Annotated in this window: 53 protein-coding genes; 26 read left to right on the forward strand and 27 right to left on the reverse strand. The window is 62.8% G+C overall.

Translation table 11 applies throughout. The features are described 5' to 3' along the window. Positions 1-15 precede the first annotated feature (15 nt). The gene (locus tag CO670_RS17335) at positions 16-1,176 is read right to left on the reverse strand and encodes a RelA/SpoT domain-containing protein (RefSeq protein WP_097591369.1); all 1,161 of its coding nucleotides are present in this window, start codon (positions 1,174-1,176) and stop codon (positions 16-18) included. A 183-nt stretch (positions 1,177-1,359) separates the two neighbouring features. Further along, complete coding sequence (locus CO670_RS17340) at positions 1,360-1,860, reverse strand: GFA family protein (protein ID WP_097591370.1); 501 nt, start codon at positions 1,858-1,860, stop codon at positions 1,360-1,362. Between the two features lie 396 nt (positions 1,861-2,256). Here CO670_RS17340 and CO670_RS17345 point away from each other — a divergent pair, with 396 nt between their 5' ends. The 4 genes from CO670_RS17345 to CO670_RS17365 all read left to right on the forward strand — a co-directional run bounded on the left by CO670_RS17345 (position 2,257) and on the right by CO670_RS17365 (position 6,331). Further along, positions 2,257-4,047 carry an ABC transporter ATP-binding protein gene (locus tag CO670_RS17345; RefSeq protein WP_097591371.1) on the forward strand — a complete coding sequence of 597 codons (1,791 nt, stop codon included), beginning with the start codon at positions 2,257-2,259 and terminating at the stop codon, positions 4,045-4,047. Between the two features lie 271 nt (positions 4,048-4,318). Then, positions 4,319-5,077: an alpha/beta fold hydrolase gene (locus tag CO670_RS17350; protein ID WP_176538969.1), complete on the forward strand. Its 759-nt coding sequence runs from the start codon at positions 4,319-4,321 to the stop codon at positions 5,075-5,077. Between the two features lie 426 nt (positions 5,078-5,503). After that, positions 5,504-5,911 carry a hypothetical protein gene (locus tag CO670_RS17360; RefSeq protein WP_097591374.1) on the forward strand — a complete coding sequence of 136 codons (408 nt, stop codon included), beginning with the start codon at positions 5,504-5,506 and terminating at the stop codon, positions 5,909-5,911. Between the two features lie 177 nt (positions 5,912-6,088). Beyond that, positions 6,089-6,331: a hypothetical protein gene (locus CO670_RS17365; protein ID WP_097591375.1), complete on the forward strand. Its 243-nt coding sequence runs from the start codon at positions 6,089-6,091 to the stop codon at positions 6,329-6,331. A 135-nt stretch (positions 6,332-6,466) separates the two neighbouring features. On the opposite strand, the gene CO670_RS17370 is transcribed toward CO670_RS17365, so the two are convergent. After that, complete coding sequence (locus CO670_RS17370) at positions 6,467-7,183, reverse strand: hypothetical protein (RefSeq protein WP_097591376.1); 717 nt, start codon at positions 7,181-7,183, stop codon at positions 6,467-6,469. 114 nt (positions 7,184-7,297) lie between these two features. Here CO670_RS17370 and CO670_RS17375 point away from each other — a divergent pair, with 114 nt between their 5' ends. Further along, positions 7,298-7,534, forward strand: coding sequence for a DUF3164 family protein (locus CO670_RS17375; protein WP_348628105.1), 237 nt, complete (start codon positions 7,298-7,300; stop codon positions 7,532-7,534). Positions 7,535-7,591: 57 nt separating this feature from the next. Here CO670_RS17375 and CO670_RS17380 read toward each other — a convergent pair whose 3' ends face one another. After that, the gene (locus CO670_RS17380; protein ID WP_097591377.1) at positions 7,592-8,401 is read right to left on the reverse strand and encodes a hypothetical protein; all 810 of its coding nucleotides are present in this window, start codon (positions 8,399-8,401) and stop codon (positions 7,592-7,594) included. Positions 8,402-8,621: 220 nt separating this feature from the next. Between CO670_RS17380 and CO670_RS17385 the strand changes: the two genes are divergently transcribed. Further along, the gene (locus CO670_RS17385) at positions 8,622-9,230 is read left to right on the forward strand and encodes a dienelactone hydrolase family protein (RefSeq protein WP_097591378.1); all 609 of its coding nucleotides are present in this window, start codon (positions 8,622-8,624) and stop codon (positions 9,228-9,230) included. A 17-nt stretch (positions 9,231-9,247) separates the two neighbouring features. On the opposite strand, the gene CO670_RS17390 is transcribed toward CO670_RS17385, so the two are convergent. Beyond that, positions 9,248-10,219 carry a DMT family transporter gene (locus CO670_RS17390; protein WP_097591379.1) on the reverse strand — a complete coding sequence of 324 codons (972 nt, stop codon included), beginning with the start codon at positions 10,217-10,219 and terminating at the stop codon, positions 9,248-9,250. Between the two features lie 392 nt (positions 10,220-10,611). Here CO670_RS17390 and CO670_RS17395 point away from each other — a divergent pair, with 392 nt between their 5' ends. The 4 genes from CO670_RS17395 to CO670_RS17410 all read left to right on the forward strand — a co-directional run bounded on the left by CO670_RS17395 (position 10,612) and on the right by CO670_RS17410 (position 13,919). Beyond that, on the forward strand, positions 10,612-11,082 hold the full coding sequence (locus CO670_RS17395; protein ID WP_097591380.1) for a hypothetical protein: 471 nt from the start codon (positions 10,612-10,614) through the stop codon (positions 11,080-11,082). A gap of 119 nt (positions 11,083-11,201) precedes the next feature. Continuing rightward, complete coding sequence (locus CO670_RS17400) at positions 11,202-12,221, forward strand: ATP-binding cassette domain-containing protein (protein ID WP_088687784.1); 1,020 nt, start codon at positions 11,202-11,204, stop codon at positions 12,219-12,221. Positions 12,222-12,311: 90 nt separating this feature from the next. Then, the gene (locus CO670_RS17405; protein ID WP_097591381.1) at positions 12,312-13,112 is read left to right on the forward strand and encodes an ABC-2 family transporter protein; all 801 of its coding nucleotides are present in this window, start codon (positions 12,312-12,314) and stop codon (positions 13,110-13,112) included. Positions 13,113-13,115: 3 nt separating this feature from the next. Continuing rightward, the gene (locus CO670_RS17410; protein WP_097591382.1) at positions 13,116-13,919 is read left to right on the forward strand and encodes an ABC-2 family transporter protein; all 804 of its coding nucleotides are present in this window, start codon (positions 13,116-13,118) and stop codon (positions 13,917-13,919) included. A gap of 557 nt (positions 13,920-14,476) precedes the next feature. Here CO670_RS17410 and CO670_RS17415 read toward each other — a convergent pair. Then, entirely contained in the window at positions 14,477-15,313 is an 837-nt protein-coding gene (locus CO670_RS17415) for an endonuclease/exonuclease/phosphatase family protein (RefSeq protein ID WP_097591383.1), read from the reverse strand. Between the two features lie 613 nt (positions 15,314-15,926). Next, positions 15,927-16,877: a LysR family transcriptional regulator gene (locus CO670_RS17425; protein ID WP_210202688.1), complete on the reverse strand. Its 951-nt coding sequence runs from the start codon at positions 16,875-16,877 to the stop codon at positions 15,927-15,929. A 78-nt stretch (positions 16,878-16,955) separates the two neighbouring features. Between CO670_RS17425 and CO670_RS17430 the strand changes: the two genes are divergently transcribed. Then, on the forward strand, positions 16,956-17,450 hold the full coding sequence (locus tag CO670_RS17430; RefSeq protein WP_097591386.1) for a GNAT family N-acetyltransferase: 495 nt from the start codon (positions 16,956-16,958) through the stop codon (positions 17,448-17,450). 27 nt (positions 17,451-17,477) lie between these two features. Here CO670_RS17430 and CO670_RS17435 read toward each other — a convergent pair whose 3' ends face one another. Continuing rightward, the gene (locus tag CO670_RS17435; protein ID WP_097591387.1) at positions 17,478-18,011 is read right to left on the reverse strand and encodes a DUF805 domain-containing protein; all 534 of its coding nucleotides are present in this window, start codon (positions 18,009-18,011) and stop codon (positions 17,478-17,480) included. 164 nt (positions 18,012-18,175) lie between these two features. Here CO670_RS17435 and CO670_RS17440 point away from each other — a divergent pair, with 164 nt between their 5' ends. Further along, on the forward strand, positions 18,176-19,090 hold the full coding sequence (locus CO670_RS17440) for a hypothetical protein (RefSeq protein ID WP_097591388.1): 915 nt from the start codon (positions 18,176-18,178) through the stop codon (positions 19,088-19,090). Here the strand turns inward: CO670_RS17440 and CO670_RS17445 are convergent. The 6 genes from CO670_RS17445 to CO670_RS33000 all read right to left on the reverse strand — a co-directional run bounded on the left by CO670_RS17445 (position 19,087) and on the right by CO670_RS33000 (position 23,879). Then, positions 19,087-19,737: a glutathione S-transferase family protein gene (locus tag CO670_RS17445; protein ID WP_097591389.1), complete on the reverse strand. Its 651-nt coding sequence runs from the start codon at positions 19,735-19,737 to the stop codon at positions 19,087-19,089. The two genes, CO670_RS17440 and CO670_RS17445, sit on opposite strands and share 4 nt — an antisense overlap. 72 nt (positions 19,738-19,809) lie before the next feature. Further along, a complete protein-coding gene (locus tag CO670_RS17450) occupies positions 19,810-20,424 on the reverse strand; it encodes a demethoxyubiquinone hydroxylase family protein (protein WP_245425860.1) in 615 nt (204 codons plus the stop codon). Between the two features lie 131 nt (positions 20,425-20,555). After that, on the reverse strand, positions 20,556-21,704 hold the full coding sequence (locus tag CO670_RS17455) for an alpha-hydroxy acid oxidase (protein ID WP_097591390.1): 1,149 nt from the start codon (positions 21,702-21,704) through the stop codon (positions 20,556-20,558). A 134-nt stretch (positions 21,705-21,838) separates the two neighbouring features. Next, complete coding sequence (locus CO670_RS17460; RefSeq protein WP_097591421.1) at positions 21,839-22,249, reverse strand: VOC family protein; 411 nt, start codon at positions 22,247-22,249, stop codon at positions 21,839-21,841. 262 nt (positions 22,250-22,511) lie between these two features. Further along, complete coding sequence (locus CO670_RS17465) at positions 22,512-23,519, reverse strand: carbon-nitrogen hydrolase family protein (RefSeq protein WP_097591391.1); 1,008 nt, start codon at positions 23,517-23,519, stop codon at positions 22,512-22,514. A 183-nt stretch (positions 23,520-23,702) separates the two neighbouring features. Further along, a complete protein-coding gene (locus CO670_RS33000) occupies positions 23,703-23,879 on the reverse strand; it encodes a hypothetical protein (protein WP_176538965.1) in 177 nt (58 codons plus the stop codon). On the opposite strand from CO670_RS33000, the gene CO670_RS17470 reads away from it, so the two are divergent. Both CO670_RS17470 and dapB read left to right on the forward strand, forming a co-directional pair. Then, positions 23,878-24,093, forward strand: a complete 216-nt coding sequence (locus tag CO670_RS17470; protein WP_097591422.1) for a hypothetical protein — start codon at positions 23,878-23,880, stop codon at positions 24,091-24,093. The genes CO670_RS33000 and CO670_RS17470 overlap by 2 nt on opposite strands. A gap of 475 nt (positions 24,094-24,568) precedes the next feature. Next, on the forward strand, positions 24,569-25,363 hold the full coding sequence (dapB, locus tag CO670_RS17480; RefSeq protein ID WP_097591392.1) for a 4-hydroxy-tetrahydrodipicolinate reductase: 795 nt from the start codon (positions 24,569-24,571) through the stop codon (positions 25,361-25,363). 494 nt (positions 25,364-25,857) lie between these two features. On the opposite strand, the gene CO670_RS17490 is transcribed toward dapB, so the two are convergent. The 3 genes from CO670_RS17490 to CO670_RS17500 form a co-directional block, all read right to left on the reverse strand. Next, positions 25,858-26,364: a GNAT family N-acetyltransferase gene (locus CO670_RS17490; protein ID WP_097591394.1), complete on the reverse strand. Its 507-nt coding sequence runs from the start codon at positions 26,362-26,364 to the stop codon at positions 25,858-25,860. Between the two features lie 296 nt (positions 26,365-26,660). Continuing rightward, positions 26,661-26,993 (reverse strand): hypothetical protein, encoded by a 333-nt coding sequence (locus CO670_RS17495; RefSeq protein ID WP_176538970.1) that lies wholly within the window; start codon positions 26,991-26,993, stop codon positions 26,661-26,663. A gap of 182 nt (positions 26,994-27,175) precedes the next feature. Then, entirely contained in the window at positions 27,176-27,997 is an 822-nt protein-coding gene (locus CO670_RS17500; RefSeq protein WP_097591395.1) for an AraC family transcriptional regulator, read from the reverse strand. 94 nt (positions 27,998-28,091) lie between these two features. Between CO670_RS17500 and CO670_RS17505 the strand changes: the two genes are divergently transcribed. Next, positions 28,092-29,003 (forward strand): phytanoyl-CoA dioxygenase family protein, encoded by a 912-nt coding sequence (locus tag CO670_RS17505; protein ID WP_097591424.1) that lies wholly within the window; start codon positions 28,092-28,094, stop codon positions 29,001-29,003. A gap of 183 nt (positions 29,004-29,186) precedes the next feature. Beyond that, positions 29,187-29,501, forward strand: coding sequence for a hypothetical protein (locus tag CO670_RS17510; protein WP_097591396.1), 315 nt, complete (start codon positions 29,187-29,189; stop codon positions 29,499-29,501). An 80-nt stretch (positions 29,502-29,581) separates the two neighbouring features. Here the strand turns inward: CO670_RS17510 and CO670_RS17515 are convergent, their stop codons facing one another. After that, on the reverse strand, positions 29,582-30,070 hold the full coding sequence (locus CO670_RS17515) for a nuclear transport factor 2 family protein (RefSeq protein WP_097591397.1): 489 nt from the start codon (positions 30,068-30,070) through the stop codon (positions 29,582-29,584). 95 nt (positions 30,071-30,165) lie between these two features. Here CO670_RS17515 and CO670_RS17520 point away from each other — a divergent pair, with 95 nt between their 5' ends. From CO670_RS17520 to CO670_RS17540, 5 genes are all read left to right on the forward strand, one after another. Next, positions 30,166-31,116 (forward strand): LysR family transcriptional regulator, encoded by a 951-nt coding sequence (locus CO670_RS17520; RefSeq protein WP_097591398.1) that lies wholly within the window; start codon positions 30,166-30,168, stop codon positions 31,114-31,116. A 144-nt stretch (positions 31,117-31,260) separates the two neighbouring features. Next, positions 31,261-32,676, forward strand: a complete 1,416-nt coding sequence (locus CO670_RS17525; RefSeq protein ID WP_097591425.1) for an aspartate aminotransferase family protein — start codon at positions 31,261-31,263, stop codon at positions 32,674-32,676. Positions 32,677-33,062: 386 nt separating this feature from the next. Continuing rightward, positions 33,063-33,353: a hypothetical protein gene (locus CO670_RS17530; protein WP_097591399.1), complete on the forward strand. Its 291-nt coding sequence runs from the start codon at positions 33,063-33,065 to the stop codon at positions 33,351-33,353. A 48-nt stretch (positions 33,354-33,401) separates the two neighbouring features. Further along, positions 33,402-33,890, forward strand: a complete 489-nt coding sequence (locus CO670_RS17535; protein ID WP_245425862.1) for a hypothetical protein — start codon at positions 33,402-33,404, stop codon at positions 33,888-33,890. Between the two features lie 131 nt (positions 33,891-34,021). Continuing rightward, positions 34,022-34,498 (forward strand): nucleoside deaminase, encoded by a 477-nt coding sequence (locus CO670_RS17540; RefSeq protein WP_097591401.1) that lies wholly within the window; start codon positions 34,022-34,024, stop codon positions 34,496-34,498. 88 nt (positions 34,499-34,586) lie between these two features. Here CO670_RS17540 and CO670_RS17545 read toward each other — a convergent pair whose 3' ends face one another. Further along, positions 34,587-34,889: a DNA-binding transcriptional regulator gene (locus CO670_RS17545; protein ID WP_097591402.1), complete on the reverse strand. Its 303-nt coding sequence runs from the start codon at positions 34,887-34,889 to the stop codon at positions 34,587-34,589. Positions 34,890-35,058: 169 nt separating this feature from the next. On the opposite strand from CO670_RS17545, the gene CO670_RS17550 reads away from it, so the two are divergent. Further along, positions 35,059-35,631, forward strand: a complete 573-nt coding sequence (locus CO670_RS17550; protein WP_097591426.1) for a hypothetical protein — start codon at positions 35,059-35,061, stop codon at positions 35,629-35,631. A gap of 222 nt (positions 35,632-35,853) precedes the next feature. On the opposite strand, the gene CO670_RS17555 is transcribed toward CO670_RS17550, so the two are convergent. Then, positions 35,854-36,276 carry a TIGR02594 family protein gene (locus CO670_RS17555; protein ID WP_097591403.1) on the reverse strand — a complete coding sequence of 141 codons (423 nt, stop codon included), beginning with the start codon at positions 36,274-36,276 and terminating at the stop codon, positions 35,854-35,856. Further along, positions 36,227-36,595 carry a hypothetical protein gene (locus tag CO670_RS32580; RefSeq protein WP_141502324.1) on the reverse strand — a complete coding sequence of 123 codons (369 nt, stop codon included), beginning with the start codon at positions 36,593-36,595 and terminating at the stop codon, positions 36,227-36,229. The genes CO670_RS17555 and CO670_RS32580 overlap by 50 nt, the downstream gene beginning before the upstream one ends. 90 nt (positions 36,596-36,685) lie before the next feature. Between CO670_RS32580 and CO670_RS17560 the strand changes: the two genes are divergently transcribed. Continuing rightward, the gene (locus tag CO670_RS17560; RefSeq protein ID WP_097591427.1) at positions 36,686-37,462 is read left to right on the forward strand and encodes a protocatechuate 3,4-dioxygenase; all 777 of its coding nucleotides are present in this window, start codon (positions 36,686-36,688) and stop codon (positions 37,460-37,462) included. 514 nt (positions 37,463-37,976) lie between these two features. Beyond that, positions 37,977-38,258 carry a nodulation protein gene (locus CO670_RS17565; RefSeq protein ID WP_097591404.1) on the forward strand — a complete coding sequence of 94 codons (282 nt, stop codon included), beginning with the start codon at positions 37,977-37,979 and terminating at the stop codon, positions 38,256-38,258. On the opposite strand, the gene CO670_RS17570 is transcribed toward CO670_RS17565, so the two are convergent. The 3 genes from CO670_RS17570 to CO670_RS17580 all read right to left on the reverse strand — a co-directional run bounded on the left by CO670_RS17570 (position 38,255) and on the right by CO670_RS17580 (position 42,889). Then, positions 38,255-39,721, reverse strand: a complete 1,467-nt coding sequence (locus CO670_RS17570; RefSeq protein ID WP_097591405.1) for a right-handed parallel beta-helix repeat-containing protein — start codon at positions 39,719-39,721, stop codon at positions 38,255-38,257. The genes CO670_RS17565 and CO670_RS17570 overlap by 4 nt on opposite strands. 655 nt (positions 39,722-40,376) lie before the next feature. Beyond that, positions 40,377-41,870 carry a right-handed parallel beta-helix repeat-containing protein gene (locus tag CO670_RS17575; RefSeq protein WP_097591406.1) on the reverse strand — a complete coding sequence of 498 codons (1,494 nt, stop codon included), beginning with the start codon at positions 41,868-41,870 and terminating at the stop codon, positions 40,377-40,379. A gap of 311 nt (positions 41,871-42,181) precedes the next feature. Next, positions 42,182-42,889 carry a hypothetical protein gene (locus tag CO670_RS17580; RefSeq protein ID WP_097591407.1) on the reverse strand — a complete coding sequence of 236 codons (708 nt, stop codon included), beginning with the start codon at positions 42,887-42,889 and terminating at the stop codon, positions 42,182-42,184. A gap of 169 nt (positions 42,890-43,058) precedes the next feature. On the opposite strand from CO670_RS17580, the gene CO670_RS17585 reads away from it, so the two are divergent. Continuing rightward, complete coding sequence (locus CO670_RS17585) at positions 43,059-43,535, forward strand: hypothetical protein (RefSeq protein WP_097591408.1); 477 nt, start codon at positions 43,059-43,061, stop codon at positions 43,533-43,535. Next, a complete protein-coding gene (locus CO670_RS17590; protein WP_097591409.1) occupies positions 43,532-44,878 on the forward strand; it encodes a GAF domain-containing protein in 1,347 nt (448 codons plus the stop codon). Before CO670_RS17585 ends, CO670_RS17590 begins: the two co-directional genes overlap by 4 nt. Positions 44,879-45,276: 398 nt before the next feature. Here the strand turns inward: CO670_RS17590 and CO670_RS17595 are convergent, their stop codons facing one another. From CO670_RS17595 to CO670_RS17605, 3 genes are read right to left on the reverse strand one after another with little or no spacing between them, the layout of a single operon-like run. Beyond that, positions 45,277-46,449, reverse strand: a complete 1,173-nt coding sequence (locus tag CO670_RS17595) for an ABC transporter permease (RefSeq protein ID WP_097591410.1) — start codon at positions 46,447-46,449, stop codon at positions 45,277-45,279. 4 nt (positions 46,450-46,453) lie between these two features. Beyond that, entirely contained in the window at positions 46,454-47,593 is a 1,140-nt protein-coding gene (locus CO670_RS17600; RefSeq protein ID WP_097591411.1) for an FtsX-like permease family protein, read from the reverse strand. Beyond that, positions 47,590-48,288 carry an ABC transporter ATP-binding protein gene (locus CO670_RS17605; RefSeq protein WP_097591412.1) on the reverse strand — a complete coding sequence of 233 codons (699 nt, stop codon included), beginning with the start codon at positions 48,286-48,288 and terminating at the stop codon, positions 47,590-47,592. Before CO670_RS17605 ends, CO670_RS17600 begins: the two co-directional genes overlap by 4 nt. Between the last annotated feature and the right edge of the window lie 89 nt (positions 48,289-48,377).

The following is a 48,377-nucleotide window of genomic DNA, read 5'->3' on the forward strand; positions in this document are numbered from 1 at the left end:
CAGTCCTCCAGCGTTTCAGCTTGGATACCAGCGCGTATAACGCCGGTTCAGATTGCGGACATCTCCAGGCGGTTGTGGCTTCGGAACTTTCACGCGGGCTTGCTGGATCAACGTAAATTCCAGCGCATCATGGCCTTGAACGATCCTTCGCAAATTGCTCAAGAAAATACCCACGTCGCCAAAGTAATTCGGATATGTTTGCACCAGCTTCTCACCGCGTGAGACTTCGACAGTGACGACCTTTGAGCGCGTAAGACCATATTCGATTTGCCGCTCAATGCTCGCGAGACGCGCCTGGAGCTGCAAGATTTCCGAAAACCTCTCGACTGCCACCGTGTGATCATCGTTGTTGTAGACGATTAAGAAGAACTTTCCGTCACCATAAAGGTATGTCTCGGCATAGGTGGTCGCTGTGCGAATATTTTCCAACGTGGAGATCGCGTCCAGTTTCGCTTCCAGTGCCTTGATTTCGCCAATACGGAACGCCCGGTCGGGCACACCGGGACCAACGGGGCACCCTTCGACATATGCGAATTCTGCGGACATCAGCTTGAACAGACGGAGCCAGTCGGCACTGCCGTGATGATGTTTCAAATCCTCGCCGTTGAACAAGCTTACTGCCTCGACTGCCGTCGCCCATGAATGTTGGAGGCGTGTGCGGATTTGGAATTCAATCCGGCGGCCAGCAAACACCGATTGTTCTTTCTTCCGAGGGCAAAACTCGAAAGAGATGTGATGACTGCGATACCCATCGTCTTTCGGTTCGTCGATGTAAGGCCATTGTCGCCGGTCATGATGAGGAAACCCTTCATTGACCTCGGCAAGCAAGGATCGAACACCAGCGATATCGTCGAGGATGGCGCGGCAGCCTCCGATATCCTGCATACGGTCGAGGTGAATGTTGGACTCGCGGAGTTTCCGTCGAATGCTGGCCATACGTTTTGGCCGAGCCGCCATGTCACCTTTGATGCCAATTTTACGCATGCGATATGCGGCGGAGAGATAGACAGAGCGCATAGGGAAGAAATGGCTGTCGCGCCATGAATTAGCGACGGCGAAAACATAATGCGCATCCCGCCTGTCGACGGTGGAATCTAGGCCAAGGTCATCTTTCAGCCTATTCCCTGCGGCTCGTACTTCCTGCATGCTGAATTGAAGTTCGGGGTAAACCGGCATCGCGAATCGAGTCCAACTGCCCAGCGGGTATTTTTAGCATCTCGCAATATGGCAATCATCAATCGAAGAGCGCAATACACAGATCGATACGCGCAAACTGCGCCGCTTCCATCAACCGCATTAACGCTTTCGCGTAAGCCGCTAGGCGAGTTCTTCCATCATCTGGCAGCCGCCGAAACAACCTCAGCGATCCCGCCCCCTCACTGCCCATTCGGCAGTATCGCAATCGGGGTGCTGGTTGTTGCTCTTCTTGATCGCCGCCGCCCAGTCGGCGCCGTTGGTTTCGGTCGCGCCGGTATTTTCGATGTCCGTGATCGTATCGAACCATGCCACCATGTTCTCGGTGCAGGTGTTGGCATGCGGCGGGAAGGCGTGCGGATCGTCGAGCGAGCCGATCATCAGGTTGGTTCGGCCGTTTTCGAGGTGGTGGAAAAACAGCGGCGTGCCGCAATTGGCGCAGAAGCCGCGCTCGACGAGCTCCGAGCTCTTCCAGACGCTCGGCTTGCCGCGTGTCCAGGTCAGCGCATCGTCGGGCGCGGCGACGAGCGCGGCAAAGATGCTGCCCGAGGCTTTCTGGCACATGCGGCAATGGCAGAGATGCGAATTGTCGTGCATGGCGGTCGCGCGGTAGCGCACGGCACCGCACTGGCAGCCGCCGCTTAACTCCATCTCGATGCGTTCCATTGCTTCCCTCCTCGATAGCCGGCAGGCTTCATCTCTTTTAGGTTGCCGTCTTTTGATCGTCTAGACGCCAAATTGTGTCGTTTCCGCATCACTTTCCGTCAGGTTGTAATTTCCTGCTTGGCAATGGCGAAATGCTCCGCTACAAGATGTCCACCGCTCCAGATCGAACAAAAGGGAGGCGTTGAATGACAGTATCGATCATCGAAACCTCCCCCCGTGGAATGCTCCGACAGTAGGTCATTCCCATTCGCGGCCCGCCTTGAGCGCGCCCGTGCGGTTTTTTCTTCCTTCACAGCCCGATTGATCTGACGGGATCACTTCGTCTCCCGCGTGGGCTGTGTCTTTTAACTCTCGATTTTGAGGACCGGCGCCGACACGTGCCCGGGGCTGAATAAAATGACTCGCAAGAAGCTCGATTTCCGCGCCGATGCCTATCGCCAGGTGCTCGGCTTTGTTTTCCGCCATTGGCGCCACCGGAAGGCATTGGTGGCCGCCATTATCGTGCTGGTGGTCGCCAGCACGCTGGCCGAAGTCATGGTGCCGGTCTTCTCCGGCCGCATCGTCGATGCCATCGCCGGCGGCAATGCGGCCGATGGCGCGCTCAGCGCCTTCGCCGTCGTCGTCGTGCTCGGCCTGACGAGTGTCACGCTGCGCTGGTTCATCTTCAACGGCATCATCCGGCTGACGCTGCGCATCATGGCCGATGTGGTCAATAACGGCTTCCACAAGGTGCAGCGTTTCTCCACCGACTGGCACGCCAACAGCTTTGCCGGCTCGACGGTGCGCAAGATCACCCGCGGCATGTGGGCGCTGGATTCGCTGAACGACCTGCTGCTTGTCGCCCTGCTGCCATCGGTCGTCATGCTGGTCGGCGCCAGCATCGTGCTCGGCAGCTACTGGCCTGTCATGGGCCTCTTCGTGGCCTTGGGTTCGCTGGTCTATATCGGCGTCACCGTGGCGCTTTCCATGGGCTTCGTGTCGCCGGCGGCAAGGCTTGCCAATGCCTGGGACACCAAGCTCGGGGGCTCGCTCGCCGATGCCATCAGCTGCAATTCGGTGGTCAAGGCCTTCGGCGCCGAGAAGCGCGAAGAGATGAGGCTCAATCACGTGCTCGGCAAGTGGGACAGCCGCACGCGCCGCACATGGAAGCGCGGCACGACGAGCGGCACCATCCAGGGCTTCATGATGGTGTCGATGCAGGCAGGCATTCTCGGAACCGGCCTCGTCATGTGGCAGCGCGGCCTTGCGACGCCTGGCGACATCACCTTCGTGCTGGCGATGTTCTTCGTGCTGCAGGGGTATCTGCGCAATGTCGGCCAGGATATCCGCAACCTGCAGCGCGCCGTCAACGACATGGAAGAGCTGGTGCTGCTCGACAGGATGCCGCTCGGCATCGAGGACAGGCCGCATGCCAGGCCGATCGAGATCGGCGCGGGCGAGATCGTCTTCGATCGCGTCACCTTCCAGTATGGCGCGCATCCCACGCCGCTTTATGAGGACTTTTCGGTCATCATCAAGCCGGGCGAGCGCGTCGGCCTGGTCGGCCATTCGGGCTCGGGCAAGACGACCTTCGTCAAGCTCATCCAGCGCCTCTACGACGTCAACGCCGGCTCGATCCGCATCGACGGGCAGGATATCGCCGAGGTCAGGCAGGCGAGCCTGCGCGGCCAGATCGCCATCGTCCAGCAGGAACCGATCCTGTTCCACCGCACGCTGGCCGAAAACATCGCCTATGGCAGGCCCAACGCCTCGCGGCGGGAGATCGAGCAGGCGGCGAAACAGGCCAATGCCCACGGCTTCATCATGGAACTTCCCAAGGGCTATGAGACGATGGTGGGCGAGCGCGGCGTCAAGCTCTCGGGCGGCGAGCGGCAGCGCGTCGCCATCGCCCGCGCCTTCCTGGCCGATGCGCCGGTGCTGATCCTCGACGAGGCGACCTCGAGCCTCGACAGCGAGAGCGAAGTGCAGATCCAAGAGGCCATGGAACGCCTGATGGACGGCCGCACCACGCTCGTCATCGCCCACCGCCTTTCGACGGTCCGCGCGCTGGACCGCCTGCTCGTCTTCGACAAGGGCAAAATCGTCGAGGAAGGCGACCACCAGGCGCTGATCCGCCTCAACAACGGCATCTACCGCCGCCTGTTCGAACGCCAGGCGCTGGAACTGACCAAGGGGCTGGTGGCTTAATTGAAAACGCCGGGGCTGACGCTCCGGCGTTTCCGGCGACTGACGAGGGTCAACCTTCCCTCACATCATGCTCGGGCTAGTCCCGAACACTGCTTCCGTTCGATAGGGCAGCAGATCTTCGGCACAAGGCCGCGGATGACGCGTGTGGTTTGCCAACGACCGAAACGCGAGGCCACGGCTCTCAAACCACCGCCGCTTCCACCCAAACCACAGATTGACAACCTCCCATGCCTGCCTATCGTCGGCCGGCGAAGAAAACCTGGTGGTGCTTATGCCTGGAGTGACGCGACATCTGATCGATCGAGGCGATGGCGCTGCCGTCGAGCTTTTTCAGGCCAAGGCGGCCAATGCCGCGCCGGCGGGCGCAATCCTGTTCGTTCACGGCAATCAGGGCGGCCGTCTCCTCGGCGCGAAGGAATTCGCCGATAGCGGAGCCTTGCTTCGCTTCTCGTCCGGCTTGAACATCACGGCGGCAGCCATCTCCCAGCCCGGCTTCGGCGCTTCGGAAGGCCCGGCCGATTTCTGCGGTCCATCCACCCAGCGGGCGATCATCGCCGCCCTCGCCTTCCTGAAACAACAGCCCTCCGTCGCGCCCGAGCGCATCGTCCTCTGCGGCAACAGCAGAGGCGCCGTCGCTTCGGCCATGGTCGCCGCCGAGCTTCCCGATCTCAGGGCCGTCATTCTATCAAGCGGCGTCTATGATCTGGAAGCTGCCTTCAGAAGCAGTCCGCCCGGCCTGCAACGAGCAATCGAAACGGAAGCCGGCCTGTCGAAGCAAGCTTTCCTCACGCGCTCGGCCCTGCACCATGCGCATAAGATCCGGTCGGAGATACTCCTCCTGCACGGACGGCACGACGACCGCGCGCCCCTCGCCCAGGCCGAGAAATTCGCCGAAGCACTGTCCGACGCCGGCGTCCCGGTCAGTCTCAGCATCTTCGAATGCGGGCATCGCATCCCGCGCGAAAACTCCCAGTCAGTCCTCCGGCCGTTCCTGCAAAGCATATTCGATCCTGTCGTGACCTATCACTAGGCTCGCATGGCGGCTCTTCCGGCAATCAGGGTCCGATATTGTCCGACATGGCAACAACCGGACATTGCCTCCATTTCGCAACGTTGCTAGGCATGGTCAATTTCAGTCTCCCGATCATTCTTGGACCCTCCCGCGAGCACATATGAATTACGTCGCTGTTATGTTGGCTGGACTTGTCATTTTCGCTCTTCTGGTCATAGCCGCCGTCGTAATTCTCTTTCTCGGAATACGCCGCCTCTGGCGCCGAACGCAGCCCGATCAATCCTTTCGGAGAGGTCTCATCATAGCTCTCGGTCTGGGTGCTCTCGCGGCGCCCTTCATTGCTATGAAAGTTGCGGAGCGAAACTACGTTCTCGCTCGCGTTCCCCAACCGCTCGAAGTCGCGGAGATCGAATATCGTCTGAAGAATCCTGGGGCGCCGGTTTCATGCCCGGGGACAACGAGACCGGTTTCGTTGTCTACCGGCTGACCGACGAAAGCGCAGACTGGGCGCGCAAACAAGGAAACCGGCTGGGCGATATGCTTGGCGGAGCAAAAGAACCGTGGCGCCAAACGCCTGTCGATGACAGCAGCGACGAACGAGCCACAAGCCTATGGCATCCCTACGACCGTGATGCTGATATGATGGCAGCAGGGCTCCCCTTGCGCCACCCTCCTACAATTTTTGAATATCTGGAAAAATATGGCTTCACCATCCCGATCGAGAAAGGGCGCGACCAGGAAGCCGACCAGGCAATCCAGTCAGGTGGATCGTTCTATTCATATGGAAAAGGCGGCAGCGTCACAATCGTCGATCCGGGTCGGGGCAAGGTTTATTTCGCCTATGCCGGATAATCATCCGCCACCGTTGAGAAGCCTGCTGATGCATCCGGCGCAATCAACGGCATCTACCGCCGCCTGTTCGAACGCCAGGCGCTGGAACTGACCAAGGGGCTGGTGGCTTAATTGGAAACGCCGGGGCTGACGCTCCGGCGTCTCTGCAGCTTCACAGCAAAAATGGAGAAGACAGCGTTGGAAGACGAAAAGCCGGACAAATTCGCGGTTGCTTACGGTGCACAGAAACTAGCGCTAACCAAGGTGATCCAGGCGCTGGTCGAAAATGCCAGTACATCTGATCCAGGCATACGGGATCGCATCATGGCATCAGTCGAAGCCTACCTGGCGACGATCGAGCCGAAATCTGAACTCGAACAGGACTTTGCCGAACGCGCGCGAGCCTCTGTCGCGGTTCTCGTTCGGCCGCCGACTTCGTAGCTGCGGGCGATCACGCCGTCCTTTCGCAACCTCCCCTGCCGGTGTAGCACAAATTCGGCTGGCACTTCGCGCAACATCAGTTGCCAACGGAATTGCGAAGCGTAACGAGCAGTCGGACTGAACATTCCGACACCGTCACCGATCACTATTACGCAGGATTTCGCCCCTCTTCCCGTGGGCGATGTCCCAGAACTCATCAGCATCTTGACCGGGGCCGAAGAAATCATACGGATCGAATGGTGAAGCCCTAATGGCCTCCATGACGCGAGGATCATCGGCATGTTTAAGATGTACTTCGTGTACAGACATACCTCGCTCCTCAGAGAGACTTTTGGCAGTGGCCGCGGCTATTGCCACGAGTTCACGCAAATCCTCCACCGCAGCAGCCAAGTAATTTGCTCGCGTCCGGTTGAACGAAAGAATACCGTCACCGCCAACGAGTTTCACCACTGCACGCTCGTCAAGCCACCTGAGGCCATGCTCTTCGGATGGAAACCCTTGATGCGCGAACACCTTGTCCCTCAGATCAACGATTCTCCGATGTTTTTCCATTTGGGCCGTCGTGTATCTCTTGGTGGCCCCGATGTGTCCTCGTGCAGCGCCCTTTGAGTGGGTTGCACGGCAGTAGGTAACGACCGCATCGACCATCAAAGATCCCGAAAATTTACTCCTTGCCATCGCGTTTGTTTGGATCTCCGCGATAGCATCAAGCGCTACAATGACGTCGCTTAACTCGGCCAAAACCGATGAAGCGGCCTCGTACTTCCGTATCGCATCGACCAATTCCTTGAGGTCGTTGTGCTTTGCAAGAGCCTTCCTAACCAGTGTCAGATCGATCGCCTTACGGTCCACGTGGTTCTCCTAAAAAACAATAGAATAATGCGTTGTTTGACATGAGAGCGTAGTCAGCCTGCTGTGATCACCTCTTTGACGGCCTTGCTGTGTCCGCCACCGGCTACCGAATAAGTGCAGTCTCCCCTCAGTCGCGAAGCGCGCCAGCGTTTTATAACGCGCGCTTTCAATACCGATAAAGAAGGACAAATCCACACGGCTGATCTGTTCATGTTGCTCCGCCTCGAAATTCGCGATGACCGGTGGCTTCGTGCCATGGAAGCAATCCGCAACTCGATTACGGTGACGGGTTCCAAGGTATATGTGCGCCTCTGTGAGCGAGATAGCCCAACCCACAGTGGCGCGCTGTAACCATCGATCTTACGAGAGCTGTACCAAGATCATGCAGCGGACACAGCATCGTCTGACTTACAAGCCATACTTCTGTCCCAAGCTCCGCAAGCCGCTTATCAGGCCGTCGAGTTCGGCGGTAAATGCCGCACCTTGCACTTTGCAAAGACCGACCATTTCCTGAAGCGCCTCAATGTTTTTTCCCTCCATTGCTCGGGCGTGTTGAAATTTGGCGATCATTTCCCGGTCAGGATTGAAGTATGCCAAGGGCGAGACGGGATAGTCGCGAGTCCTCTTAATCGTTTCAAGGTAGAGAGCTGCACGAGCTTTCATTTCTTGAAGATGGTGAGCGGTGAGACCATCCAACAAAGGAGCGGCCTCGAGCCAAGGAGGTTGAATCGTCATGTTTGTCACAGCCAAGATTGCATGCCTGTATTCATCAAGGTCGTCCTTGAACGACTGGAGCAAGGGGTCATCGACTTCGGAAACTCCAGGCAGGACAGGAAAGCCCCGAGAGGAAAGCTGCGCCCTAATGCCGATCAGCCTTTCGAGGTCGGGATAAAGAAGCCGCTCTGCCACAAGACTGTCTTTTCGGATGGTGAGCTCAACGAGCTGGTTGTGTCTTTGTCTCGCTTCCCTGTCATTATTCTTCGCACTTTCCAGGATTTCATTGTGGCGTCGTTGGGCAGCCTGGTCGGTAACCTGCATTTGTCGAACGGTCGCATATGCGGCAATCACCGCAGCGATGCCCGTAATCAAAGTTTGAAATTTCTCAAGGAAAAGCCAAAGCGGTTGCGGAGGGCCTCCGAAGGCGGCAGGAGGCACAATGGCCATAAAAGCTATAACAGCCGCAGCGGCAACAACCGCGCCCCGTATATGTGCCGACATCAGATCCTCGGACTTATTTCAGCGATCTTTTTCACTTCCAACGATTCGCGGCAAGCCAGGACTTTGTATGGTGCGTTGAGGCGCTCAAGGTCCTTCAGAAAGAAACACGCGAACTCTGGATCACAAGCGACCGCCATCCACCGTTGAACCGATCCGAGCAAAGGCGGCGCCAATGTCGATCCGCACCCTCCCAGGCAAGGCGATAGCGCTTTAGGGTAACCTGCCCGCTCACCCGAGGAGCTCTGATATGGCCGAGGTCTTGCTGTTCCACCATGCCCAAGGGCTGACCCCGGGTGTGCGCGCCTTCGCCGATGACATCAGGGCCGCCGGTCACACCGTGCACACGCCCGACCTCTTCGGCGGACGCACCTTCCCAAGCATCGACGAGGGTCTTGCCTATATCGGCGAGATTGGATTCGACGACATCCGGGAGCGCGGCGTCCGCATCGCCGAAGACCTGCCGACCGCGCTGGTCTATGCCGGCTTCTCCTTCGGCGTGCTGCCGGCGCAGAAGCTGGCGCAGACACGGCCCGGCGCTCGCGGCGCCCTGCTCTTCCACGCCTGCCTGCCGATCAGCGGCGAGTGGGCCTTCGGCCCTTGGCCGAAGGGTGTTCCGGTCCAGATTCACGGCATGGACAACGACCCGATCTTCGCAGGCGAAGGCGATATCGACGCCGCCCGCGAGATTGTCGGCAAGGTCGAGACGGCGGAGCTTTTCCTCTACCCTGGCGACCGCCACTATTTCGCCGACAGCTCTCTCCCGTCCTACGACGCGGATGCGGCAGCACTCCTCACCGCCCGCGTGCTCGAATTCCTGGCCGGCGTCTGAGCGCATCGCGCTCATCCTCAGGCTTTGGTCTCCCCGGCTCTGGCCGCCGGCTTCAGCAGGATGATGAGAAGCAGGCCGGCGACGATAAGGGCCGCGCCTTCGAGATGATAGCGTTGCAGCTGTTCGCCGAGGAACAGGTAGGCGAGCACGGCGATAAAGATCGTCTGGATGTAAAGCAGCACACCGGCCCGCGCCGCGCCCAGGGCCTCGATGCTGCGATTGAAGAGATAATACATGACCGCGCCGCCCGGGATCGCGACATAGCCGAGTGCAATAAGGCCGCTGGTATTCAGCGTCGAGCGCTCGTCCGAGACAAGCTCGAACAGGTAGAAGGGCAGCGCCGTCACCACTGCCGCACCGAGAAGTAGTACGAGGAGCGCAAGGCGGTTCAGATCGAATTTCGCCCGGCGCAGCAGAACGGTATAGAGGCTGAAACAGAACGCGCCGGCGACGATCCACAGCTCTCCGGGATTAAGGTCGAGCCGCAGGAGCGCAGACGGGCTGCCCTTGACGATGATGACCACGATCCCGAGAAAGGCGAGGATCGATCCGATCACCTGCCAGCGGCCCATCGGCTCGGCCAGAATGAAACGGGCAAGGATCATGGTGAGGATCGGGATCAGGGCGATGATGATGCCGGCGGTCGTCGCATCGGCATGTTCGAGGCCGACGAAGATCAGGCCCTGACAGATCGCAAGCCCCATGCCGCCGATGGCGAGCAGCTCAAGGCCGCGAGCCCGCATGAGCGCGACCATGGCGCCGAAATGCCGGTGCACGATCGGCATCAGGATCGCCCAGGCGATCAGCACGCGCCAGAAGCAAAGCGCCCAAGGCGGCATCTCCGAAGAAACCCATTTCGCGGCGATATAGACGCCGGCCGACAGCAGCCAGCAGAAAACCCCCACGGAATAGGCCCCTGCAAGCGAACCGCCCGCCGCCTGTTCCGTCCCGACCGTGTCGCGATGGACCCCCAAGACATGTATCGCCATGGCCCAGTTATGCCACAATTCCCGAGCGCTGCACAGATGAAGGCGCGAGTTGTTCGCTTGTGGCGCGAGGACGAACCCGGCATCGGCGGGCCGGCTAGGCGCTGGAACTGACCAAGAGGCTGGTAGTCTGAATCGGAATGCCGGGGCGAAGTTTCTGGCCTTTCAGGCGACTGACAAGGTTCAACCTCCCTTTTCGTCATGCTCGGGCCTGTCCTCGGCACAAGGCCGAGGAGGACGTCGAGGTTCGCCGCTAAGCTCACCCCAACTCGCCAACGCGTATATCCGCATAAGTCCCAGTTCACATCACTACGCACGCGATTGACCGGTCAATCGTGACTGGCAATTGTAACGAATTGCGATGTATCGACGCCGCATTCTCAAAAGGCGAATTGATGGATTCTATTCTTTATATTGCGCCGATCTTGATTTCCATGTTCGCGAACGCTGCCGATTTGCACGAGAGCTTCTCCATAAAATCGCTCGATGCGATCGAGGCCAAATGCCCGGAATTCGCAAAGAATGCATTCGACGCGGCACTGATTTTTACGTGCGATAAGGACGAACGTTCTTTGAGAATGGTAAAGCTCCTGACGTTCGACGGCCGTTCCTACATCAAGGATCCAGAGACCCACGCCAGACAAATCTTGCTGGATCTGCGCGATATTATACATGAAGAATTTCAAATAGAGGCCGAAATACCAACTTGCCACATAAGGACCGACTCCCTCGGAAGATGCAAAAGGGTCTATAGTTTACGTGGCTCCAAGGATTCCTATGAGGCGGCTTTGGCCATCAACCCCATCGAGGAGCAAATGGACAGCTTCTCCTATGTCTTCGTCCTGGACTGGCAGCATCACGACTGATTGATAGAAGCTCAGGCGAACCGCCCGAAGCTCAACTTGACCTTGCACGAATCCCACATCCCGCTAGCCTGCTTCTCCCTGCTACAGCCGAGTCGGCTTGAACACGCGAGGCAATGCGCATGACGGCTGTGATCGAGGCCCGGGGCGTCAGCAAGCGCTTCCGGCAGCATAAGCGATTTCCCGGTCTCCTCGGCGCCTTCAAGACGCTGGTGACCAGCGAATATACCGAGGTGCTGGCCGTTTCCGACATCGGCTTCGATATCGGCGCCGGCGAGGCCGTCGGCTATCTCGGGCCGAACGGCGCCGGCAAATCCACCATGATCAAGATGATGACCGGCATTCTGGTGCCGAGCGAGGGCTCGGTTTCCGTGCTCGGCCGCACGCCGCATCTCTCCCGCATGGCGAACGCCCGCGAGATCGGCGTCGTCTTCGGCCAGCGCAGCCAGCTCTGGTGGGATCTGCCGCTGATCGACAGCTTCACCCTGCACCAGCGCATCTACGATATCCCGGCCGCCCGCTACGGCGATAATCTCCGCCACTTCAGCGAGCTGCTCGATCTCACGCCCTTTCTCGATCGCGCCGTGCGCCAGCTCAGCCTCGGCCAGCGCATGCGCGCCGAGATCGTAATGTCGCTGCTGCACGATCCGAAGATCCTGTTCCTCGACGAACCCACGATCGGCCTCGATGTCGTCGCCAAGGATGCGGTGCGCCGCTTCCTCGCCGAGATCAACCGCGAGCGCGGCGTCACCATCATCCTCACCACCCACGACCTGCAGGATATCGAGACCATCTGTCCGCGCCTGATCATGGTCGATCATTCCAGGCTGATCTTCGACGGCGAGCTGAAGAGCCTGCGCGCCGCCCTCGGCTCCGCCCGCCGGCTGACGCTGGAATTTGCGGCCGATCCCGGCCCGCTGCACCTCACCACCGCCTCGCTCGTCAGCGACGAGGGCCTGCGCAAGAATTACCTGATCGAGCGCGAAGACGTGTCGCTGGTCCGCATCCTCTCCGAGGTCGGCGGCGACCGCGGCCTGAAGGACGTGGCGCTGCACGAGCCCGACATCGAGGAGGTCATCCGCACCTTCTACCAGCGCCGCAATGCCGAGCAGCGCCAGAGCGCCAAGGTCCGGGTGTCATGAGCGCCTATCTCGCCTTCGCACGCAACGCCCGGGCGCGGCCACTATGAGCGCGTACCTTGCCTTCGCACGCAACGCCCAGGCGCGGCCACTATGAGCGCCTACTTTGCCTTCGCACGCAGCGCCTTCCATGCGCAGCTCGCCTATCGCAACGAGGTCTGGGCCAATATTTTCGGCAAGCTCGTGCAGGTCTTCGCCCGCGTCGCCATCTGGCTTGCCGCCTTCGCCGGCATCGGCAGCAGCGTCGTCGACGGCGTCTCGCTGCAGCAGATGGTGACCTACGCCCTGCTCGGCGGCGCGGTGATGGGCGCCACCCGCCCGGAGCGGGTGATCAACGAGATCGGCCGCTCGCTGAAGTCAGGCGACATATCGGTCTGGCTGCTGAAGCCCATCTCCTATCCGCTCTATCTCTTCGCCAATGAAAGCGGCTCGTTCGGCTATCGGCTGCTGACCCAGGTGATCCCGACCATCGCCGTCACCGCGCTGTTCTACGGCATGCTGCCGCCGGCAAGCCTGTTCGATGGCGTCATGTTCATCGCCTTCTGGGCGCTCTCCTTCATCCTCATCTTCCTGATGTCGGCGCTGTGCGGCCTGATCGCCTTCTGGCTGATGACGAGCTTCTCGCTGGACTGGATCCTCGGCGCCCTGCTGCAGTTGTTCTCGGGCCTCTTGGTGCCCTTCTGGTTCTTCCCCGAGCCGCTCGCCACGATCGCCCGCCACCTGCCCTTCGCCTGGGTGGTCTATTATCCCAATGCCGTCTATCTCGGCCGGCTCTCCCCAGCCGATATCTGGCTGCATTTCGGCCTCGGCCTCGGCTGGGCCGGCCTTTTCCTCGCGGGCGTGCTCTGGCTCTGGCGCCGAGCTTCCACCCGCATCACCGTGCAGGGAGGCTGACCCGTGATCCTCCACCACATCCGCGTCATTCCGCTCCTGGTGCGCATGTTCATCCGCTCGCAGATGGAATATCGCGGCGCCTTCTGGCTCGATCGCTTCGCCCAGATCCTCTCCTATGGCAGCGTCTTCGCCACGATCAGCATCCTGCTTTCCCGCTTCGATACGCTGGGCGGCTGGACCTGGTCCGAACTCGCCTTGCTCTACAGCTTCCAGCTGCTCGCCTATTCGCTCGGTGCTGCGATGAGCTTCACCCAGCTGCGCGACCTCGAGGAGCAGGTGCGCCTCGGCACTTACGATGCCCTGCTGGTCAAGCCCTTCAGCCCCTGGGTCTATCTGATCTTTTCCGGCCTCAACATCGGCTATGCCGGCCATATCATCCTCGCCGTGCCGCTGATGGCCTGGGCCGTCTTCTCGGTCGATTTCGCCTGGACGCTGCCCGCCGCACTCTTCTTCATCGCCGCTCTTCTCAGCGCCACGCTGCTGACCGCCGCCCTCATCACCATGATCGGCGCCACCGCGCTGATCTGGGTGCGCTCCAACCATCTCTTCTCGATCTTCTTCGGCTTCTGGGAATTGATGCGCTACCCGCTGAACATCTTCCCCGGTCCCATCCAGCTCACCCTGCTCACCGCCGTGCCGCTGGCGCTCACCAGCTCGGTGCCGGTCGGCGCCCTGCTCGGCAAACCCATCCCCATCCTCGGCCCCCTGGCCGGCCCGGCCTCCCTCCTCGCCGGCCCGCTCTGGGCACTGCTCGCCATGGCCTACTGGCGCTACGCCAACAGCAAATACCAGGGCGCCGGCGGGTGATGGATGAAGGAGTGGTGGAATGAATTTGCTGGGCATCCACAAGCAGAACGAGCCAGATCACGGCACCAGCGACACTAACCAACGGCCTGCCGTATACCCGGCACGCCTTCTCCTTCGTCATTCATGCGGCCTCAGGCTTCGCCCGAGGGTCGTCGCAGGAATCCAGCCACCGCACGTCCGCGCAGTGAGTGACCTCAGGACCGGTGCCGGCAGCCGAATGAGAGACCGTACGGCACAACTTACACGCCTTTTGCAGGCTGCCGTCGCCCATACGAAATGTTACCGACTGCCACAAACGCGTGATCCATCCACCCGCCAGCCGCGCACCGCGCCCCGGCCGGCGCCGTTCTGCAACTTCATGTTGGGACTTTGGTCCAACTAGCTCTAATCGCAGAATGATTTAAGATCGGGTTGTCCTTTCGAAAGGGCGCGGAGGAAGCCTGGCAATTAGAGTTGTGCGTTTGCGTATGCCGGGCTTCCCCCCGATTTCGCCGGTTGCGGTCCAAAAACCCATTCTCCAAGGTTGCAGCAATCTTTCGGCAACGGCAAAAGCCGTCTCACGCATTCAACCCGACATCGATATCGGCCATCACCCCATAATGGTCGCTCGGCCATAGCCCTTCCACTGGCCGCTCGAAGACGCGCTCGGCTGACAGGATCTCCGCCCGGCCCTTCGGATGCGCATCCCACGATCCGACCAGCACATAGTCGAACCGCTTGCCATAATTCTTCTGGCCGATGATCCGCCCGGCGCCGGCCCGGGCGTTGGGGTTCTCATCCGTCCAGGTTTCGCCGGCGCCGCTGCCGGCTCGCTCCCAGGCGTCGTGGTAACAGACGCTCTGGCCCGCGAGCGACTGCCGCCCGGTGAGGAAGCGTATCGATGCGGCGTCCGGCCCGGCATTGAGATCGCCGGCGATCACCGTCGGCAGCGCCTGCCGGTGCCTGGCATCGAGCTCGCTGAGCGCCAGCGCATGCCGCTCGCGGGCGGCCTCCGCCGCCGGGCGCAAGGCCGCCGTCGTGGCGATGAAAAGCAGGCGGCCCGCCTCGCCGAGATCGACGATGGCGGCAAGGCTTGCCCAGGGCACGTCGGGCGCCTGCGGAATTCTCGGATCGAGCGCCTCCACCACCCTGTGCGGCAAGCGCGTCGCAATCGCCGTGCCGCCGTAGCGATCGGAAAAAGGCGGCCGGAACGCCTGCACCTCCTGCTGATGCGTCACCTGCATGCCGAGCCCCTCGACGATCGTATCGAGGCTCTTCCTCTCCGGCGTCTGGATGACTTCCTGCAAGGCCAGAAGATCGGGCTTCAGCCGGCGAAGCTCCCGATTGATGACCTCATGCCGCCGGCCGTCCCCCTCGACATTCCAGACATTCAACGTGATGACGCGCACGCGCATGGCTTCGAACCTGTTCTGTGGGAATGCAGGTTAAAGCAGCAGCGGCCCGATAGGTTCCCGCCGTCGGATTCGGCCATTTCGAAGAACGGGATCGGCGAGAGCTGGAGGGAAGGCGATCGCGGCACCCACCAACGTCCCTCATCCTGAACCTATTCTGCCCGGCTCATTTCTGCCCTTCGGGCTCGCCTTCGCCATTTTCGGACGGCTTACCCTTATCGGGCCAGGTATATCGAAGCTCTTTCCAGGATTGCCGCCAGAGATATAGCCTAGGGCACGCAAACCTCAGCCATTCCTCTTCGGAATTCCGCTGCACCTCTTTGCGCTCATTCTCCACGGAAAGCTCCAATCCCACGAACAGGGGCACCGGCCCGCACAATACGTCCGACAGCTGAAAATATCCAAGCCGGATTGAAAGATCGCCGGCGTCAATCAGCTGCGGCCACACTGCCCCGCTTGCGGGAGCCTGACCTGCCCTATCTGGCGGCCGCCGGAGCCGGGAGGACGTGCCGTGAGGCCCCCTCATCTGCCTGCCGGCAGATGAGGGGGCCTCACGGCACAGCCTTTATTGCTGGACCAAGGTCGAGGAACGCCCGCTCGAACAACAAACCAAACCTCACCCAGAACGCCAACCACCCTCGGCATTCTCGAACAACGCCCGCACCTGCTCCCGCATCCACCGTTGCGCCGGCGCTGCCGCGTGCCGGGTGTGAAAGAAGGCCCGAAGCCTATACGGCGCAATCGCGAAAGGCGCCGGATACACGGCAAGCGGAAGCGCCTTGGCCAGTTCCTCCGCCGCCCGTTTCGGGATCGTCACCAGCAGATCCGACCCGGCGATGATGAAGGGAGCGACCATCAAGCTCGGCAATTCCACCGCCACCTCCCGGTGATGGCCGGCCTTCAGCAAGGCCGCGCTGACCACGCTGCCGGCGTCCCCCCATGGCAGAACGGCCACATGCCGTTCGTTCAGATATTGATCGAGTGTCAGAGCCCCGCCGATCCTGGGGTGATCGCGCCGCGCGGCGACGACGTAATCATCGGAAAAACAATCGAAACCCTTCACGCCCTCATAGCCGTCGGCGGCACTTTCCGTGAAGCCGAGCGCTATCTGCACCCTCCCGGCCGCAAGATCATCGAGCGATTGCTCATGCCCGGAGTGAACGACCTTGATGCGCAGATGCGGGGCCAGCGTCGCAAGACGCGAAATCAGCCGGGGAAGCACCGCAAAGGCAGTGAAATCGGTCGCGGCGAAGGTGAAGGCGGCGGTGCTCGTTTTCGCCTCGAAGGGCTGCGCGCCGTCGAGCCGGTCCCGCAGGATCTGCAGCGCCTCCGCGACGCCCGCGGCGATTTCCATGGCCTGCGCCGTCGGCTGCATCGCATTGCCGTAGCGCACGAACAGCTCGTCCGAGAGCGTCTCTCGCAGCCGGGCGATCGCATGGCTGCAGGCCGAAGGGCTCATCGCCAGCTCGTCCGAGGCGGCAAGAACGCTGCGGTGCCGATAGACGGCCTCGAAGACGACGAGAAGATTGAGATCGAGCCGGCGCAGAGAGAAGTGCATACTGTGCATTCTATCCTGAAATCAATGCAGCACAAACATCTCCGCAATGCGCTATATCAGGCAAAAACCACGAAGCTACGAGCACCCATGACAGACCGCCCCACCTTCCGCCAGGCCGCTCCAGGCGATGCCGCCCGATGCTTCGAAATCGAGACGTCAGCCTATGAGGGCGACGAGGCGGCGACGCTCGCAAAGATCGCCACACGCATCGCCGAATATCCGCAAGGTTTTCTCATCCTCGAAGCCGGCGGCCGCATCCTCGGCTTCATCAACAGCGGCTGCGCCTTCGAGGTCGTCATGTCGGACGAGGCCTTCAAGGAACTGATCGGCCACGATCCCGCCGCCCCCAACGCCGTCATCATGTCGGTCGTGGTCGATCCGCACGAGCAGGGCAAGGGCTATTCGAAGCTGCTGATGCAGGAATTTATCCGCCGCATGTCCGGCATGGGCAAGCAGACCATCCATCTCATGTGCAAGGATCGCCACGTCCCGCTCTACGAAAAGCTCGGCTATCGCTACGTCAGACCATCGGACTCCGGCCATGGCGGCATGGCCTGGCACGAAATGAGAATGGACCTCTGAGGGCTGAGGATGACGCGTGCGGAGAGACTACAGCCCCCGGCGGCCAAAGGTGGCCCCGCCGCGGCTCGGCGGGCGATGAGCCGAAGGGATTTCAACCCTGCCCGAAGGCTTCGAAACAGGTGGCGGATCGAAGGCCGGAGAGTCGGAGACGTGATGTTTGCTCGGCACCAGGAGGAGACATAGTCCGTAGCCAAAGTTCGTGGCCTTCACCATCTTGGAGATAATGTCTGCCGCGGTTCCTTCGGGGATCACCAGCGGCGCAAGATATGCGATGGCATTGATCGCGATGGAGGCCGTGATAAGGATACGCGGGTCCCAGCCTATGTCGCGGACTCGAGCCGCCTGGGTGCTGAAGCTTATCCAAAAAGCCGGCAATAGCATGATCCCCAGGATGAGAAACGTCGCACCCGCCCCCATGCCCTCCCTGCTTCCGAACGATGGCGCCATGATCCACAAGCCGCCGCCGATGATGCCGCCTATCACGAGAGTGGTGGCCACGCACACGGCCAGATATTGCAGCCTCCTCAGGCGCCCGCGAAACGTGAATAAACTCTCCAGCATTGCAACCCCCTGCTTTGAAGTGGCAACACACCACACAACTTCTTCAAATCATTGAATCCAATCAATAAAATGCGAGGAAACACCTGACCTCAAAGCATCAGGGCTCCGCTTTAATCGTTTTTCAAGAACGATGGTGGAAAAACAGCCTGTGGTGGAGTTTGCCGATGCCCCGATCGTTATGGTTCTTCGCTTTTACGGCGGTCGTTTATTACCTCCAGTACATTCCCGGTATCGATGTGATGCTGATGATCCTGCTGGCGTCGATGTGGCCTGTCGTGACCGTCAATATGGGTTTTGCCGGCATCGCCATTGAAGCGATCTCGGGAGCCGTAAGCCGGGGCTGGCTTTGCGTGCCGCTGGCCTATTTCGGCGGAAACCTGATGCTGGCGGGTGCAAGCCATTATCAGTTCTGGCAGCTGGAACGAAGCATCGAAGCGGCCAACGCCACCCAGTCGCTGCCTTTCCCTTCCGAAGGCACCCTGGTCATCGATGCGACCCGGTCGGCGATGGGCGGGATAGCCGAAGGTCTGATAGGCCGCTTCGACATTCCGTTGGTCTATCAGATATCGGATTCGTCGCAGGGGGTCTTTGCCTGGAGGATCGCCACCGGCGCCCTGTGCCGGGCGCGCGACCCCGGGAAAGGCACGGCATTCGGCTATCAGGAAAAGCGCCGGCTGGTCGCGGGCATGTGCACCTATCGCAGCAAGCAGACGCCGCCTCGTGAAGCGGTGAAACTTATCTTCAGCCCGCCGACGACGCACGAAAGCTTTCTTCTGCCCTATGAAAAGCACGTGCTGACCATCACCGACGGCAAGCACGAGCCGATAGAGTTGCTCTATGCACGGGCCCGGCCTCTCAACTGGTTTCCCATGCCGTTCGGCGGCTGCTTCAGAGGCCCGGGCGACCCAAAATCCGCCTGCACCTTCGGACCCCTGCGCGTTTTCGCAACGCCGATCGGCGACACGGCGGCCATGGTGGCAACGGCCCTGAAGCTGACGCCGAGCCCGGCGAGCGAGCGCAGGCAGAAGATCGAAGCGAGGGCAAGCCAGGCAGCTCTCCGGCCGGCGCTTTCCTTCTAAAGCGTGCCCGCCGCCGTAAACACCGCCAGCTGCGCCGCAAAGGCGCGCTTGTAGGCAGGCCTTGCCTCGCCGCGGGCGGTATAGGCGGCAAGGTTCGGATAGTCCGCCAGCAGTTGCGAGCCTTTCAGCCGCAGCAGCACCGTCACCATCAGCAGGTCGCCGGCGCTGAAAGCCCCGTCCAGCCAATCGGCATCGCCGAGGCGGCGGGAGAGATCGTTCAGCCGCTTGCGGATCGTGGTTTCCAGCGCCTGCAGGCGCTGCTCGTACCAGGGCTCACCGCGCTCCAGGATGGTGGCAAGCGCGCGGTCGAAGATCGGCGGCTCTATCGTGTTGAGGGCGGCAAACATCCATGCGATCGCCCGCGCCCGGGCATTCGCCTCCGCCGGCAGCAGGCCCGGATGGCGCTCGGCGATGTGGAAGACGATCGCCCCGGACTCGAAGAGCGCGAGATCGCCTTCCTCATAGGTCGGGATCTGCCCGAAAGGCTGAAGCGCCAGATGCCTGGGCTCCCTCATCGTCTTGAACGAGACGAGCCGAACCTCGTAGGGCTCGCCCACCTCCTCGAGCGCCCAGCGCACGCGCATGTCCCGCGCCAGCCCCTTGCCGCGATCGGGCGATTTTTCAAAGGCGGTGATGGTAATGGTCATCGTCGTTCTCCATGCTGGCCTGCCTTGAAGACGCCTGGCCGAAGGCCGATCCGACACTCTGCGCGAGATAAATCACCGCGCACGCGCCATTTCGGCGCGCATCCAGCTCGAATCTCCCCAGGTGGAGAGCCAGATCATCAGGTCGGTGAGTGCGCCGATGACGGGCAGCAGCAGCGCGCGGCCGAGGCCCCGCCTTTCCTGGCGGTCTTCCGCCTGGCGCAGATGCGCCAGCTCCTCTTCCTGGATCGATGCGATCAGCGCATGAAGCTCGGGATCGCGGCTTTCAAGGAAGGCCAGCTGGTCTTCGAGATGGCGGTGCACCGTGCTTTCGACAGCCTCGGTGCAGATCCAGATCATGTTGCGCCCGCAAAGCGCCGTCAGCAGGCCGAGCACATAGCCGCCGAGGCTCCAGAATGCCATCACGCGGCAGGGTCTCGCCCGCCTTGCCGGCATCGCCTCGTAAAACAGTCGGCAATGCTCGATCTCGTCCTCGCGCATCTCGTTGAGATCAGGCACGATTTCCGGAAACAGCCGCCGCGCCACCGCGATCTGGGCGCCATAGATCCTGATCGCGCCGAACTCGCCGGCATGGTTGACCTTCAGGATGCGGCGGACGGTGATATCGGGATTGCGCCCGCCCGGCCTGTTCCGCACCCCTCTCGACAGCTCGCTCGATGGATTGGCCACACCCCTGCTCCCGTTGCCCTGCACGAGTAGGAGCGCGCGCCGCCGCTCTCGTCAAGAGGTGGCGGCAGCCGGGTCAATCCGCCGCAGCGGCACAACGATCAGCCCTCGGGCGTGGCGCGGCCGCGCGAACATCACGCACGGAAGCGCAGGTTGCGCCGCGTCAGCTGGCTGACCGATGTGCAGCCCATCAGCTTCATGCCGCGCTCGATCTCGGTGCGCATCGTCTCCAGCGCGCGCTCGACGCCGGGCTGGCCGGCGGCGGCGAGCGGGAAGAGATAGTAGCGGCCGAGGCCGACCGCCTTGGCGCCGAGCGACAGCGCCTTCAGCACATGCGTTCCACGCTGCACGCCGCCATCCATCATCACGTCGATCCGGTCGCCGACCGCATCGACGATCTCGGCCAGCTGGTCGAAGGCGCTGCGCGAACCGTCGAGCTGGCGCCCGCCATGGTTGGAAAGCACGATGCCGGTACAGCCGATCTCGACCGCGCGCTTGGCGTCCTCCACCGACATGATGCCCTTCAGGCAGAATTGCCCGCCCCAGGCCTGCACCATCTCGGCCACGTCGTTCCACGACATGGAAGGATCGAGCATCTCGGTGAAATAGCGACTGATCGACAGCGCGCCGCCATCCATCTTCACGTGGCTTTCGAGCTGCGGCAGGGCGAAGCGCTCATGCGTCAGCCAGCCGATCGCCCAGGAGGGCTTGATCGCAAATTGCGTCATGCCGGCGAGATTGAGCTTGAAGGGAATGGAAAAACCGGTGCGCTTGTCGCGCTCGCGGTTGCCGCCGGTGATGCTGTCGACCGTTAGCATCATCGCCTGTACGCCCGCCGTCTTCGCCCGCGCCATCATCTCGCGGTTCAGCCCGCGGTCCTTGTGGAAATAGAACTGATAGACCTGCGGCCCGCTGCTGATCTGCCGCGCCTCCTCCAGGCTGATCGTACCGAGCGAGGAAACGCCGAACATCGTGCCGTACTTCGCCGCAGCCGCCGCCACCGCCCGCTCCCCCTGATGGTGGAAAAGCCGCTGCAGCGCCGTCGGCGAGCAATAAACCGGCATGGCGAGCTTCTGCCCCATGACGGTCACCGACATATCGACATCGGCCACCCCGCGCAGAACATCCGGCACCAGATCGCAATTCTCGAAGGCCGCCGTATTGCGCCGATAGGTTACCTCGTCATCGGCGGCGCCGTCGATATAGTCGAAGATCGGCCCGGGAAGACGCTGCTTGGCCATGCGCCGGAAATCGTGGAAGTTATAGCAGTCTGTAAGGCGCATCTCTTTGCTCGACCCGTTCAAGTTTTCGGGCCGCAACCTAATGCACGATTCGAAATCTTGCCAAGGCTTCGTTGTACGATTTGCGACCTGTCGGGCCGGATATTGCTGCTTGAGCGGTTTTCGCGCGCAAACGCTCAGGCGATGCCGGACGAACCCTCCCTGCCCGGCCCATGCCGATCCACCCGCCACGGCGGATCGATGCGGTTGGATCCGCCGAAATAAAGCACGATGCGGTTGCCGCCGGGATCGAACAGCTCCGCCTCCCGCCACAGCCAGCTCTTGTCCTCCGGCCCGCCCGAAAATTTGACGCCGGCTGCACCGAGCCTGGCGACCGTCCCGTCCAGATCCTCACACTCGAAATAAACCGTCGTCCCGCCGCCGCCTTTTTCTCCCTGATGCAGCGAAAAAGTGCTGTCCCCATCCGGGCAGAGGAAGCGCGCATAACGCGGACGCGCATCGACGATGGGGCGAAGACCAAGAGCCCGATAGAAATCCCACCCCGCATCGAGATCAGGCATCGTGACGGTCACTTGATTGAGGCGCATGCCCATATCCTCCGCTGAGCCCGATGGCCCCGGCCACCCTGCACAGACCCGCCACTACCGCTACCGCACCCCGCCCGATCCTCCAATACCCTTGCGCCGGCACGGCATCCTCCAGCCTGCCTTACGGGCGCGGCACCCTCCAACGCTCCTCATGCTGAGGTGCGCAGGCCGAAGGCCGAAGCCTCGAGGACACGCGCCCACTCCGCTCCTTGCAACCATCCGCCGCCGGCGCAGGATCGCGCCGGCAGCGTCGCACGCCCAGCTAGAACATATCCCGCCCGTCGCTGCGCGGGTCACCCTCCACCCGATGCGGCTCGTAGAGCCCGGAGCGGGCCTTGCGCCGCCACGGCCGGGAGAGATCGCCGGGATTGTCGTCGATATCGACAAGGGCAATCGCGGGCATCCCGTCCGCCGGGCATTGCGCAGCCCACCGGCCGCCGGGAGCGACGATGCCGGAAGAAGCCGGCTGGCCTTCCGAGCCGCGATGGGTCAGCATCGAGAAGCTGACCCAGTAGCTGTTGGTGGCCGCATGTCCCTGTGCCTCGGCGGCGAAGGAGGGCTCGTTCGCCGGCGAGCCGCCAGTGGTCGAAAAGAGCACGCAATTTACGTCCAGCCGCTCATACTCAGCAAAAATCTCGGGATAATGGCACTCCATGCCGAGCGAACAGCCGAAGCGGATCCCGTCAATCTCGAAAGTGACGGGGATAGAGCCCGGCGTGTACATGAAGGAGATCTTGGTGTTGGACAGCAGCCGCTCGTCATAGCGCGTCACCAAAGCACCACGATCGGAAACGACATAGAGGCTGTTGTGCGGCCGGTGCGGTTCGGTCAGCCGATGCACCGATCCGAACAAGGCCCAAAGCCCGAGTTCGCGCGCAAGGCTGCGCGTCGCATCCAGCTCCTCGCGCAGCACCGCCCACTCGACCCGGCGCCAGTCGGACGGTCCGATCTCCCGCGGGCCGATCGCCGACATAATGCGCTTGTTCGGCGCACAGGTCACGCCCTCTGGAAAATGCACGAGCCGCGCACCCGCCTCCCGCGCCTGCCGCATCAGCATGCGCATTTCCCGCCCGCTTTCGTGAAGTGCGGCAACATCGCGCGGATCGTCGAAACACCTGGTCTGCGCCACGGCTAGGCGCAACCGCCTGACGTGCTCATTCTCACCCTTCCGAGAGCCGCCGCGCATATGCATGAGAGCGGTCGTGTAGGATTCGCCGGTCTTGGCGGCGCGAGCGCGCACACGCCGTTTGAAGTTTGCGTTTTCGGTCATATCTTGGCCTTCCCAGTCTCGGACGGCATTCCCCGGCAAGCACATCCCAGACGTCAGGTCCAAGGTTGGCGACCCGAGACGAAAGTCCCTTTGCCTCCTGATGAAGACCCTGCCGGGGAGGATCGAAGGAGGTTCGGCGGAAGGTCACGCCGAGTGAAAACATGCCGCCGCGCCTCCGATTCGTCAATTCAGCAGATGCCCGGACGGCCCGCGCTCGCGCCAAATAAAACGGCGAAACCCATCAAAACAACCACCTGCCGCCATCGCCTGAATCAAATTCTCAAGCGACGCGCTTTTACTGGCCTCGAAACTCGTGTCAGACTGTCCCGGCCAGGAGATCATCGAGAAGGCCGGAACCATGCACAAGTTCACCGTATCCATCGCCCGCGAGATCGAAGCCGACAGCGCCGAGGAGGCCGCCCTGCTGATGTATCAGGAACTGGCGAAGGGACCGGTGCCCGACCGCTACACCGTCACCGACGAGGCCAAGGTGACGGCGGAGCTGAAGCTCGACCGCGACAAGGCCGATGAATTCGCCAGCATCGACCACACCGCCGATCCGGGCAATTGGTAAAAGGCGAACATGCATGAAGAACGAGGCGAACGCGCCCGCCTCAGCGAATGCAAGAAGCAGCGTTGCGGCGTGCTTCGAGGCTCCGCCCTTTGGGCTGCGCGCCTCAGCAGGAGGGACGTTGGAGGATGCCGCACCTGACACCGGATGCTCGATGGCGGAGCACCCACCTCTCCTCCGTCATTCCTGTGCTCGTCACAGGAATCCAGTGCGCCCAAGTCCTTGGGCGCGGGAGACACTTTTTTCTATGAGTCATTCACGGCGCGGACGCGCCGTGGCTGGATTCCTGTGACAGGCACAGGAATGACGGCGGAGAGGTGAGTGCCCCGGAAAAGTTTCGAGGGCGTGGCGAGTGCTCTTACTATGACGAATACAAGGGGATGCTCCACAAGCTTTCGCAATTCCGAGCAATCCAGCTTTGCACCAATCCCGAACTGCGCTAATCGCCAAGCCCAAGCTCCCGCTGCAAGGAAACAACGTGACGCCACCCATCAAGATCGCCGTCGCCGGCATAAACGGCCGCATGGGCCGCGCCATCCTGCCGCTGCTTCAAGCCGATCCCGATTTGGCCTTCATCGGCGGCATCGGGCGTCCCGGCGCGTCAGGCGAAGGGCTGATCGACCGTGCGGGCGCGATTGCGGCGGCCGACGTCATCCTCGACTTCACCACGGGCAGCGCCGCCGCCGAGCTTGCCGGATTGTGCGCGGCATCGGGCGGGCCGGCGCTGGTGATCGGGGCGACCGGTTTCGAGCCGGACGAGCTGGAGCGGATCGCGGAGGCCGCCCGCAGCATTCCCATCCTGCGCTCCGGCAATTTCTCGATCGGCCTCAACATGCTGCTCGGCCTCGTCTCCCAGGCCGCACGCGCCCTTCCCGCCAGCGCATGGGATATCGAAATCCTCGAAACCCATCACGCCAGGAAGATCGACGCGCCTTCCGGCACCGCGCTGATGCTCGGCGAAGCGGCGGCGGCCGGCCGCGGCGTCTCGCTCGCCTCTGTCGAGCGGCGCGGGCGCGACGGCTTGACCGGCGAACGCCCACCCGGCGAAATCGGCTTCGCCGTCCTGCGCGCCGGCGGCATCATCGGAGAACACAGCGTGCTCTTCGCCGCCGCCGAGGAAGTGATCACCCTCTCGCATTCGGCCCTCGACCGCGCCATGTTCGCCCGCGGCGCACTCGCCGCCGCCCGCTGGATCGCCGGCCGCCGCGCCGGCGAATACACCATGGCGGATGTGCTGGGCCTGACCGCGGATACAGGCGGACAAGCCGAATGAATACAGCGGCTTGAAGTGGGCGCCTGAATCAAATTCTAAGCAGCCTCCCGTGACCGATCGGGTATCGCCGGCAGCGGGCATCGGGACCTTTTCGCTCACGCTCAAGAGAGCCTCATCCTGAGGCACCCCTGCAAGGAGCCTCAAAGGACGAGGCGGGTGCAAGAAGCGGCATTGCGGCGCGTGCTTCGAGGCTCCGGCCTATGGCCTGGGCCCCTCAGCATGAGGAGCGTTGGCGAACGCCGCGCTTCACGCCAGATGCTCGATGGCGAAGCACTACCTCTCCTCCCTCATTCCTGTGCTCGTCACAGGAACTCGTTTCCTTTCAATAGAGTCATTCACGGCGCGGACGCGCCGTGGCTGGATTCCTGTGACGGGCACAGGAATGAGGGAGGAGAAGTCGGTGCCACTCGGCCTGCGCACCTCAGCATGAGGAGAGGTGGATACTCGGAGAGACCTTGAGAGCAAGGCGAGCGCGTCCAATTCTGAATCCCGCCCTACCCCACCAGCCGCCGCGCCATCATCACGTCGTCGATCTCCCTGTCATCCTCCAGCACGCCGCCGGGGATGCGGCCGATCTCGGTAAAGCCCTGCCGCTGGTAGAAGCGCATCGCCGCCGGGTTTTCGGCGCTGACGAACAGCTCCAACTGCCGGAGGCCGATCGACCGCGCATGATCGGAAATCGCCGCGAGAAGCCTGACGGCAAGCCCCGTGCCGCGCAGGCCCGCGCGGACATAGACCATGACGATCGTGGCGCGGTGGGCCATCTTGCTCGACCGCTGCCGGAACAGGCCCATGATGCCGACGGGCTGGCCGTCCTGAAACGCGATGAAGACCGGCTCGCTCAGCCGCTTGCGCCACTCCTCGAGGGACAGCACCTCCCAATCCTCATAGCGGCTGGCGAAGGAGGACGGATTGGTGCGCAGCGCTTCCAGCCGGATCTGCCGGAAAGCCTCCACATCGTCCGGCCCGACCAGCCTGATCGTCACGCCGCCTGCATCCATCATCGCCTCCCGAGATATCGGAGCCACTGTCATTGCAGCCGGCTTCGACCGATGCAACCCGGAAGATGTGTGTCTCTATTGCTTGGGGCGGCCGCGTGGGCGAGCGGCGGATGCAGAAGCAACGCTGCGACGCGTGCTTCGAGGCTCCACCCTTTCGGGCTGCGCACCTCAGCATGAGGAGCTTTGGAGGATGGCGCGCCGTGATAGAGAGAAGCCCGGCCGATAGCTGTTCCGGTCTACCTCGCCAGGTCAGCGCGCGCCCAGGCGCAAGAGACTTCTCGCCCAACAGCAGCCATTCACTGCGCCGGCGTCCCCACCCGGCCGCCTTTGCGGACGCCCGAAGGGTCGGCGTCCGCCGGGCTTGTCGGCCTGAGTTCCCATTGCGCGGGCGGGCGGGCGGGTTGGTCGGCGGGCGGCTCGGGGGTCGAGCGCACGATGAGATCATCCGCCTGCTCCGTCGGCCCAGCGGCCGTCTGGTCGTCCGGCCTCTCCATGTTGAACGGCGCGATCTGACGGATAACGACGAGAAGAACTATCCCGACGACCATACACACCAACGCATAGAGAACGAAATATTTCAGTGCATATCCCTCGCTGATTGGCGGACCAGCCTTGACAGCGGCGTAAATGATATTTCCGCATCTTTGAATGATACTTCGAGAGAAGGCAATAGATTTTAATCGTTCCAAAGAAATTTCAGAATTGCACAGCAGAAAATAAGCTCGTTATTGAAGAGACTTGCAAAGCATCTCGCGCGATGCTCGATTTATTCCTCGTCATCCCGGCAAAGGCGAGCGCCGGCCGAAACCGCTCAGCCGCGCCGGTATCGCACCCGGAAATCGCGCGGGCTGCAGCCTTCCCGCGCGTGAAACACCCGCGAGAAATAGAACGGGTCGTCGATGCCGACCGCGGCGGCGACGGCTTCGATCGTCTCGTCGGTGGTGACGAGCAGCTGCTTGGCCTGATCCATGCGGGCGCGAAGCTGGAAGGCCTTGGGCGGCAGGCCGGTCGCGGCGATGAATTTCCGCCGCAGCGTGGCGGGCGAGATGCCGTGCTCGGCGGCGAAAGCCGCAAGATCGAGCACCTGCAGCGCCCTGCCCCGCAGCGCCTCGACGAGATCGCCCGCCGCCGCCTCGCCGCCGCGATCCGCAGCACCGCCCGCCTGCCGCGCGGCGGTGATGACGATGCGATGCAACGCCAGAGCCGCCGAGGCCTGGCCGAGATGGCTGTCGTCGGCGAGATCGGCATGAACCTGGCCGAAGAGCCGCGCCATCTCTTCGGCATGGCGCAGCGCCACCAGCGGATGCCGCTCCGCCATCAGCCGCATGCGCACGAAATCCCGCGTGAACGAACCTTCGAACAGCGCCCAGCGCTCGTCCCAGCCGTTTTCGTCGGGCCCATAGGAATGCAGGCGGTGCGGAAACAGCCAGAAGAGCGCCGGCCCCGCGACGGCCTGGCGCCCGCCGGCGGCGGTTTCGAGAAAGCCCTGCCCGCGCTCCACCAGCACGGCCGCGAAGCTCGGCAGCTTTCTGTCCTTCACCGCATGGCGCGCATGCTGCCGGCCGCTGCCGGTGACGGCAAGCCCGCCGGCCGCGGCAAGCGGCGAACGATAGATGGCTTCGGCCTCTCTCATGAGCGAAAAGTCCAGCTGCAGCTTTCCTCCATGGCAAAAAGCACATGTAGACAGCAAATTAGAGACAGATGAAATCAAGCCATGGATGCATGAAATGTCAATTGCCGGCATGAGAACGCTTGAGACGCCCCTCGCCGCCCATGGCAGGACGATTCCCACGCAAAGGCTCGGCCCGCTTCAGCCGACCGATCCCGCCATCGGTGTCGGCGCCATCCGCCGCCGCTATGAGGAGGACGGTTATGTCTGGCTGAAGGGCCTGCTGCCGCGCGCCGAAGTGATCGATTTCCGCCGCTGGGTCTTTGCCCGCCTCGCCGAAACCGGCCTGCTGGCGCCGGGCCATGATTTCGCGCTCGGCATCGCCGCTAGCGAAGGCGTCGACTGGAGCCTTGCCGACCGCCGCCTGATGTCGCTCGTCCGCTCGGCCGCCTATGAAGGCTTCTGCGCCCAGCCGCCGCTCGTGCGCTTCATGGACGCCTTTCTCGAAGGCATCTCCTATCTGCATAAGCGCAAGCTGATGCGCTATACCAAGCCGGGCACGCCGATGGCGACGCCCGCCCATTACGATCTCGTCTATCTCCGCGGCGGCACCAGCCGGCTCGTCACCGCCTGGATCCCGATCGGCGACATGCCCGCCGAAATGGGCGGCCTTATCTATCTCGAAGGCTCGCACGCCCTCGGGCGCGGCATGGAGGCCGAATTCCGCCTCCGCAGCGGCGATCTTACGCCGGAAGAGCGGATCAGCGCCTATAACAGCCACATGGCCGAAGGCGGCTGGATCTCCAAGGATCTGCCCGATATGGCCGAACGTTTCGACGCCCGCTGGCTCGCCGCCGATTACGAAGCCGGCGACGTCGTGCTTCACTCCCCCTACATGATCCACGCCGCCACCACCAATGAGGACCGCGCCGGGCGCCTCCGCCTCTCCACCGACATCCGCTACCAGAACGTCGACGACGAAATCGACGCCCGCTGGAGCAACCATTGGAGCCTGGGGGATATGCTGTAGTAGAAGGCGTGCGTAAACTGGCAGACCATCGGAGAAGCGGCTCAGGCAGCGAGGCATATATGCAAATTGTGGCCGGCGTCCGTTCGCGGTAATAGAGCTTGAGGCAGACAACAACTGCAGCCCGCGGCACAGTTGCGCTCAGCATTGCGGGACAAACGGCAGATAGACATCGGAAAAGAGTAAATGGCAGGTTTTTCCGAAGAAATACTCGAGGAATTTGGTTCAGACGGATTCTTTTATAACATCCGGAAGATGAACTTCGTAAAGATTGAGGCTGTTAGAGCCATCGAGAAAATCCGTCATCTTGATCCCGGCACGTGTAGCGAGAGCGAGAAGAAGGAGGCGGCATATCTGATCTGGGAGCTTCCAGTCCACGCCCTGTGGTGGCGAGACAGATGTGTCGCGATGGGAGCGGACAAAGCCGAATTCGACGCTTATGCCCACGAGCTACAGCGTGTCGTCGCGGAAAAAATGAAGGCACTGTTGGACCAGTCATGATTTGAAACGGCAAGACAGACGTTGTTGATCTATTCGATCGCGCTTCACCGACTTCTCCGCCACTCGCTTGCGGAGCTTTCCTAGCCGACCGCCGCCGCCTGCCCCAGTGTCGCCGCCTGTTCCAGGCTGATGCCGTTGGCAAGCGGATCGGCGTGGCGGTGCGCCAGCCGCCATTCTCCGCCCTCGCGGCGATAGACCAGGGTGACGCGCAGCGCCCAGTCCTGCATCGGCAGGCTGCCGACTTCGACGCGGGCCCGCTCGATGACGGCTAGGACGATCATCTCGGCCGAGCCATAAGCCTGCACCAGTTCCAGCTCGAAGTCACCATTGGCAAAGAAGCGGCCGACCGACTGCCAGCGCTCCTCCGTCAGCTCCGCCCCGCGCGTCGGCCGTCCGCCGAAGGGAGACATGAGGGTGAAATCGGCCGCCAGCGGATTGAGAGCGCGGTAGGTGCCGATATCACCGCGCATCAGCGCCGCATTCGCGTCCGCGGTGCGGCGGACGAGTTCGGCGCATAGAGTGTCGGCAGCGCCGGCTTCGGCGCGTTTGAGATGGGATACGGATGGCATGGGCCTGCTCCTTGAGCGATGCGGACGCCTGTCTGCGCCGCCGCCGGACAATCCCATTTCGCCGGCGCTGAATCCAATGATATGATTTCAGCAATATGCTGAACCAGATTGATCTCTCTCGCATCGATCTCAACCTCCTCGTCCTCTTCGAGGCCGTGCTGGAGGAGCGGCATGTCGGCCGAGCGGCCGAGCGGCTGAACCTCACATCCTCGGCCGTCAGCCACGGCCTCGGTCGGCTGCGGCGGCTCATGAACGATCCGCTGTTTCTGCGCACGCCGAAGGGCGTGGTGCCGACGGCGCGCGCGCTGGAGCTCGCCGCCCCGATCGCCGATGTGCTGGCGCGCCTGCGCAGCGTGCTATCATCGGCCGAACCCTTCGATCCCGCCACCTCCGGGCGTCGTTTCACCATCGCCGCCCCGGACGGAATTTCGGCCGTGCTGCTGGCGCCGCTGCTCGCCGAGCTTTACCGCAGAGCGCCCGGCATCGATATCGCCATCCGCCAATTGCTGCCGGCGCAGGGCGAGAGCGCGCCCGAACGCGCCTGGCGCGGCGCCTTTGCCGATCTCGAAGAGCGGCTGACCGATATTGCCGTCCTCCCCACCGGGCACATTCCGGAGCGCTTCCATGTCAGCGGTCTCTACGACGAGGATTTCGTCGTCGCGATGCGCGCCGGGCATGCCTTCGCCGGCGAGCCGACGCTTGAGCGCTATTGCGATGAGCAGCATCTGGTCGTTTCGCCGGGCGGCGATCCGCATGGCTTCGTCGATGAGGCGCTGGCCGGCCGGGGCTGCCGCCGCCGGGTCGCGCTCACTGTGCCGAACTTCATGTTCGCCCTCACCATCCTTGCCGAAACCAATCTCCTCTGCGCCCTGCCGAGGCGCTTCGCCGCCATGCATGCGGCGCGCTTCGGCCTGCAGAGCGTCGATGCGCCGCTCGAACTGGCGCGGTTTCGCATCAATGCCGTCCTCCCCAAGGTCGCGCTGATGGATGCCGGCGTCGCCTGGCTGTTGGCCGTTCTCGAGGACGCGCGGCCGCCCATCCCGTAAACGTCAGCAGGCCGCCGGCCACTCCCTATAACCCTTTCGTCATCGAGACAGCGCCGGCAAGATCGGCTAGATTGCCTGCTGCCGACAATGAAGCTTCGAGGAGGGTCCGTCAGCACCGGCGGAGCAGTCGGCATGGGGGATCGCATGTCGGCAATCGCATCTCTGTTTCAGGACGCCGCCCGGCTTGCGGCGGGGTTTCGCGAGACCGCACCGGCCCGCCATGTGCCGCGACATGATTACGCGGGATCGCTTGCGAGCTTCGACGCGCCGCTGCCGGCCGCCGGCGCGGATATGGCCGATGTCATCAGGGAACTCGCGGAAACAGCCGAGCCCGGGCTGCATTTCACCACCGGCCCGCGCTTCTTCGGCTGGGTCATCGGCGGCTCGCATCCGGTCGGCGTCGCGGCGGATTTCCTGACGAGCGCCTGGGGCCAGAATGCCGGAAACCACGCCGCCGCCCCGGCCGCCTCCGCCGTCGAAGCCGTCTCGGCGAGATGGCTTCTCGATCTCCTGAAGCTGCCCGCCGAATGCTCCGTCGGCTTCGTCACCGGCGCCACGGTCGCCAATTTCACCTGCCTTGCCGCCGCCCGCGGCGAGGTGCTGCGCCGGGCCGGCTGGGACGCCGATGCCAAGGGCCTGTTCGGCGCGCCCGAGATCACCGTGCTGATCGGCGACGACGCCCATACGACCGTCTTCTCCGCCCTGCAATTCTTGGGGCTCGGCCATGACCGCGTGCTGCGCCTGTCGACCGATGCGATGGGCCGCATCGATCCGGCTTCGCTTGCCGGCGCGCTGGCGCTGGTCGCCGGTCCCTGCATCGCCGTTCTCCAGGCCGGCCAGATCAATACCGGCGGCTTCGACGATTTCACCAGCCTGATCCCGCCCTTGAGGGAAAGAGGCGCCTGGGTGCATATCGACGGCGCCTTCGGCCTCTGGGCGCAGGCATCGGCAAAGTTCAGCCATCTCTGCCGCGGCGTCGAGGCCGCCGACAGCTGGGCGACGGACGGCCACAAATGGCTGCAGACGCCCTATGACTGCGGCTATGCGATCGTCCGCGACGAGCTCGCCCACCGCCGCGCCATGACGATCGCCGCAAGCTACCTGCCGCTCGCCGCCGAGGGCGAGCGCGACCCTTCCCATTACGTGCCCGAGCTTTCCCGGCGCGCCCGCGGCTTTGCCACCTGGGCGATGCTGAAACATCTCGGCCGCGACGGCATCGCCGCCCTCATCGACCAATGCTGCGCCTCGGCCCGGCTGCTCGCCGAGCATCTCGCCCGCGAACCCGGCATCACCATTCTCAACGAGGTGACGCTGAACCAGCTCATCCTGCGCTTCGCGACCGACCGGCCGGATGAAGAAAGCGACGCCATCACCCGCAAGACCATCGAAAGGATCCGCGCCGAAGCCACCCTCTTCGCCGGCGGCGCCAAATGGCGCGGCCGCGACGTCCTGCGCCTCTCCGTCACCAACTTCCAGACAACCGAAGACGAGGCCCGCCTGGCGGCGGACAGCATTATTGCCGCCTACAGGAGTGTCGGCGAAAATTCCCGGCCAGGCTGATCGGCCACGCCAGTTCACGGGCGGCTTAAGATGCACAACCATCCGCCTCCGCCCTTCAAGGCAGCGGCGGTCGGCCTGCGCAGCTCTCTTCCCTCATTCCTGTGCCTGTCACAGGAATCCAGCCACGGCGCGTCCGCGCCGTGAATGACTCTCTTTATGACCAAGGAGCCCCTCGCATCCAAGGACTTGGGTGCGCTGTATCCCTGTGACATCCCTCAGGCGGAACCTCTAGGATAAGGTCAGCCACCCGCCACTGCTGCCGAGGTTCCACCGTCCACAGCGTACCGCCTATTGACTCGTCTGAGAGCAAAGCTACGGTCCTCTCTTCAGGGTTGAGGGGTTTAGCCCGTGAAATTCAGCGGCTTTGCACGGGGCGGGAAACGGGCATGAGTGGCGCACGATCGCAAACTAATGTTGTCAGAACCGGCGCCGCCATCGTTGTACTGGTTTGCGGCACGCTGATGTTTCTCTTCTTCGGCCTCTTTGGTCTGGTGGCGTGGTCGGATTACTCCGATCGCGGTTGCCCCGGTTCCGTTCAGTGCGAAGATGCCGTGGCAGTGATGTGGATTACCGGCCTCGTATCTCTCGCTAGTGTCGCCCTTGTCACAATGTGCCTCCGGCAGTTGTTTCGCGGACGCCTGAAAGGCCGCGGCGACGCGGTGGCGAAGCCGAAATGACGGCCTCACACCTCGCCCATCGTTTTTGCCTCGCCCTACGGTTTCCCCATGTCCCGATATCTCCCCGCGATTGCCGCCCTTCTCACGCTGATCCCGACCGCCGGCCATGCCAGCGAGGCGCGGGGAAAATCGGCGCCTCCTTCTGAGAAAGGTTGCGTGGAAGTCAGCGGAACGGCCTTGCCGGGAGCGGCCGGAGGCCCGGCCTATGGGGCGGCCGAGCTGAAATGCGGTGCGAAGCTCTCGCTGGTGCTTCGCCGCCAGACCGGCAGGAACGGCAACCTTCCCGTCTGGGCCGATGTCGATCGGGTGACGATCACCAGGCCCAGCCCCCGCCACGAACTACTGCAGCCCATCTATTGCTCATCGAGCCGCTTTCCCGGAGACGCCGTCTTCGCGCTCGGCAAGATGGCCGAGCAGCCGGACGGTACGCATCGATCGGAGAATATCGTCAAGGCCTGGCGGTTCGATATCGAACGCGAAAGGCTGGCCGCCATCCCCATCGACGGCGTGCTGTGCGAGCTCGACGCTGTCGATTGACGGCCGGATGCGCCGAGCCCGCCCGCCCTTATTCTTTCAGGCGCCGGCTCGAATGCGATTTGCGGCAACTTGGAAATCCCTCAAATTCACGACAAGATCGTCCTGCTCTAGCTTTTTCGGGGAGGACTCTGATGGAAAACCATGAGGTATTTTTACGCGAGGCGATTGCGCTTTCGAGATCTGCGATAGAACACGGCGGCGGCGAACCGTTCGGCTCGGTGCTGGTGAGGGACGGCGAAGTCATCCTGCGCGCCGAAAACACCGTCTTCAGCGGCCGCGACATGACGAACCATGCCGAGATGAACCTGGTGAAACTGGCGGCGCAGCATTACGACGCTGCCTTTCTCGCCGACTGCACGCTCTACACCAGCACGGAACCCTGCGCGATGTGCGCCGGAGCGATCTACTGGTCGGGCATCGGAAGCATGGTGTTTGCCTGCTCCGAAACGCGGCTTGGCGAGATTGCCGGGATCGGATTGAACGTGCCGAGCCGGGCGGTGCTGCAAACCGGCGCACGCGTCGTCACCGTGGTCGGCCCGACGAACCTCGAAGACGAAGCCGCCGAAGTCCATCAGCAATTCTGGCCGAAGCATCTGGGCAAGGCCTGAAGCCACGCAAATACATTTCACAGCTTTGCGAGCCGACGCTATCGACTGACGATCGCAAGTCCGCGAGAGCGAAAACGCCGACAGGCTGCTATTGCAGCACGTCCAGCCCCTTGCGCTCGACGAGATCAAGGATCTTGACGGCCGGGCCGCTCGGCTTCTTGGTCCCCTGCTCCCAGGCCGCCACCGTGATCGTCTTGACGTTGAGAAATTGCGCAAACACGGCCTGGCTTACCTTATTGGCGTTGCGGATCTTCTTGATCTCCTCGGGCGTATAGGCGCGCAGCGGAGGCAGGCAAAGCGCGTCGAACTCCCTCATCGTAACGTCATCGACGAAGCCCGCTTCATGCAGCCGCTGAGCGGATTTATGAACGTTCCTAAGAATCCTGCTCATCGCAACCGATCTCCACCATCTGTTTTCCCGCAATCATTCGAGTAAGTTTCGAAGGACTGCATGGGTATCTCGCAGAAGCCGAAATTTTTCAACGCTGAGGAGTCAGCTTCACATTCGCCGCAATCGCTGCGTTAGCTCCGGAAAATTGCTGGGGGTGGAGGAGATGCGGATGCGGGGTATCTTAACTGTCGCGTTGTTGAGTTCCGGAGTTTTGGCGGGAGCCAGCCCGGCCAGCGCTTGCCCCTGGCTCGAACGCCTGGAATTGAACGATGTCTCCCATGCTGACGTCGTGGTCGTCGGTCGCGTCGAGAACTATACGATGGTGCTCGACCCGGAAGCGCGGCGGCGGCGTCAGGAACTGCTTCCCCGCACCAGCGGCAAATTCCGTGAGATTCTTGAAAAACAGTCCAGCTTCCTCAGCGATTATGCGCGCTTCGACATTGTGGTTGAAGAGATTCTGCGCGGCACGGCGTCGGACAGGCTGACGGTGACCTGGGACAACTCCACATTTCGCGAGCCCAGGAATATGTCGCCGGGGCCGTACCTGATTGCGCTACGCAAAGCGGAAACACCGCCGCCGCCGATGCGCGGTCCTACCGCCACGATCCTGCCGACTCCGGAGCCGGCCTCCATGACCGTCCTGCAGGCTCCATGCGCGCCCGAGTTCATTTTCGAAAGCACGAGCGGTCAGGCAGAAAGTGTTCGAGAAATATTGAAATCAGGCTCGAAACAAGCGCCCTGAGCGGACGGCCGACGACACCCCAACTCCGCCAAGGAGGTTTGGAAGGACGTTTTTAAGGAGGCCCAACATTTTTAAAAATGCGCGAGATAAGGCCTGCAGATCCCGGCTGCACCCATTTTTTAAAATGTTGACCTCTCTTAAAAACCTCTTTGTCAATCCTAAGCCATTGGATTCATGGGAATTCAGTGGCAGGGAGGTTTTTAAGGGAGAGGATGTCGGGCTTCATCGTCGAATGGCGACGACGGAGCTGGCGCGGTAGCGCGACAGCTGCACGCGGTTGGATTGGTTGCCGCCGAAGAGATAGACGTATTGGCGCCGCTGGTCGAAATGGTCGAACAGGCTGACGTGGAAACGCCGGCCGCTGCGGATCACCACCACGTCGCCGCGCTTGGCCGAGCGGGCGAAGACCGGCTTGCCGAACTTCATCCAGGAGCGCGCCATATTGGGGTTCTCGGGCGGCTCCCTTGAAGATCGCTTGGCGACATAGGCCAGAAACGCCCCGCACCAGGAAGTGCGCCTCGGATTGACGCTGAGGAAGGAGATGGAGCGTTCATGCATGCTTTTGTATCGGGACGCCGTGCCGAGCATGTCTGCCTCACAGGGCACGGCAAGCGCCGTGAGGACGATGACGAGAATAACCCTCATGGTTTCCCACCATTGTTGCGAAGATCATGATGATCTCAATTGTGACGAAGAATAAAATGCGGGCGGAAACGTAAAGATGAATCATGGCGCGAATGAGAGGCAATTTATCCGGGCATTTTCGACGAAATACCTTCGGATAAAGCTTGGCGAGATCGGTTATACGGATCGCGCCGCAGGCCCTGCCGGCACGGCAGAATGGCTCCTCCGCGAGGTTCCGAACCCCGGCTCCGGAGCCACCTATATTTCCGGCGCCCTCTTCGAATACTTGGCGGGCGATGGCAATACATCGGCCGCCAGCCAACACGATGACGATGCCCATGCCGGCATTGCCACCGATCATTGCCTGGATTTAACTGGCCTTATCAGGCGATCCCTCATAGAGGCGATGTCTTTCGGGAAAGGAAGACGGATGAAGAGGCGAACCCTTGTGCTCGGCGGCGCGGCCATCGCGGCGTCATCAGTGATCGCGGCAGCCATCTGGCCGCGACGACACCTCGCTATCGCCGCCAGGACCTTCGACTGGAAGGCAAGCGATTTCCAGAGCGGCGGCACCAAGGCGGTCACATGGGAGGCGCTGCCCGAGCCGCTCTTCCGCGCCCGGCCGAACTGCGTCGCGACGCTCGCCCAGACCCTCGGCCCCTGCCATGTCAACAATGTCCCCGCCCGCCGCGACGTCTCCGAGGGAAAGCCCGGACTGCCGCTGCGCCTTGCCGTCCGCATCGTCCATGCCGCCGATTGCCGGCCGGTGGAAAAGGCCGATATCGAGATCTGGCACACCGATCACCGCGGCATCTATTCCGGCCGCGAGGCCGCCGAAATGTGCACCTTCGGCGATGCCGAGGCGATCAGCGGCCTCGCCTTCCGCGGCCGCCAGCTGACCGATGCGCAGGGCCAGGCAAGCTTTCTCACCGCCTATCCCGGCTGGTACAGCGGCCGCACGCCGCATGTCCACTGCCGCATCCTCGTCGACGGCAGGGAGCTCCTCGTCAGCCAGATCTATTTCGACGACGCGCTGAGCGACATCGTCTACGGCGAGCATCCCGACTATGCCGGCCGCCCTGCCCGCGACACCCGCAACGACGCCGACAACCTCATCCCCGACGACGCCGCCGACCACATCTTCGATTTCGAAAAACTCGACGGCGGCGTACTTTCGGCGACGATCACGATCGGTCTGGCGGCGTAAGTGGCGATCTCCATCTGCCTTTCGCTTGCCGCTCGGGGTGAGCGAAAGGGCAATGAAGGACATGCCGCGTGGCCCCCTCATCCGACCCTTCGGGCCACCTTCTCCCCGCTGGGGAGAAGAGCAGCAAGCCATGGGATTCGTGGCCACAAACGATGCCTCCAAGAAGGGCGAGACGTTGCCACGAGGCCGCTTCTCCCCAGCGGGGAGAAGATGCCGGCAGGCAGATGAGGGGGCCACACGGCACACCCTCCAATATGACGGACTTTAACCGCCAAAGAGGTTTGGAAGGACGTTTTTAAGAAGCCCCAACATTTTTAAAAATGCGCTTGCCCATCTCACCCCACCCATTTTTTAAAATGTTGACCTCTCTTAAAAACCTCCTTGTCAATTATAAGTAACTGAATTCATTGAAATTCAGTGGCAAGGAGGTTTTTAAGCGGGCAATTTTCTCCTCTCCTCTGAACCAGATGCAGCATCTCTGCGTACAGCGGAAAGAAGCAGTAAGGGGGGTGGCATGGAGAGGAAAGAAGGCGTTGCCCGCATCGCCGGACGCGCCGCCGAACAGGGGCTGGCCCGGCTGATGATGCGGTTGCCGGCGACGCGGGGAACGATCCGGGCGGCTGCGGCGAGCGATCCGGATCTCTGCGAGATGTGCAGCGCCTATGGCGAAGTCTGCGCCGCGCTCGACCGCATGCGCAGGGACAGGGCGTCCGATCCCGCGATCGCCGCCGAATATGAGAGCATCTGCACGGAGATCGAAGCCGAAGTCCTGCTGACCCTGCGAGGCGAGGACTAGACCAGCGCGTCCCCCGGATGGAGGATGACGCTCAGCACCAGCCCATCCTGATAATGCGAGGATTCCGGCGGCGACGGGATGTCTGGATGCCAGAAGGCGTTGCCGCTTTCGCCGGCGCCGAAGAGATCGGCCATGTCGAACGGGCCGAAATGATTGCCGTTGTCCGCCATCTGGCGGCCCTTGTCGAAGCCATCATGGTTGAAGCGGCGAAGCAGCAGGCTTTCGGCGGAGACGCCGTCCTCGCCGAAGGGATCGCCGTGATGGCCGTGGTCCGCATCGGCCTTCATCTTCGTCAGGCTGTCCTGCCCGGCATAGGCGCTGTCGGCCATCAGGCTGAGGCTTGCCTCGGTGGCGACGAGGCTGTCGGCGCTCGCAAGCGTGGTCGGGCTCTCGTCGACCGTCGTATTGTCGTAGACGGGAAAGGTGCCGGCGGCGATGATCGTCGGCGATATGCTGTAGGGCGTCACGTCGCTGGCGATGAAATTGTCGTGGAACGAGCCGGAGGCGGGCCGGTCGACCTTCAGCGCCGCCTGCGTCAGGTCGTCGAACAGGTTGCCGTAGATGTTGATGCCCTCGCGGACATAGCTGGTCGTGCCGGCGGCGCTGACGGCCACGCCCCAGACGCCGTCATGGATGTAGTTGCCCGAGATGTCGTAGTCGCGCGTGTCGCCCTGGTCGCCGAGGCCGATGGCGTAGGACCAGCTGTAGCCGCCATAGCCTGAAATATCGTTGCCGTGAATGGCGACGTTGGTGCCGGCCTGGGCGCCGATCCCGAAGCCGCCGCCGATGATCGTATTGTCCTCGACGACGGCATTGACCGGCCGCACCAGCGCGATCACGCCCTTCGGCGTCACAGCACCCGTCTGGTCGAGCGTGTTGCCTGAGATCACGATGTTGCTGCTGTCGTTCATCTGCACGGCGTCGGCCGCCGTGCCGTGGGCATTGGTGACGGTGTTGTTGTTGAAATTGACGCCGTTGACCTTCTCGATCCACACGCCGTCGCCGTTGACGTCGTTGATCGTGCTGTTCTCGATGGTGATGTTCGAGCCGGTTCGGAAGGTGATGGAGCCCGATTTGGAGAGCCCGGTATGATCCACGTCGACATTGCGGACGGTCCAATTTGAGACATAGCCCCCATAGATGGCAGCGCCGCCAGTGTCGGAGATCGTGATGTTCTCGATGACGATGTTGGACGCATAGAGGCTGTGAATGCCGTCATTCGGGCTTTGGATGACAGGCGCGTCGCCGACGCCGTAGCTGCCGATGGTGATCGGCGCATCGATTGTGCCGGAATATTTCAGGTCGAGCTGGTCGTTATAGACGCTGCCGGCGGCCAGCAGCACGCTGTCGCCCGGCTGCAGTTTCAGGTTTTCCACCGCCCAGAAGGACTTGAAAGGCGCATCCTCGCTGGTGCCGGCGTTCGTGTTGGAGCCCGTCGCTGAATTCACATAATAGATTGTCATGTCGCCTGTTCTCGCATTATCGCCCAGCCGTCATGAACGGCTGCAACGAGTGGATCGGATGCGGTCGGGGGCTGAAGGCCATCAGGATGGCGTTCGATTGCCGTTACGGCGGCGGGCCTGGGTGGGGCCTTGCTCCCGAGAAGCGCCTGGCGGTGGCTGCATCCTCAAGAATACAACTTAAGAGAAAATAATCTAGAAAACAACGACCGAAAGGTGAATGAACGGTAACGTACGGTCGGGTGAGTTACGTGAGGTAAGTTGGCTGGTGGCCGCCCTCGTCCTTCGAGAGCCTCAGGATGAGGACGGAGAGAGGTTGCGGCTTGTGTCATCAGAGCCAGGCAATGGAGGGTGTGCCGTGAGGCCCCCTCATCTGCCTGCCGGCATCTTCTCCCCGCTGGGGAGAAGCGGGCAAGCCGAGAGCTCCCCGTCCACAAACGATGCCTTCAAGAAGGGCAAGACGCTGCTGCGATTCCTCTTCTCCCCAGCGGGGGTCCGAAGGACGGGTCGAGACGCGTGGCTCGACCCAGGTCGGTGGCCCGAAGGGTCGGATGAGGGGGCTACGCGGCACATCTTTCATTGCCCTTCACATGAAGCGCTGCGAAGGGCACATATCCCACAGTGGCAGAGGGTGGAGGTCATGCCCCCACCCCAACTCTCACCGCAACAAATCATCCATATGGATGAACACCGTCAGCGTATCCCCGTCGCTATGCTGGGAATTCCCATCATCGATCCCATAGCCGAAAGTCTCGCTCACATGGCCGTCATGGCCGGCCGGCAGCTTCGTCTCGTCGAGCGTATAGGCATAGCTGCCGTCCCGTTCGACGTGGATGGAGCCGTAGACGCCGGTCAGCGTCAGGCCGTGCTTGCCGACGCTTTCGCCGTCGAAGCGGCGCAGCACCAGCGTGTCGTTGTCGGAGCTGTCGTTTTCCAGAAGATTGCCGCGATGGGCCTCGCCGTTGTCGGTGAAGATCTTCAGATTGTCATGGACGGCGGCGACGCCTGGGTCGGCGGCAGCCGCTTCCGTCGTTGCGGCAACCTTGGTCTCGGTGGCGGCAAGCGTCGTCGAGACATTGGCGACCGTCTCATTGTCCTTGACGGTGAACGTGTTCGCCTCGGCGATGGAAGGCGAGATGCTGGTCGCCTTGGTGCCGCTCTCGATGGTGTTGCTGTAGAAGGAGCCGGAGGCCGGCCGGTCGACCTTCAGCGCCGCCTCGGTGAGGTCGTCGAAGGTGTTGTCGTGCACCTTGATATTGGTGCGGGTATAGCTGGCGCCGACCGGGCCGCTGACGGCCACGCCCCAGGCGCCGTCATGGATGTGGTTGCCGGATATGTCGTAATCCCGCGCGCTGCCCTGATCGCCGAGGCCGACGGCGAAGGACCAGTCGTAGCCGTGATAGCCCGAAATGTCGTTGTCGCGGATGGCGATGGTCTTGCCCGCCGGCGCGCTGATGCCGAAGCCGCCGCCGGTCAGCACATTGTCCTCGATCACCGCATTGGTGGCCCGCACCAGCGCGATCACGCCCTTCGGGCTGCTGGCGTCGGTCTGGTCGAGATGATTGCCCTTGATCAGGATATTGCTGCTGTCGTTGACCTGCACGGCATCGGCCGTCGAGCCGTTGGCGCTGGTGACGCTGTTGTTGATGAGCTTGACGCCGGCGACCTTCTCGATCCAGAAGCCGTCGCCCTTGACGTCGGATACCTTGGTGTTTTCGACCGTGACGTTCTTGCTGCTGCGGAAGGTGACGGCGCCGGCGCTTTCCGACTGCCCGGTCTTGGCGATCTCGACATTGCGCACCGTCCAGTTGGTGACGCTGCCGCCATAGATGCCCGCACTCCCGACATTGGAGATCTTCAGATTCTCGATGACGATGTTGGAGGCATAGAGGCTGTGAATGCCATCGCCGTTGCTATGGATGACGGGGGCTGCCCCCGTGCCGTAACTGCCGATCTTGATCGGCGCGCTCTCGGTGCCGGAATATTTGATGTCGAACTGCTCGTTGAAAACGCTTCCCTTGGCGAGCAGCACGCTGTCGCCCGGTTTCAGCTTCAGAGATTCCACTTTGGACAAAGTCGCAAAAGCCGAGTTCTGGCCCGTTCCGCTGTTGCGGTCGGAGCCAGTCGCTGAGTTCACATAGTAGATTGTCATATCGCCAATGTTGCCCTGTTCGTCGGATCGCTACATCGCCACTGGAATCGACCGGGACCGGCCGTCCGAATGCGGCGGGGGCAAACCTCCATGGCAAAAAGGCGAGAAGATGTTGTCAATGCGGCAGCGGGCCGGTTTGCGGGCCTTATTCCACAGGCAATGGCGCGGGTGCCTCAAGACGCCGGGAAGCCGCAACCTATCCGAAAAAAATCCGGCGCTGTAATTGCATGAATCGGCAGGTCGGCAAGCCACACGGCACATCCTCCAAGGTGGGAAGCCGCTATTTTACGCCCCCGCCCGCAGCCGCCCTCTCAGGCCGCCAGCTTCAGCGCGTCGGCAAGCCTGGCGAAGTCGCCGTCCGAAAGCCCCGGACGGACGGCGAAGTCGATGACGGCCTGGAAGATTTCCGGCGGCGCATTCTTCTTCATGGCGCCGAGCAGTGCCGCCCGCTCCGCCGGATTGATGGCCGGGATCATGATGCGCATGAAGGCCATGCTCTTCTCCGGCGGCAGCGAGCCGATGATGCGCATCTCGATGGCGAAGATTTCCTCATCATTGAAGTTGCGCCACAGCAGAGGGCCGGTCACCACCTCCTCCTCGTGCATATGCGCGAAGTCGTCGGCAATGTAGGCGGCAAAGGCGAGATAAAGCTTGCGGCCGCAGGCCGCCTTGCTGAGCGGCCAGGCTTTTTCCCAGGCGACGACAAGCTCTTCCAGCTCGCGGAATGCGGTGCGGTGGTCGTCGTGCTGCTCGTCGAGCGTGACGGTCGAAACACCCTTCTCGGCAAGCGCCGTGTGGATGTTGTCGTCCTCATGAACGACGTGGGAAGCGGCCAGCATCAGGTAATGGCGCAGGTCGCCGATCAGGAAGACCGTCTCCTCGACATTCTGGAAATCGGCAGCGCCGAGGCGCCCGAGCAGGTCGCAGCCGGCCTTGCGCAGGCCCTTGTGGATCGCCCCGTAAATGTCATAGCGGCCGTTGAGATCGGGAATGCTGGTAAGCGAGAATTCATGGCTCATGATGGTTTTCCTCTCGTTGGCGGCGCCTCTTTCCGTGCGCCGGGCTGATGCGATCGAGATAACCGAGGCCCTTGCGGGGCGCTTCCTAAAACCATCCTAAGCACTTGGAACGATTGCTAAGATTATCCTAACTGACTATCATCGCCCGACTTCGGGGCTGGGAAAAAGCATGCTGGGGCCGGAACTCTGGGAATTCATAGAAAGTCCCGTCATGATCCTGTTCGTGACGTGCGACGAGGCCGGCCGGCCGATGATCGGCCGCGGCTCCGGCGTGCGCGTCGACCGGCAGAGCGGGCATCTCAACTTTCTCGCCTCGCGCTGCCAATGGCCGAAAGCGGTCGGCGGGGCGCTGCCCGGCCGGCCGATCGCCACGACCTATGCGCGCCCCGCCGACTACAAGGCCTGCCAGATCAAGGGCATCGTTGTGGAAGCGCGGCCGGCGGACGAGACCCAGCGGGCACGCGGCGAAGCCTATGTCGCAGAACAGCTGGCGCGCATGCTGGCGCTCGGGGTCACGCGCATGCAGCTTTCCAGCACGCTGTCGGACCAGGACCTCGTCTGCCTGACGATCGAGCCGCAGGCGATCTTCGAGCAGACGCCGGGGCCGGGCGCCGGGCGCAGGCTGACGCCGGAACCCCTCGCATGATTCCGCTCGAAGGGCTGCGGGACAGTTTCGAGGGCGTCATTCCCTCCATCATCGCCACAACCGATGCCGACGGAATGCCCAATATTTCCTATCTCTCGCACGTGCATTACGTCGATGAGAGGCACGTGGCGCTCTCCAACCAGTTCTTTTCAAAGACCGCCGACAATGTGGCGCGCAACGGGCTTGCGACCGTGATGGTGGTCGACGGCTATAGCGGCCAGCAGCACGTGCTCGACCTGGTGTTCGAGCGCTCCGAGACGGAGGGCGAGACCTTCGATCAACTGGCGATCCATCTGGCGATCCTGGAAAGCCGGATGAGCGGGATCATGAAGCTGCACGCCGTCGACATCTACCGGGTGGAGGACTGCCGGGCCGTGCCGGCCGCCAATCCGCTGGTCGAGCCGGAGCCGCTCTGTCTGCCCGACCTGATGGGCAGGGTGGCGCGGCTGACGGCCCGGATGTCGAATTGCGGCGATCCGGAAACGCTGCTCGACGCCACCCTCGAAGGGCTCAGCGAACGCTTCGGCTACTCCAATTCCATGGTGCTGGTGCCGGACGGCGAACGCGATGGGCTGACGACGATTGCCAGCCGCGGCTACGACCAGTTCGGCTTCGGCGCCGAGGTTGCGGCCGGGCGCGGCATTATCGGGCTGGCGGCCGAGCGGCGGCGCACTGTGCGTATCACCGATCTCAGCCGCGGCCGGCGCTACATCGAGGCGGTGCGGGCCATGGCCGGCGTCGAGGATGCGGCGCCGATCCCGCTTCCCGCGCTCGAAAAGCCGCTCAGCCAGATCGCGCTGCCGCTTGTGGCGCGCGGAAGGCTCGTCGGCGTGCTGTTTTCGGAATCGACCGAGCGCTTCACCTTCCGCCACCGCGACGAGGAGGCGCTGATCGTGATCGCAGCCCATCTCGCCACCGCCCTCTCCTTCCTGTCGGAGGAACGCGAGCGGGCGGAAACCAACGGGCGGGAAAAGGCCGACGCCCCGGCCGACCGCGCCGGCGCCACGCCCGCCGGCCGGCGCATCGCCGTTCGTTTCTATCCGCGCGACGGCTCCCTGTTCGTCGACGACGACTATCTGATCCGCGGCGTGCCGGGGCGGCTGCTCCTGCATTTCCTCGAAGACTATGTGCGCACCGGCAAGCAGGACTTCCTGAACCGCGAGATCCGCCGCGACCGCCGCCTGCAGCTGCCCGACTTCAAGGACAACCTGGAAACCAGGCTGATCCTCCTGCGCCGGCGGCTGGAGGAAAAAGCCGGCCCGATCACCCTCGACCGCGCCGACCGCGGCCGCCTGCGGCTGACCCTCGCCGGGTGGCCGGAGATCGAGGTGGTGGAGGAGTGATGGGGTGGCCAGGTTTTCGGTCCCTACGGGCACCGCTTTCCATGCTTCCCCAAGGAGGAGTGGGCGGCCGACCCCACTCTCCCTCATTCCTGTGCTTGTCACCGGAATCCAGCCACCGCGCGTCCGCGCGGTGAATGACTCACCACATGCAGCCAAGGAAAAAGTCTATCCTGCCCAAAGACTTGGGCAGGCTGGATCCCTGTGACAAGCACAGGGATGAAGGAGGTTGGGTGGGGCCTTGGTACCCCAGGCGAGCGCTTGCACTTAGGCAAATCCTGCCAGGGAGGACCTGTCAGCATGGCGTGACACAGGTCGAACTCCAGCCCAATGCCACCCCACCAGCGATCTCATCAATGCGGTGATACCCGCCATAGAGTGACAACCGAGGAAGAGCAAACCTACCCCTTCGCCCGCAACGCCGCCCCCAACGGCAGCCGCGCGGCCGCCAGCGCCGGCAGCGCGCCGCCGATCACGCCGACTGCCAGCCCGAGCAGACCCGCCGTCAAAACCACTTCAGGCGACACCACGAGCTGAAACGCCATCTTCGTATTGTTGGCGCCCATCGTGCTCGCCTGCCAGCCGTCGAAGGCGAACCGGGAGGCGATGGCGCCGGCGGCGGCGCCGAGGGCCGAGAGCAGCACCGCCTCCACCCAGGTGGCGGCGAAGGCCGGCAGGCGGGCGAAGCCCAGGAGCCGCAGCGTGGCGATCTCGACGGCGCGGTCGGAGACCGAGCTCATCATCGTGTTCAGGGCGCCGGCCGTCGCCCCCACCGCCATCAAAAGCGCGATCGGCCAGCCGAACAGGCGGATCAGGCTCTCGGTGCGCTCGGCCTGCGCCGCATAGAGATCAGCCTCCGCGATGGCTGTGAGCGGCGGGCCCGACAGGTCCGCAAGCCGCGCCCGCAGCGCCGCCAGCCCGCCCGCGCCATCGACCCGCAGCCTGAGGCTCTGCACCTGCCCCTGCCTGTCGAAGGCCGATTGCACGGCTTCGAGATCGGCCCAGATCTCGGATTCGAAGGCGCTGCCGCCGGAGGAGAAATGGCCGGCGACCGTCCAGTCGAGCGCGCCGAGCCGCACCGTCTGGCCGACGGCAAAGCCCGGAAAACTCTCGGCGATGCGTTTGCCGACGACGATCTCGCGCGCCCCCGACGCAAAGAGCCGCCCCTGCGAAAGCTTCACACCTTGCCGCAGAGCCGGCCCCGCCTGATCCATGCCCCTCAGCGACAGCGTCTGCTCGGCGCCGTCGACCGCCCTGACATCGATGGGAACGACGGTCTCGCGCGACAGGGCGATCCCGGCACCGCCGCTCGCCGCCAGGCTGCGGATCGCCTCGGCGGGCACATCCGAGCCGGTCTCCTGGTTGGTGCCGCCGCCGAGGATGACGGCGATATCGGGCGAGCCCGCCCCGGCAAGTGCGGCCTCGAAGCCGCGCGCCATGGCCAGAAACCCGGCGAGCACAGTCACGACGAGCGCCACCGACAGCACCATCGACAGCGAGATCGCAAGCCGCCTGGGGAGGCTCGCCAGATTGACTCGGATCATGAGAAAGATCTGCTTGAGCGTTGAGCGCATTGGATTATCTCGTTCTGAAAGCGTTGACGATGGGCAGGCGCATGGCGCTGAAAGCGGGCAGTAGCCCCGTCAGCAGGCCGAGGCCGGCGATGATGGCGGCGGATTTCAGCAGCACCGCCGCACCGAAGACGAGGCCGAATTCCGGCCCGATCGCAAGCGTCGCGAGCTTGGCGAGAATGAGCCCGCCCGCGCCGCCGACGGCGAAGATGAACAGCGTCTCGCCGAGGATGAGCGCCATGATCCGCCCCCGGGAAAAGCCGAGCACCTTCATCACGCCGATCTCGAAGCGGCGTTCCCTGACGGCAAAGAGCATGGTGTTCACCGAGATCATCAGGATCGTCACGAAGGCGGCGCCGACGACGAGGCCGACGATCAGGCCGATATCGGCGAATTGCCTGAGAAACGCTTCGAGGAACTGCTTTTCCGATTGCGTGCGCGTCTGCGCCGCCGAATTGGCGAAGAGCGCGTCGATGCGCGCCGCCAGCACCGCCGAGGAAACGCCTTGGCGCGGACGCACCACGAAGGCGTCGACCGTATCCTTGTCGCGGGCACGGGCCGCATTGACCGCGTCGTAACGGGCGAGCATGAAATAGGTGTCGGTGCTGGCATCGGCGCCCTCGAAGATGCCTGCGATCGTGAAGCTCCAGCTGCGGCTGCCGTCCGCCTTCATCATCTGGCTGGTGACGCCGATGCGCTGGCCGACCGACCAGCCCTGCGCTTCAGCCAACGCCCGGCCGACCAGCACCCGGTCGCCGCCCTCCTGGAGTGCCGCGATCAGACCGGGCGTCAGCCCGAGCTCCTCGCCGTTGGCGGCGGCGATCGCCTGTGGATCGACGGCGCTGACGGCCACCACATTCTTTTCCACCTCGACGAAACCGCGTATGCGCGCGGTATAGGCGACCGCCGCGACATCGGGCTCGGCGGCGATCCGGCCGAGATAGGCAAGCGGCAGCGACAGACCGCGGCCGGATTTGTTGAAGACGCCGAGCAGGTTGTCGCTGGCGCCCGCCGCCCCCTGGCTGCCGGTAACGAAGCTCGCCGTCAGCCCATAGATCAGGAAGGCGATGCCGACCGAAAACATCAGCAGGATGGCGCGCAGCCGCTTGCGCCAGGCATTGCGCCGCATCAGCTGGAAGAAGCTCATCGGCCCGCCCCCTCGGTGAATTCGCCCTTGTTGAGCGTCAGCCTGCGCCGCGCCCGGGCGGCGGCCTCCGGATCATGCGTGACCATGATGATGGTCTTGCCGAGTTCGCGGTTGAGAAAGGCGAGCATATCGAGGATGTCGTTGGCCGATTTCCGGTCGAGATCGCCGGTCGGCTCGTCGCAGAGAATGAGATCGGGATCGGTGACGATGGCGCGCGCAATGCCGACGCGCTGCTGCTGCCCGCCCGACATGCTGGATGGAAACTGCCGCTGCCGCCCGGCAAGCCCGACAAGCTCCATGACCGTATCCACGCGCGCCCGCCGCTCGCTGCGCGTCAGCGGCTTCAGGAGCAGCGGCAGCTCGATATTCTCCGCCGCATTCAGCATCGGCAGCAGATTGTAGAACTGGAAGACGATGCCCATCCCATGCGCCCGCCAGGCCGCCCTTGCGCCCTCGCCCATCTGCCCGAGATGGCTGCGGCCGATCCGGATCTCGCCCGCATCCGCGCTGTCGATGCCGCCGAGCATATTGAGCAGCGTCGATTTCCCCGAGCCCGACGGCCCCATGACCGCAACGAAATCGCCGCGCGCAATGGAAAGATCGAGCGCCGAAAAGATCGCTATCGCCTCGCCGCCGATCCGGAACGACTTCTTCACGCCGGCAAGGGAGATATAGGGTTCATGCATGTCGGTCATTGTTTTGCTCCTTTGGTGGTTGATTATTGGCGCCGCGGCCGGAGGCATGTCTCCTTCTCCCCAGCGGGGGTCCGAAGGACGGGTCGAGA

The organism is Rhizobium sp. J15 (assembly GCF_002531825.1).
Taxonomy (GTDB): domain Bacteria; phylum Pseudomonadota; class Alphaproteobacteria; order Rhizobiales; family Rhizobiaceae; genus Rhizobium.

What these genes read in the sequence shown, in the direction of transcription:
- CO670_RS17335 (WP_097591369.1), bottom strand. Translation starts at nt 1,176, where the DNA reads ATGCCGGTTTACCCCGAACTTCAATTCAGCATGCAGGAAGTACGAGCC.
- CO670_RS17340 (WP_097591370.1), bottom strand. Translation starts at nt 1,860, where the DNA reads ATGGAACGCATCGAGATGGAGTTAAGCGGCGGCTGCCAGTGCGGTGCC.
- CO670_RS17345 (WP_097591371.1), top strand. Translation starts at nt 2,257, where the DNA reads ATGACTCGCAAGAAGCTCGATTTCCGCGCCGATGCCTATCGCCAGGTG.
- CO670_RS17350 (WP_176538969.1), top strand. Translation starts at nt 4,319, where the DNA reads ATGCCTGGAGTGACGCGACATCTGATCGATCGAGGCGATGGCGCTGCC.
- CO670_RS17360 (WP_097591374.1), top strand. Translation starts at nt 5,504, where the DNA reads ATGCCCGGGGACAACGAGACCGGTTTCGTTGTCTACCGGCTGACCGAC.
- CO670_RS17380 (WP_097591377.1), bottom strand. Translation starts at nt 8,401, where the DNA reads ATGTCGGCACATATACGGGGCGCGGTTGTTGCCGCTGCGGCTGTTATA.
- CO670_RS17390 (WP_097591379.1), bottom strand. Translation starts at nt 10,219, where the DNA reads ATGGCGATACATGTCTTGGGGGTCCATCGCGACACGGTCGGGACGGAA.
- CO670_RS17395 (WP_097591380.1), top strand. Translation starts at nt 10,612, where the DNA reads ATGGATTCTATTCTTTATATTGCGCCGATCTTGATTTCCATGTTCGCG.
- CO670_RS17400 (WP_088687784.1), top strand. Translation starts at nt 11,202, where the DNA reads ATGACGGCTGTGATCGAGGCCCGGGGCGTCAGCAAGCGCTTCCGGCAG.
- CO670_RS17405 (WP_097591381.1), top strand. Translation starts at nt 12,312, where the DNA reads ATGAGCGCCTACTTTGCCTTCGCACGCAGCGCCTTCCATGCGCAGCTC.
- CO670_RS17415 (WP_097591383.1), bottom strand. Translation starts at nt 15,313, where the DNA reads ATGCGCGTGCGCGTCATCACGTTGAATGTCTGGAATGTCGAGGGGGAC.
- CO670_RS17425 (WP_210202688.1), bottom strand. Translation starts at nt 16,877, where the DNA reads ATGCACAGTATGCACTTCTCTCTGCGCCGGCTCGATCTCAATCTTCTC.
- CO670_RS17430 (WP_097591386.1), top strand. Translation starts at nt 16,956, where the DNA reads ATGACAGACCGCCCCACCTTCCGCCAGGCCGCTCCAGGCGATGCCGCC.
- CO670_RS17435 (WP_097591387.1), bottom strand. Translation starts at nt 18,011, where the DNA reads ATGCTGGAGAGTTTATTCACGTTTCGCGGGCGCCTGAGGAGGCTGCAA.
- CO670_RS17440 (WP_097591388.1), top strand. Translation starts at nt 18,176, where the DNA reads ATGCCCCGATCGTTATGGTTCTTCGCTTTTACGGCGGTCGTTTATTAC.
- CO670_RS17445 (WP_097591389.1), bottom strand. Translation starts at nt 19,737, where the DNA reads ATGACCATTACCATCACCGCCTTTGAAAAATCGCCCGATCGCGGCAAG.
- CO670_RS17455 (WP_097591390.1), bottom strand. Translation starts at nt 21,704, where the DNA reads ATGCGCCTTACAGACTGCTATAACTTCCACGATTTCCGGCGCATGGCC.
- CO670_RS17460 (WP_097591421.1), bottom strand. Translation starts at nt 22,249, where the DNA reads ATGCGCCTCAATCAAGTGACCGTCACGATGCCTGATCTCGATGCGGGG.
- CO670_RS17465 (WP_097591391.1), bottom strand. Translation starts at nt 23,519, where the DNA reads ATGACCGAAAACGCAAACTTCAAACGGCGTGTGCGCGCTCGCGCCGCC.
- CO670_RS17470 (WP_097591422.1), top strand. Translation starts at nt 23,878, where the DNA reads ATGCACAAGTTCACCGTATCCATCGCCCGCGAGATCGAAGCCGACAGC.
- CO670_RS33000 (WP_176538965.1), bottom strand. Translation starts at nt 23,879, where the DNA reads ATGGTTCCGGCCTTCTCGATGATCTCCTGGCCGGGACAGTCTGACACG.
- CO670_RS17490 (WP_097591394.1), bottom strand. Translation starts at nt 26,364, where the DNA reads ATGGATGCAGGCGGCGTGACGATCAGGCTGGTCGGGCCGGACGATGTG.
- CO670_RS17500 (WP_097591395.1), bottom strand. Translation starts at nt 27,997, where the DNA reads ATGAGAGAGGCCGAAGCCATCTATCGTTCGCCGCTTGCCGCGGCCGGC.
- CO670_RS17505 (WP_097591424.1), top strand. Translation starts at nt 28,092, where the DNA reads ATGTCAATTGCCGGCATGAGAACGCTTGAGACGCCCCTCGCCGCCCAT.
- CO670_RS17510 (WP_097591396.1), top strand. Translation starts at nt 29,187, where the DNA reads ATGGCAGGTTTTTCCGAAGAAATACTCGAGGAATTTGGTTCAGACGGA.
- CO670_RS17515 (WP_097591397.1), bottom strand. Translation starts at nt 30,070, where the DNA reads ATGCCATCCGTATCCCATCTCAAACGCGCCGAAGCCGGCGCTGCCGAC.
- CO670_RS17520 (WP_097591398.1), top strand. Translation starts at nt 30,166, where the DNA reads ATGCTGAACCAGATTGATCTCTCTCGCATCGATCTCAACCTCCTCGTC.
- CO670_RS17525 (WP_097591425.1), top strand. Translation starts at nt 31,261, where the DNA reads ATGTCGGCAATCGCATCTCTGTTTCAGGACGCCGCCCGGCTTGCGGCG.
- CO670_RS17530 (WP_097591399.1), top strand. Translation starts at nt 33,063, where the DNA reads ATGAGTGGCGCACGATCGCAAACTAATGTTGTCAGAACCGGCGCCGCC.
- CO670_RS17535 (WP_245425862.1), top strand. Translation starts at nt 33,402, where the DNA reads ATGTCCCGATATCTCCCCGCGATTGCCGCCCTTCTCACGCTGATCCCG.
- CO670_RS17540 (WP_097591401.1), top strand. Translation starts at nt 34,022, where the DNA reads ATGGAAAACCATGAGGTATTTTTACGCGAGGCGATTGCGCTTTCGAGA.
- CO670_RS17545 (WP_097591402.1), bottom strand. Translation starts at nt 34,889, where the DNA reads ATGAGCAGGATTCTTAGGAACGTTCATAAATCCGCTCAGCGGCTGCAT.
- CO670_RS17550 (WP_097591426.1), top strand. Translation starts at nt 35,059, where the DNA reads ATGCGGGGTATCTTAACTGTCGCGTTGTTGAGTTCCGGAGTTTTGGCG.
- CO670_RS17555 (WP_097591403.1), bottom strand. Translation starts at nt 36,276, where the DNA reads ATGAGGGTTATTCTCGTCATCGTCCTCACGGCGCTTGCCGTGCCCTGT.
- CO670_RS32580 (WP_141502324.1), bottom strand. Translation starts at nt 36,595, where the DNA reads ATGGGCATCGTCATCGTGTTGGCTGGCGGCCGATGTATTGCCATCGCC.
- CO670_RS17560 (WP_097591427.1), top strand. Translation starts at nt 36,686, where the DNA reads ATGAAGAGGCGAACCCTTGTGCTCGGCGGCGCGGCCATCGCGGCGTCA.
- CO670_RS17565 (WP_097591404.1), top strand. Translation starts at nt 37,977, where the DNA reads ATGGAGAGGAAAGAAGGCGTTGCCCGCATCGCCGGACGCGCCGCCGAA.
- CO670_RS17570 (WP_097591405.1), bottom strand. Translation starts at nt 39,721, where the DNA reads ATGACAATCTATTATGTGAATTCAGCGACGGGCTCCAACACGAACGCC.
- CO670_RS17575 (WP_097591406.1), bottom strand. Translation starts at nt 41,870, where the DNA reads ATGACAATCTACTATGTGAACTCAGCGACTGGCTCCGACCGCAACAGC.
- CO670_RS17580 (WP_097591407.1), bottom strand. Translation starts at nt 42,889, where the DNA reads ATGAGCCATGAATTCTCGCTTACCAGCATTCCCGATCTCAACGGCCGC.
- CO670_RS17585 (WP_097591408.1), top strand. Translation starts at nt 43,059, where the DNA reads ATGCTGGGGCCGGAACTCTGGGAATTCATAGAAAGTCCCGTCATGATC.
- CO670_RS17590 (WP_097591409.1), top strand. Translation starts at nt 43,532, where the DNA reads ATGATTCCGCTCGAAGGGCTGCGGGACAGTTTCGAGGGCGTCATTCCC.
- CO670_RS17595 (WP_097591410.1), bottom strand. Translation starts at nt 46,449, where the DNA reads ATGCGCTCAACGCTCAAGCAGATCTTTCTCATGATCCGAGTCAATCTG.
- CO670_RS17600 (WP_097591411.1), bottom strand. Translation starts at nt 47,593, where the DNA reads ATGAGCTTCTTCCAGCTGATGCGGCGCAATGCCTGGCGCAAGCGGCTG.
- CO670_RS17605 (WP_097591412.1), bottom strand. Translation starts at nt 48,288, where the DNA reads ATGACCGACATGCATGAACCCTATATCTCCCTTGCCGGCGTGAAGAAG.